General features: G+C 49.6%; 63 protein-coding genes and 1 pseudogene. 15 read left to right on the top strand and 49 right to left on the bottom strand.

Annotated elements, in window-relative coordinates; genetic code table 11:
* Window positions 1–124: 124 nt before the first annotated feature.
* A complete protein-coding gene (locus NSS64_RS32690; RefSeq protein ID WP_341142988.1) occupies window positions 125–397 on the bottom strand; it encodes a YolD-like family protein in 273 nt (90 codons plus the stop codon).
* A gap of 80 nt (window positions 398–477) precedes the next feature.
* Between NSS64_RS32690 and NSS64_RS32685 the strand changes: the two genes are divergently transcribed.
* The 5 genes from NSS64_RS32685 (at window position 478) to NSS64_RS32665 (ending at window position 2,404) form a co-directional block, all read left to right on the top strand.
* The gene (locus NSS64_RS32685; RefSeq protein WP_341142987.1) at window positions 478–741 is read left to right on the top strand and encodes a hypothetical protein; all 264 of its coding nucleotides are present in this window, start codon (window positions 478–480) and stop codon (window positions 739–741) included.
* Window positions 742–850: 109 nt separating this feature from the next.
* Entirely contained in the window at window positions 851–1,066 is a 216-nt protein-coding gene (locus NSS64_RS32680; RefSeq protein WP_341142986.1) for a type II toxin-antitoxin system HicA family toxin, read from the top strand.
* Window positions 1,067–1,109: 43 nt separating this feature from the next.
* A complete protein-coding gene (locus NSS64_RS32675; protein WP_445667866.1) occupies window positions 1,110–1,535 on the top strand; it encodes a type II toxin-antitoxin system HicB family antitoxin in 426 nt (141 codons plus the stop codon).
* 211 nt (window positions 1,536–1,746) lie between these two features.
* Complete coding sequence (locus tag NSS64_RS32670) at window positions 1,747–1,941, top strand: type II toxin-antitoxin system HicA family toxin (protein ID WP_341142984.1); 195 nt, start codon at window positions 1,747–1,749, stop codon at window positions 1,939–1,941.
* A gap of 79 nt (window positions 1,942–2,020) precedes the next feature.
* Window positions 2,021–2,404 (top strand): type II toxin-antitoxin system HicB family antitoxin, encoded by a 384-nt coding sequence (locus tag NSS64_RS32665; protein ID WP_341142983.1) that lies wholly within the window; start codon window positions 2,021–2,023, stop codon window positions 2,402–2,404.
* 50 nt (window positions 2,405–2,454) lie between these two features.
* Here the strand turns inward: NSS64_RS32665 and NSS64_RS32660 are convergent, their stop codons facing one another.
* Complete coding sequence (locus NSS64_RS32660) at window positions 2,455–2,661, bottom strand: transcriptional regulator (RefSeq protein WP_341142982.1); 207 nt, start codon at window positions 2,659–2,661, stop codon at window positions 2,455–2,457.
* Between the two features lie 119 nt (window positions 2,662–2,780).
* Here NSS64_RS32660 and NSS64_RS32655 point away from each other — a divergent pair, with 119 nt between their 5' ends.
* The 3 genes from NSS64_RS32655 to NSS64_RS32645 all read left to right on the top strand — a co-directional run bounded on the left by NSS64_RS32655 (window position 2,781) and on the right by NSS64_RS32645 (window position 4,098).
* Window positions 2,781–2,912 carry a hypothetical protein gene (locus NSS64_RS32655; protein ID WP_341142981.1) on the top strand — a complete coding sequence of 44 codons (132 nt, stop codon included), beginning with the start codon at window positions 2,781–2,783 and terminating at the stop codon, window positions 2,910–2,912.
* A gap of 253 nt (window positions 2,913–3,165) precedes the next feature.
* Entirely contained in the window at window positions 3,166–3,363 is a 198-nt protein-coding gene (locus NSS64_RS32650; protein ID WP_341142980.1) for a hypothetical protein, read from the top strand.
* Between the two features lie 186 nt (window positions 3,364–3,549).
* A complete protein-coding gene (locus NSS64_RS32645) occupies window positions 3,550–4,098 on the top strand; it encodes a hypothetical protein (RefSeq protein ID WP_341142979.1) in 549 nt (182 codons plus the stop codon).
* A 58-nt stretch (window positions 4,099–4,156) separates the two neighbouring features.
* Here NSS64_RS32645 and NSS64_RS32640 read toward each other — a convergent pair whose 3' ends face one another.
* From NSS64_RS32640 to NSS64_RS32480, 33 genes are all read right to left on the bottom strand, one after another.
* Window positions 4,157–4,513: a phage holin, LLH family gene (locus tag NSS64_RS32640; protein WP_341142978.1), complete on the bottom strand. Its 357-nt coding sequence runs from the start codon at window positions 4,511–4,513 to the stop codon at window positions 4,157–4,159.
* Window positions 4,514–4,515: 2 nt separating this feature from the next.
* Window positions 4,516–5,217, bottom strand: a complete 702-nt coding sequence (locus NSS64_RS32635; RefSeq protein WP_341142977.1) for a M15 family metallopeptidase — start codon at window positions 5,215–5,217, stop codon at window positions 4,516–4,518.
* Complete coding sequence (locus NSS64_RS32630) at window positions 5,204–5,584, bottom strand: hypothetical protein (RefSeq protein ID WP_341142976.1); 381 nt, start codon at window positions 5,582–5,584, stop codon at window positions 5,204–5,206. The genes NSS64_RS32635 and NSS64_RS32630 overlap by 14 nt, the downstream gene beginning before the upstream one ends.
* A gap of 185 nt (window positions 5,585–5,769) precedes the next feature.
* Complete coding sequence (locus tag NSS64_RS32625) at window positions 5,770–6,069, bottom strand: hypothetical protein (RefSeq protein ID WP_341142975.1); 300 nt, start codon at window positions 6,067–6,069, stop codon at window positions 5,770–5,772.
* Window positions 6,070–6,185: 116 nt separating this feature from the next.
* Window positions 6,186–7,232 carry a hypothetical protein gene (locus tag NSS64_RS32620; RefSeq protein ID WP_341142974.1) on the bottom strand — a complete coding sequence of 349 codons (1,047 nt, stop codon included), beginning with the start codon at window positions 7,230–7,232 and terminating at the stop codon, window positions 6,186–6,188.
* Window positions 7,233–7,234: 2 nt separating this feature from the next.
* Window positions 7,235–7,774, bottom strand: coding sequence for a hypothetical protein (locus NSS64_RS32615; protein WP_341142973.1), 540 nt, complete (start codon window positions 7,772–7,774; stop codon window positions 7,235–7,237).
* Window positions 7,775–7,786: 12 nt separating this feature from the next.
* Window positions 7,787–9,883: a hypothetical protein gene (locus NSS64_RS32610; protein ID WP_341142972.1), complete on the bottom strand. Its 2,097-nt coding sequence runs from the start codon at window positions 9,881–9,883 to the stop codon at window positions 7,787–7,789.
* Between the two features lie 11 nt (window positions 9,884–9,894).
* Window positions 9,895–10,506, bottom strand: coding sequence for a putative phage tail protein (locus tag NSS64_RS32605; protein WP_341142971.1), 612 nt, complete (start codon window positions 10,504–10,506; stop codon window positions 9,895–9,897).
* 3 nt (window positions 10,507–10,509) lie between these two features.
* Window positions 10,510–11,109: a hyaluronate lyase N-terminal domain-containing protein gene (locus tag NSS64_RS32600; RefSeq protein WP_341142970.1), complete on the bottom strand. Its 600-nt coding sequence runs from the start codon at window positions 11,107–11,109 to the stop codon at window positions 10,510–10,512.
* A gap of 17 nt (window positions 11,110–11,126) precedes the next feature.
* Window positions 11,127–12,149, bottom strand: a complete 1,023-nt coding sequence (locus tag NSS64_RS32595) for a DUF2793 domain-containing protein (RefSeq protein WP_341142969.1) — start codon at window positions 12,147–12,149, stop codon at window positions 11,127–11,129.
* A 1-nt stretch (window position 12,150) separates the two neighbouring features.
* Complete coding sequence (locus NSS64_RS32590) at window positions 12,151–12,564, bottom strand: phosphoglucomutase (protein ID WP_341142968.1); 414 nt, start codon at window positions 12,562–12,564, stop codon at window positions 12,151–12,153.
* 1 nt (window position 12,565) lies between these two features.
* Window positions 12,566–13,663: a baseplate J/gp47 family protein gene (locus tag NSS64_RS32585; protein ID WP_341142967.1), complete on the bottom strand. Its 1,098-nt coding sequence runs from the start codon at window positions 13,661–13,663 to the stop codon at window positions 12,566–12,568.
* On the bottom strand, window positions 13,656–14,018 hold the full coding sequence (locus tag NSS64_RS32580) for a DUF2634 domain-containing protein (protein ID WP_341142966.1): 363 nt from the start codon (window positions 14,016–14,018) through the stop codon (window positions 13,656–13,658). Before NSS64_RS32580 ends, NSS64_RS32585 begins: the two co-directional genes overlap by 8 nt.
* Window positions 14,006–14,431 carry a Gp138 family membrane-puncturing spike protein gene (locus NSS64_RS32575; protein WP_341142965.1) on the bottom strand — a complete coding sequence of 142 codons (426 nt, stop codon included), beginning with the start codon at window positions 14,429–14,431 and terminating at the stop codon, window positions 14,006–14,008. Before NSS64_RS32575 ends, NSS64_RS32580 begins: the two co-directional genes overlap by 13 nt.
* Complete coding sequence (locus NSS64_RS32570; RefSeq protein WP_341142964.1) at window positions 14,428–15,222, bottom strand: phage protein; 795 nt, start codon at window positions 15,220–15,222, stop codon at window positions 14,428–14,430. Before NSS64_RS32570 ends, NSS64_RS32575 begins: the two co-directional genes overlap by 4 nt.
* A complete protein-coding gene (locus NSS64_RS32565) occupies window positions 15,209–15,535 on the bottom strand; it encodes a phage baseplate plug family protein (protein ID WP_341142963.1) in 327 nt (108 codons plus the stop codon). The genes NSS64_RS32570 and NSS64_RS32565 overlap by 14 nt, the downstream gene beginning before the upstream one ends.
* A 14-nt stretch (window positions 15,536–15,549) precedes the next feature.
* Window positions 15,550–16,086, bottom strand: coding sequence for a phage baseplate protein (locus NSS64_RS32560; protein WP_341142962.1), 537 nt, complete (start codon window positions 16,084–16,086; stop codon window positions 15,550–15,552).
* On the bottom strand, window positions 16,086–18,839 hold the full coding sequence (locus tag NSS64_RS32555; RefSeq protein ID WP_341142961.1) for a phage tail tape measure protein: 2,754 nt from the start codon (window positions 18,837–18,839) through the stop codon (window positions 16,086–16,088). The genes NSS64_RS32560 and NSS64_RS32555 overlap by 1 nt, the downstream gene beginning before the upstream one ends.
* Window positions 18,840–18,882: 43 nt before the next feature.
* Window positions 18,883–19,077 (bottom strand): hypothetical protein, encoded by a 195-nt coding sequence (locus tag NSS64_RS32550; protein ID WP_341142960.1) that lies wholly within the window; start codon window positions 19,075–19,077, stop codon window positions 18,883–18,885.
* Window positions 19,061–19,351: a hypothetical protein gene (locus NSS64_RS32545; RefSeq protein ID WP_341142959.1), complete on the bottom strand. Its 291-nt coding sequence runs from the start codon at window positions 19,349–19,351 to the stop codon at window positions 19,061–19,063. Before NSS64_RS32545 ends, NSS64_RS32550 begins: the two co-directional genes overlap by 17 nt.
* A gap of 29 nt (window positions 19,352–19,380) precedes the next feature.
* Window positions 19,381–19,782 carry a phage structural protein gene (locus tag NSS64_RS32540; protein WP_341142958.1) on the bottom strand — a complete coding sequence of 134 codons (402 nt, stop codon included), beginning with the start codon at window positions 19,780–19,782 and terminating at the stop codon, window positions 19,381–19,383.
* Between the two features lie 12 nt (window positions 19,783–19,794).
* Window positions 19,795–20,820, bottom strand: a complete 1,026-nt coding sequence (locus NSS64_RS32535; protein ID WP_341142957.1) for a DUF3383 family protein — start codon at window positions 20,818–20,820, stop codon at window positions 19,795–19,797.
* Window positions 20,807–21,304: a phage neck terminator protein gene (locus tag NSS64_RS32530; protein ID WP_341142956.1), complete on the bottom strand. Its 498-nt coding sequence runs from the start codon at window positions 21,302–21,304 to the stop codon at window positions 20,807–20,809. Before NSS64_RS32530 ends, NSS64_RS32535 begins: the two co-directional genes overlap by 14 nt.
* The gene (locus NSS64_RS32525) at window positions 21,291–21,635 is read right to left on the bottom strand and encodes a hypothetical protein (RefSeq protein WP_341142955.1); all 345 of its coding nucleotides are present in this window, start codon (window positions 21,633–21,635) and stop codon (window positions 21,291–21,293) included. The genes NSS64_RS32530 and NSS64_RS32525 overlap by 14 nt, the downstream gene beginning before the upstream one ends.
* A gap of 2 nt (window positions 21,636–21,637) precedes the next feature.
* Window positions 21,638–22,123, bottom strand: coding sequence for a hypothetical protein (locus NSS64_RS32520; protein WP_341142954.1), 486 nt, complete (start codon window positions 22,121–22,123; stop codon window positions 21,638–21,640).
* 9 nt (window positions 22,124–22,132) lie between these two features.
* A complete protein-coding gene (locus tag NSS64_RS32515; RefSeq protein WP_341142953.1) occupies window positions 22,133–22,681 on the bottom strand; it encodes a hypothetical protein in 549 nt (182 codons plus the stop codon).
* On the bottom strand, window positions 22,656–22,892 hold the full coding sequence (locus tag NSS64_RS32510; protein ID WP_341142952.1) for a hypothetical protein: 237 nt from the start codon (window positions 22,890–22,892) through the stop codon (window positions 22,656–22,658). The genes NSS64_RS32515 and NSS64_RS32510 overlap by 26 nt, the downstream gene beginning before the upstream one ends.
* Before the next feature lie 59 nt (window positions 22,893–22,951).
* A complete protein-coding gene (locus NSS64_RS32505; RefSeq protein WP_341142951.1) occupies window positions 22,952–24,154 on the bottom strand; it encodes a phage major capsid protein in 1,203 nt (400 codons plus the stop codon).
* Window positions 24,155–24,200: 46 nt separating this feature from the next.
* Entirely contained in the window at window positions 24,201–24,791 is a 591-nt protein-coding gene (locus NSS64_RS32500; protein WP_341142950.1) for an HK97 family phage prohead protease, read from the bottom strand.
* Window positions 24,736–26,109: a phage portal protein gene (locus tag NSS64_RS32495; protein ID WP_341142989.1), complete on the bottom strand. Its 1,374-nt coding sequence runs from the start codon at window positions 26,107–26,109 to the stop codon at window positions 24,736–24,738. Before NSS64_RS32495 ends, NSS64_RS32500 begins: the two co-directional genes overlap by 56 nt.
* A 49-nt stretch (window positions 26,110–26,158) precedes the next feature.
* Window positions 26,159–27,898 (bottom strand): terminase large subunit, encoded by a 1,740-nt coding sequence (locus tag NSS64_RS32490; protein WP_341142949.1) that lies wholly within the window; start codon window positions 27,896–27,898, stop codon window positions 26,159–26,161.
* The gene (locus tag NSS64_RS32485) at window positions 27,898–28,434 is read right to left on the bottom strand and encodes a phage terminase small subunit P27 family (protein ID WP_341142948.1); all 537 of its coding nucleotides are present in this window, start codon (window positions 28,432–28,434) and stop codon (window positions 27,898–27,900) included. The genes NSS64_RS32490 and NSS64_RS32485 overlap by 1 nt, the downstream gene beginning before the upstream one ends.
* Before the next feature lie 143 nt (window positions 28,435–28,577).
* Window positions 28,578–28,712, bottom strand: coding sequence for a hypothetical protein (locus tag NSS64_RS32480; protein WP_341142947.1), 135 nt, complete (start codon window positions 28,710–28,712; stop codon window positions 28,578–28,580).
* A gap of 658 nt (window positions 28,713–29,370) precedes the next feature.
* Here NSS64_RS32480 and NSS64_RS32475 point away from each other — a divergent pair.
* The 4 genes from NSS64_RS32475 (at window position 29,371) to NSS64_RS32460 (ending at window position 31,035) form a co-directional block, all read left to right on the top strand.
* Window positions 29,371–29,619, top strand: coding sequence for a helix-turn-helix domain-containing protein (locus NSS64_RS32475; RefSeq protein ID WP_341142946.1), 249 nt, complete (start codon window positions 29,371–29,373; stop codon window positions 29,617–29,619).
* A 428-nt stretch (window positions 29,620–30,047) separates the two neighbouring features.
* Complete coding sequence (locus NSS64_RS32470) at window positions 30,048–30,293, top strand: helix-turn-helix domain-containing protein (protein WP_341142945.1); 246 nt, start codon at window positions 30,048–30,050, stop codon at window positions 30,291–30,293.
* Window positions 30,294–30,441: 148 nt separating this feature from the next.
* Window positions 30,442–30,579: a hypothetical protein gene (locus NSS64_RS32465; RefSeq protein ID WP_340947240.1), complete on the top strand. Its 138-nt coding sequence runs from the start codon at window positions 30,442–30,444 to the stop codon at window positions 30,577–30,579.
* A gap of 213 nt (window positions 30,580–30,792) precedes the next feature.
* On the top strand, window positions 30,793–31,035 hold the full coding sequence (locus tag NSS64_RS32460; RefSeq protein WP_341142944.1) for a helix-turn-helix domain-containing protein: 243 nt from the start codon (window positions 30,793–30,795) through the stop codon (window positions 31,033–31,035).
* A gap of 116 nt (window positions 31,036–31,151) precedes the next feature.
* Here the strand turns inward: NSS64_RS32460 and NSS64_RS32455 are convergent, their stop codons facing one another.
* The 13 genes from NSS64_RS32455 to NSS64_RS32395 form a co-directional block, all read right to left on the bottom strand.
* The gene (locus tag NSS64_RS32455; protein WP_341142943.1) at window positions 31,152–31,673 is read right to left on the bottom strand and encodes a sigma factor-like helix-turn-helix DNA-binding protein; all 522 of its coding nucleotides are present in this window, start codon (window positions 31,671–31,673) and stop codon (window positions 31,152–31,154) included.
* Between the two features lie 46 nt (window positions 31,674–31,719).
* Entirely contained in the window at window positions 31,720–31,956 is a 237-nt protein-coding gene (locus NSS64_RS32450) for a hypothetical protein (RefSeq protein WP_341142942.1), read from the bottom strand.
* Entirely contained in the window at window positions 31,953–32,132 is a 180-nt protein-coding gene (locus NSS64_RS32445; protein WP_341142941.1) for a hypothetical protein, read from the bottom strand. Before NSS64_RS32445 ends, NSS64_RS32450 begins: the two co-directional genes overlap by 4 nt.
* 137 nt (window positions 32,133–32,269) lie before the next feature.
* Entirely contained in the window at window positions 32,270–32,533 is a 264-nt protein-coding gene (locus NSS64_RS32440; protein WP_341142940.1) for a hypothetical protein, read from the bottom strand.
* Between the two features lie 26 nt (window positions 32,534–32,559).
* Window positions 32,560–33,360: a DNA adenine methylase gene (locus NSS64_RS32435; RefSeq protein ID WP_341142939.1), complete on the bottom strand. Its 801-nt coding sequence runs from the start codon at window positions 33,358–33,360 to the stop codon at window positions 32,560–32,562.
* Window positions 33,361–33,409: 49 nt separating this feature from the next.
* The gene (locus tag NSS64_RS32430) at window positions 33,410–33,700 is read right to left on the bottom strand and encodes a hypothetical protein (protein WP_341142938.1); all 291 of its coding nucleotides are present in this window, start codon (window positions 33,698–33,700) and stop codon (window positions 33,410–33,412) included.
* Between the two features lie 29 nt (window positions 33,701–33,729).
* Entirely contained in the window at window positions 33,730–34,032 is a 303-nt protein-coding gene (locus tag NSS64_RS32425; protein WP_341142937.1) for a hypothetical protein, read from the bottom strand.
* Window positions 34,025–34,240 carry a hypothetical protein gene (locus NSS64_RS32420; RefSeq protein ID WP_341142936.1) on the bottom strand — a complete coding sequence of 72 codons (216 nt, stop codon included), beginning with the start codon at window positions 34,238–34,240 and terminating at the stop codon, window positions 34,025–34,027. Before NSS64_RS32420 ends, NSS64_RS32425 begins: the two co-directional genes overlap by 8 nt.
* Window positions 34,237–35,196, bottom strand: a complete 960-nt coding sequence (locus tag NSS64_RS32415) for a DnaD domain-containing protein (protein WP_341142935.1) — start codon at window positions 35,194–35,196, stop codon at window positions 34,237–34,239. The genes NSS64_RS32420 and NSS64_RS32415 overlap by 4 nt, the downstream gene beginning before the upstream one ends.
* A 639-nt stretch (window positions 35,197–35,835) precedes the next feature.
* Window positions 35,836–36,018, bottom strand: a complete 183-nt coding sequence (locus NSS64_RS32410) for a hypothetical protein (RefSeq protein ID WP_341142934.1) — start codon at window positions 36,016–36,018, stop codon at window positions 35,836–35,838.
* Window positions 36,019–36,022: 4 nt separating this feature from the next.
* Window positions 36,023–36,718 (bottom strand): ORF6N domain-containing protein, encoded by a 696-nt coding sequence (locus NSS64_RS32405; RefSeq protein ID WP_341142933.1) that lies wholly within the window; start codon window positions 36,716–36,718, stop codon window positions 36,023–36,025.
* Complete coding sequence (locus tag NSS64_RS32400) at window positions 36,715–36,969, bottom strand: hypothetical protein (protein WP_341142932.1); 255 nt, start codon at window positions 36,967–36,969, stop codon at window positions 36,715–36,717. Before NSS64_RS32400 ends, NSS64_RS32405 begins: the two co-directional genes overlap by 4 nt.
* A 53-nt stretch (window positions 36,970–37,022) precedes the next feature.
* A complete protein-coding gene (locus NSS64_RS32395) occupies window positions 37,023–37,343 on the bottom strand; it encodes a DUF771 domain-containing protein (RefSeq protein ID WP_341142931.1) in 321 nt (106 codons plus the stop codon).
* Window positions 37,344–37,753: 410 nt separating this feature from the next.
* On the opposite strand from NSS64_RS32395, the pseudogene NSS64_RS32390 reads away from it, so the two are divergent.
* The 3 genes and pseudogenes from NSS64_RS32390 to NSS64_RS32380 all read left to right on the top strand — a co-directional run.
* A pseudogene (locus tag NSS64_RS32390) lies at window positions 37,754–37,969 on the top strand (helix-turn-helix domain-containing protein); the annotation flags it as partial.
* A 278-nt stretch (window positions 37,970–38,247) separates the two neighbouring features.
* Window positions 38,248–39,132, top strand: coding sequence for an ImmA/IrrE family metallo-endopeptidase (locus tag NSS64_RS32385; protein ID WP_341142930.1), 885 nt, complete (start codon window positions 38,248–38,250; stop codon window positions 39,130–39,132).
* Window positions 39,133–39,144: 12 nt separating this feature from the next.
* Window positions 39,145–40,344, top strand: coding sequence for a site-specific integrase (locus NSS64_RS32380; RefSeq protein WP_341142929.1), 1,200 nt, complete (start codon window positions 39,145–39,147; stop codon window positions 40,342–40,344).
* Between the two features lie 93 nt (window positions 40,345–40,437).
* Here NSS64_RS32380 and rpsI read toward each other — a convergent pair.
* On the bottom strand, window positions 40,438–40,497 hold a 60-nt coding region (rpsI, locus tag NSS64_RS32855; RefSeq protein ID WP_365697380.1), incomplete at its 5' end, for a 30S ribosomal protein S9.

The following is a 40,497-nucleotide window of genomic DNA, read 5'->3' as shown; positions in this document are numbered from 1 at the left end:
TTAAATAACGCATTCCGATTAGTTCCGATTGCCGCACATAATAGGAAGTTTTTCGTTTTCAGTTCCGATTAATTCCGATACTTTCAGATACAAATAGATTCAAAATAGATTCACGGACTCAGGATTAATATGCTGGGTCCTCCACTTTCAAAATATCTCGGAACGGTATCTTCACAGTATCATTATAACCCTGTCGAATGTGAATTAGCTGCTTGTCACCGTCAAGTTTTTCAACAGTACCCTGAACAGCCCCTTGTTTGTAAACGAGTAAAATTAATGACTTATCCGTCTGCTTTGCTTCCTGGAGTCTTTCAGCAATTTCCTGCTGTGTGAATTCATCCAGCTTGGGGCGGTCGTCATTTTTTCGTTTGCTCGATAGCTTGGGTATAACTGTCATTTCTCATCATCCTCTCGAACGTTTGTTCCTGTATTATATACGAATAAACGTTCGTACATCAATAGTTCGGAGGGATTTATATGAAAATAGAATTTATGACGCTCCTACGGTTTATTGACAACTTCTTTGATCCAGAGGACTACGGAAGCTGGCGTTACTATGATCGCCCCGTGCTTGATCCGCAGCAAGCCAAAGAGGTAGCACAGTGGTATCCAGTCGGCATCCCCCACGCTATCGCATTGTATCGGTATGCAGATGTACGACGCTGGGAGCGGGCCGGAGAGTCATACGGCAGGCCAGTGATCGTAATCAAGCACAAGCCATATGAGATGTTGAATTTCTGAGTTAAGGCAAATTTTCCTGAGCGCTCCGACACGCATAGATAATGCGCAAATACTTGTTGACGCGCATTATCTATGCGTGTTATAATAGATACAGAAGGGAGGGGAGATAATGGGGAAGCAAAGGACGGTCAGGCAAGTAATCAAAGCCTTGAAGCAGGCGGGATTCGTGCAGTCACCGAATCACGGTAAGCGAACCAGCCATAACCGCTGGATTCACAAAACCGACCCTACCCGCTACGCTGATCTCAGCAATCACGGTTCAGGGGATGTACTTGCAAAAGGCACCTTGAAAAGCATGGAACGGACTTCCGGGGTTGAGTTTTAACCCCGGGGTTTTCCCCTATCCCCTTCCAGAAAAGCAAAGGAGCGTGTCTCAATTGAAAACACATTACGTTTATCCGGTTGTTGTTGAGCGGACGGAAACGAATTTAAGTATGTACTTTCCGGATTTTCCCGGAACGGCCGTAACCGCGGTAGAGTTGACAGAAGGTTTAGGACGGGCGAAAGAGTTATTAGCTTTCCGCGCGCAAGAGCTGGAAGAAGCCGGACACCCGCTCCCTGCTCCCTCGGAACCGGAGCAGATCGACCTGGAGGATAAAAGCGACAGGATTGTTTTCGTGGAAGTGTATATGCCGCCGTACCGCGATGCTGCAGCGAACAAGGCCGTTACTAAAAACTGCACGTTGCCAAAATGGTTACGTGATGCTGCTGATGATGCTGGTTTGAATTTCTCTTTGGTGCTGCAGAGCGGATTAAAGGAAGCTCTGGGGATCGACAAGCAAGGCCGGTTATGAACTCTGCCACATTTCTTCATCAGGTCTCAGTATCCGTAAACTGTGTGAGATAAAAAGAGCCGCCCGGGATCACTCCTGTGGCGGCTCTTTAATATGATCCGTTGCAGAGGGTTTAGGATAAGGCAAATTTTCCTGAGCAACATCTATTTCATACAACCTCTTGAAATACGTATTGATACGTGTTATAATATTATTAGGAGGTGAGGGAAGGATGAAGAGTTACTCTTCAAGAGAGGTGTTAAGGATACTGAACGAAAATGGATGGTACAAAGTACACTCCGTAGGCGATCACTTCCAATTCAAACACCCGACCATTAAGGGCAAAGTTACCATAACCCACCCGGTCAAAGATGTTGCAATACATATCCTAAAGGATGTAGAGAAAAAGACGGGGCTGAAATTCTAGCCCCCCCTTTTTTCCTCTTTTTAATAAATAAATATATAATAATTTTGAGAAACAAATCTCATTTAGGAAGGTGTACACATTGAAAAAAAGCTATACGTATCCAGCAATCCTGAACTTTACGGATAAACACATTGAAATTTCCTTTCCTGACTTGGAAGAAGCCCTTTCCCAGGCCGATAATGTGGAACAAGCCGTTAGACGCGCGAACGAAGTGTTAAAGCTCACAATTGAAAGCCGCCTAGAGGATAAAGAGGCATTTCCGTTGCCTACTCCATTAAATGATCTGCAGCTTGAGTCTAACCAGCGGACAATCGTCGCTACGGCGATTTTGAATGAAAAGGTGACTTACGTAAAAAAGACATTAACCATCCCTAGCGATTTAAACGAAGATGCAGAAGTCGCTGGATTGAATTTTTCTCAAGTGTTACAGCGTGCGCTCCGCGAGGAACTGAGTGGAAAATAACCCGCCTGACAATGCCTGAAAGTTATGGGAATAAAAAGAGCCGCCCAGGATTATTCCTGTGGCGGCTCTTCCTTATCACGCTTCATCTTCTCTTCGATAGCTTCAAGAATAAAGGCGTTGCGACTCATCTCTACCGCTTTTGCAGCGGCATCAATTCGCTCTCTGTCACCCTTCTTCACCCAAAGCTTTACTTGGTCATAATTCGCGGCGTTGTATTTATCCTTGGCACGTGTGGATGCCTTGCCTTTTTGTTCCATATGCTTGTCCCTCCTCTCATATATGATATCACAAGATATATACTGTAACCAGTATAAAAACTATTGACTTTATAGTGGTACCAGTATATAATAAAGATAAGAGAGGAGGTGAACAACACATGAAAGATTGGGTTCAGCTAATAAATAGTTTGGTAAGCCTTTTGACCGCCTTAGTATTACTTATAAAGGCAGCCAAAGAACCAAACAAAAAAGGAACCAAAAAACGCAGCCCCCGAGGCAAACGTAAATAGGTTCCCAGAGAGCAGGAGTTGCACCTCCTGCTCTCATCCCAATCATAACATAAATCTCAAATCAGTTGCCACTCATAACATGCGTCCCACCACTTTAAGGAGGAATGAATTATGTTGAATACAATTACTTTAATCATTAGTTGTGTAGCAGCAATTGTCTCAGTCACAGCGCTGGTCTTAATCGTCAAAAACAAGGGCCGGCGCTAATGCTATCCATACACCTGCAACGGCTGACCGGGAGGGCGCCAACCTTATGAGATTAGAGTATCTGAAGTCAGGACTGCCGGTGAGGATCACAAAGGGCTTTCACGTAGGCAAGACGGGCAAGGTGCTGTCCGTTGGAACCTTTGAGGGCGGCCCAAAACGGATCGGGGCGTTGGTGGATCTCGGAGAATCGCTGCTGATTATTGTGGAGCCAGAAGGAATTGAAAAAGATGCTTCACCCGCCTGATGATGGCCGGAAGGGAACCGGCCGAAACCATTTTGCGCTACGGCGCAGGATGGTCGCGGGAACCCGCTACGAGCTGACCCGGCCAGGTTGGCCTTCACATATATTGTTCTTTGTAAAATACATAGATTGATTTACCTAATTCTGCTAAAATGGTTGTGTTTATAACTATTTTCAAGCGGAGGGTATATGAATAAATTTAAGTTTATAGCTTCAGCGTCTATTGTTGCTGCTCTACTATTGGGCGGCTGTTCAAATGATAAGACTGAAAATGCTGCGCCTTCAACAACACCGACAAGCACACAAGATTCAAAGACCGCAGACTATTGGACTGTAGTTAATAAGACTACATGGACGGATGATTTTGACGGTTTAAAAACCAGCATAAATAAGGTAGTTGTATCTGATGAGGTGCCACTTTCAGATGGTAGTAAAAAATCAGCAGTAGGCGTAAGTTTCACTATTGAAAATACTACAAAAGAAACATTTAACACTTTTCCTGATCAAGCTGAGATAGTTACTTCAACTGGAGAGCAGATAACGGCAGACCTATTTCAAAGTGAGGATATAGGTGGAGAAATTTTCGAAGGGGTCACCAAAAAAGGCGGGGTTATTTTTTTTCTCGAACGTGGCAATGCCAAAGATATAAAGTGGGTCACTCTAAAATGGTTTGCTAAACATGGCGAAGCTATGGGAGACGGAGAGAGAATGGATTACGATGTAAAAATGGAGTTTTAAGCATTACCCCGCCAGCATCAACCGGCGGGGCTTTTCATATTCCCAAGCGTTTGTGAATTTACTTTACTGCGGGAGCCTGAGCCTTAAGATAAGCTGCCTCAATGGCTGCCCGGATCTCTGTAGGCGTGATCTTGATACCCCTGCTGCCTAATTGCTGTGTTGCATACTCCAGAGCTTGGGAAAGCTTAATCTGACTCTCTGCGCTCTTGTAAACTGTTTCGGCATAAGCATAGGCTTCACTCGCCACCTTGTGCAGCAGCTCCCGCTGTGTCGCGTCCAGCTTGCTATCCAGATACGTAACAGCCCTTGCCTTGATAACGCCGACAGCAGCCAGCAGGACGGCGGCCAGAGCGCCAACAACGGCGGTGACAATGGTAGTGATATACGGCTGTGCCGCTTCAACAATGGGTTGCATAATCACTTGCCCCCTTTCGTGAGTGTCACTGTTTTACTTGGCTGATCCCAACCCACCGTAAGGCCGAGAGCTTCCGCCACAGCCCGTACGGGGAGGTATGTTACTCCATCATCCAGTACACCGTCCTGAATCTTCTTTCCATTGACATTTACTGTAACTTTTACATCCTTTTTCACAATCTTGGCCCCCCCTTGTAATTTATCAATGACGGCATAAGCCGCAGCCACCTTTCCCGCTGATGGTTGCTTACCAGCTCTTAACTGTGCAATACTCAGGCCAAAAGTCATATCAAAGTGTGGCATATCCTTAAATGACCGCCAATCACCGCCCCATGAAAGTCCGAGCTTCTTTGCCTCTTCAACCACTTCTGACCAGTCCGGCAGACTATCCTTGTCACCATCTCGCAGCGTGTCCCAAGATACAGTACGGCCATCCGGGAGAAGAAGCCCGAAGTCAATGGCTAATCCGTGATTGTGGTTGCTGGTCCCGCCTTTGGCATTGGTAACAATGCTCCCCGGTTTCGTCCGACCTTGTGCATATAGAGCGTCCTGCTCCGCTTTACTACGGAAGCCCTGAGTAATGACTATATTTACCCCCCGGGTATAGCAGCGCTCAATTAGCGCGACGGTAGCCGCCACAAGGACTGGATGCAGTCCGGATAGACGCGGTAAGGATTTTAGCTTAACTTGATCAAGCGTCAGCATCCCGCTTCGCCTCCTCTCTCTTAACCGCCGGGAATGAGAGGAACAGATCCTGTCGTTTGGTGTACATAAGCACAGTCAGAATCACCAGTCCCAATGTGGTGCCGGTCTGTGCTACGGCCCAAGCTGTAGACTTAAGCGCTGCATAGACGGCATCCCCACCGGTGACGTTTGAAAATCGAATCCAAAAGGCCACAGCCATCTTAACGGTGTATGCTCCCAGGAAGGAGAACGCCGCCAGCATAAAGAGACTGACCACCCGCGCCCGGAATCTCTTGCGGAAGTACAAAAAAAGCGCGGCCATAAGCAGCAACGCACAGATGAATGAAATACCATATGCAATTAACAGCAAGATATCAGTGCCCCCCATGATTAACACTCCTGTCGTAAATTAAAAATTCTGCGAAGCCGTTGTTCTCGATTTCCTCCTGAATCTCCTTGGACGCATCTTTATAACGGCGAATAGAGACCGTAACCCGGCCGGATGCTTGATGCAGCTCTCTTTCTCTGTCACGGTATCCGGGGAATATTCGTTTGATCCAATTACTCAACACGTTATCCACCCCTGTCCTCATCATTGCCGTTATTGGCGGAATGATCTATTTTGAGTCTCTGCAGCACTTCCAGTGTTGGCGCCATAAAGTCGGCCCGCTCTTTGTCCAGAATCGCCTGCAGCCGGTCCCTGTCCTCTTCTGCGCGGTCCAGCAGATCACGCGTAACCAGGTTCCCCCGCCGGATGTCTCTCACAAAACCAAAGACAATAAAGACCAGCACCAGAGCCACGATATAAGCAAGGCCGTATTTGTCTGCGAGCGGCAGCAGTTTCTCTAAATTTGTGACGCTATTGCTATCCATTCCCCCGCTCCCCTCTCCCTAAAGTCAAATAGCCCCCGGGGATCCGAGGGCAAAATAAAAACGCCTATGAAGGGCGTCATAGATTGGAATATTATGTCGAATTGTGACGGAACAATTCACCTGATTGCATACCCGGATACGTTATAGAAACAAGTTTCCCCGGACGCTGTTCCTTGGATGCTGAATCTTAGCTGGCCATAGATATTGAAACCCGCAGGCAAGTTAAGCTGTGCAAGCGCCAGTCCGCCGACATTTCGGTGCATCTTACCGGATTGCGAAAACATAAGGGCGATAATGGCTGCTGTGCTGCCTAGAGTCGTGATAATGACAACCTCTCGATTGCCGTCATCAACCAGCCACAGACGTCCATATCCACCTATCTGAACGAAATATTCCATATCAGGACAAATTGCGAATACTCCCTCTGGGCTGGCGGGCAGTGTCAGGAAATCAACTCTTACACCATAGGCGACTGTCATCGGTACGCCGCTTGAATAATGACGTAAAACCGGAGGGTTGTACGTCCCTTTGACCTTGTTGCCGTTGACATAGGCTGTTTTCGTTGACTTGATATCACTCGCAACCGCTGTAGCATCATTCGTAGCACTACCTACTAATCCCAGCATGTTTTGTCCCGCCATAATACTTGAAGAAATATAAGATCCGTCAGCTATGGAAAATACGGTATCACTATCAATGAAGCCCGTTCCGAAGTCCCATGGTTTTATCTCTAGTTGACCAGGCGATGGATTATATACCTCACAGTAAATTGTCTCGCCTCCGTAGTGTTGCACCGTCCCGACTTGTTCTTCATCGCTCATGCTTGACCAGAAAGTGGCCCCGTTTATTACATTGTGCGGCTCTGCGGAAGATCCGCCTAAATCAACACCACCTCCTTCACCCTGTAAGATAAAAGCCGTGCCGTCATAAACTAGCGTGTATACACCGCCTTCCGCCAGTTTGGCCACGTTTCCGTTAGAACTTTTAACACTCCTATACCCGAGATTATTGAGGTTAAGCGTGACAGGACCTGTCGATGCACTGAGGGTTTTGATCGTTATCCGAAGACCTGCATATAAAGCTGTTAAATCCTGCATATGAATATAGGCCAAGAGTTGATTCGACCCATAGGCTTCTCCATAGAAACTAGGTAAAATGAGCACGCTTAACCCTCCTCCGTAATAATGGCAGACACAAACACAATATTCGGGGTCCATGAACCCAGCGCACCCACTTCGATAGTTTTTCCAGCAGCCGCTAGAAAGGTTACAGGAACAAAAGAATAATCTCCTGCATCTAAATGAGTGGGAGCAAGAATCGTATAGTTATAGATTTCTGGATTATCACCATATCGAAGTGCCACCTGTACATTATCCGTTGGTTGCGTGACTCTAATATACGTTTTGACAGTATACACCCCTTTAGAAGGTGGGGTGAAGCTAGCTATCGTTTGAGGGGAAGGCCCTTGCTCAAAAATGGCCACATCCTTGGCAACTACCCGATTCACTGCCACTTCTGATTTATTTGCTTTGGCATTCCAAGTTGTACGCTCGGCTGCGGTAATATGCTTGACGGTGTCGGTTGTATGAGTCTGTACAGCCTTGACTGCGGTGTCCAAAATATCCATGTTCCCGTTCAAATCATTAATATCAACAATATCCGTTCCGTCCGGCTTCTTCAGTCCGAGATTCCCTGTTGTCTTCATTCCTACACCCCCTTAGCCATAGACAAGTTCACCATTCGCACTCATATATGTGTATCCGCCGCCAAGACTATTCTCAATATAGCAGTAGAATATGATTTGTCCGTTAGTGTTGAAGCCTCCGGGAATCGCTCCATTATTTCCGATATCTGTATACCAACGAGACCAGTTACCGGTATCAGGCGTAACACTAAACGAAGTGGCATAAGTGGTAATGCGGCGTTCTGCCTTATCCAAATAAAAGCCGCTATAGGTTATTTCATCGTGATAGTTACCCGTTACATAGCCCCCATGTAATTTGACATTCATACCAGCTTCGTCACGCATATAGAAAAATACCCCTTGTTTTGTTTGCCCGTTTCCAGATATCCCCCAGTTTATGGAGCCCATCATATTAGCATAGCGTCCTCCGCCTGGGATCCTGAACAGTTCATACCAGTCGCTGGCAGGGGCGCCAGCTCCGGGAGTTCCCGTACTTATTGTACTGTGACCTACAGGCATCAAGGTACCGAGAGTACCATAGATCCAGGTACCGTTACGTATATTGCTTGGTACGATATTACCGTCAGCACGGGCTTGAGCAGCACTCAGTACGATTTCAGGCGTCCCTTGGCCGGAATTATTCTGGTATACACCTCCTGGAATACGGATATACACTTGATTGCCGTCCCACCCTGTCGATAGCGCGTTGGTATAAGCACCCCGGCGTGGAATGCCTCCCTGGAGACCGAAGATATTGATATCCTCCGGGATGTTGGCAGGATTAAAGTCGGGGTCTTGCAGTAATACAGAAGCAATACCAGCCCCAAAACCACTATCAGTCAGATACGCCCCTTTGGGGAACCCTACTGCGAAATCTCCAGTACCATTAGCCCACATGTATCCGGTAGGTTGATCGTTGGCTCTATTTGGCATGGTGCCCGGAGTTCCTGCGATAGTTGTTCCGGCCAGTACATTAGCCGCAGGAACGGCTACACCCGCAACCGTAATTGCAGTGTCATAAATTCCCGCCGCCTTAACTTGCGCGGTAGGTCCTGGCGTTACCGTCCCTCCGGTTTGTACAGGCAGTGTGCCGATTACATCTCCCGCATCCGTTGCCGCCGTTTTTCCCGCGCGGATATCCCCAGCTACTGCATTACCGGAGCCACCCGCGCTATCTGCCAAAAAATCCGTTCCAACCTTGCGGAACATATAGGGTTTACCTACAAGCAGTTTCCCGGCGGCGTATGCGACGCCCTTCTGATCCTTGAGCGCGACCGCTCCCAGGCCGTTGATATTCACCGTAGGGTTAGCAGCGTTAACTATGTGCGGAACGATAGTAATCCCGAACCCCTCTGCAATACTGGCCGGGGCTGGTGTGAGAGTGACCGTGTAGGTCGCCCCGGTTCCGGCTGTCAGTGAATATGCAGGTTGACGAACATAATCAATAATTCCAGATTTTGCGTCCAACTGCCACTGAATATTTCCCGTCACTCCGTCCAAATATCCAAACTCAGTATTGGTAATCCCTCCTGTTCCGATCTTTGTAGCATTGATCTGTGCTGCGTTGCTAACATCAGCATCCACGATAATTCCCGGTGTCAAAGTAAATACATTACTACCTGCTGGGGAAGTTACATCACCTGTAGCCGCCGGAAGCCTTGCTGCTGGAAGCGTCCCACTGGTAAGATCTGCGGCAGAACGTGTCGGCAGGTCGGCAAGGGATGCTCCCGACTTACTGAGCTTACTCCAGGCAATGGCGGCGGCGCTGTTAACGTCAGCATCTACGATAACCCCCGGAGCAATTGAAGTCACACCATCCCCCGTACTGGTTATATCCCCGGTATGATTGGGATGCACATACTTATTAGCCCCGGCAGCCACTGTATCCAGTTTCGCCTTGTCTGCTGCGTCCATCAGTCCGGCTGCGGCCGTAGTGGCAACGGCGGTAGATGCCTTGGCATTCCAAGTCGTGCGTTCAGCCGCCGTAATATGCTTGACTGTATCGGCAGTATGGTCCTGCACGGTCTTAACCGCGGTATCGAGGATATCCATATTTCCGTTTATATCCGCTATATCTACGTTATCTGTTCCTTCCGGCTTCTTCAGCCCAAGATTCCCCGTTGTCTTCATGACTCACACTCCTATTCATATACTCTCAGTTCGTTCCAGGTTTTTTCATGTGCAGCGGTCCATGTGAGGAAATTCAGGGAGTCCCAGAAGGTATAGGTATACGCAAAATCATAGACCAGGTGTGCAGGCTTAATTTCCTCCAAAATCTGAATCAGACCTGCCATGTTAGAAGGAATGCCCAGCGTTCCCACGAACCGGACAACAAACCGATACTCTCCGGGTACTTCTTCAACCATCACATCACCACCAGAAAATGCAGATGCTGTTCGCTGGATCATCTGCTCCGTGGTGGTTCCGATCCCGCGTAACTTGGCAGATATCAATTCCCGGCGAGTAGCAAGAGACTTTGAAGGGTCAATGCTTATCCCAAATTCCCGCTCCCACCGTCCAAGACTGAAGGTTGCTGTTTCCACTGCATACTGCACCCGGACTTCCTCGGCCCGATTATTCAGCTGCGTAATTTGCTCAGAAAAAATATCAAGCAATTGCCGGAGTTTACCGGCTTTATTGTACACATCAGGAAGCTGCTTGCTAATATCCGGGGCCACTATGCCGCCGGGCTGGTCTATATCGGAGCTGCCGGAGAAGAGCAAGGTTCCATACTTGGAATCACCGTAAGGCATTGTTTACACCCCCTTGAGCTGGTTCCAGGTTAACGCGCCCTGCTTGGAAAGTGCTGTCCAGCTCCCCCAGGCTTCCGCACTCACGCCTTGCCTGAAGGCTAGCCCATTCCCGCCCACTGCAATCTGCACCGGCCAGCCCCCGGAGGGTTCATTGGAAGACCAGCCAGCTACGTTAAGCACATATACATACATCCCCGAAGCGGAAACCGGAGGATTGCCCACGGCAGTCAATGCTTTAAATGCTCCCGTCAATTTTTTGGATTGAAGTTCACCGGGTTTGTCGGCTACCGCTCGAGTATCTAACATATTTATAGCATCCGCTGATCCTCCAGCGGCAGGCAGAGCAGCAGGCTTACCCGCCACCCCGGACCAGGGAACGCTGTCAGCCACAGCAGCAAAGTCCACCTTACCGTCATTGTTCGTGTCATAGATACTTTTAAGCATATCGCCCGCTGTCTGCGCAGCCACCAGCAGCACATTGCCTGCCGTGGACCCGATATACAGTTTGTTAGTGTCGGTACAATAACCCAGCTCCCCGGCAGCAAGAGTGCCTATTGCCGATTCCAAGCCGCGTCGAATCTGTATTAGTGCTTTTCTCGCCATATCACCTCACCCGCTCTCTAGAATGTCCCGCCGTCAATGGCTGCGACCATCAGGCGATTTCCGTTCGCTGCATCATAGACAAGGCTTTCGCTGTCTATATTAGCCTCTATGCCTGTCGCATTGACCAGGATGCCCTTGCCCGGCTTTGCTGCTACGCTTGTTGCACCTACCGTAATCCCGTTGCCAGCCCCCACGGTCAGCGTTACACTATCCGCCTGCCCGCCGCCGGTTAAGCCATTTCCCGCCGTAATGGTCTGTAGCGCCCCGCCGGTGCGCACCCAAGCGGTCCCGTTCCAGCTATATATCTTCTGCTCATCATCCACATAAGCGGTCCAGCCCACAGCCGGAACATAATACGCCCAGGCTCCAGAGGTGTACTCTGCAATCTGATTCGTTTTTCCTGCCCATGCACCGGTAGCCCCAGCAGGGATAATATAGCGGTCCGTTTCCGCCGGGCTTGCAGGCGGGGCCGTCAGGTTTTGATCTTTAACGGAAGCCTGCGGCTCGATATTATGCTTGGCCAGCTCAATCTCGTTTTTGATTTTCTGCGCCGACCATAGATCTGTAATGGCTGCCCCGGTATCATTGATCAGCCGGTGCTTGGCAGCGTCGTTAATGTGCGTTGCAATCTCCGCTGCTGTCTTCGTATTCGTGCCATCCGATACTTTATTGGGATGGCCTGCGGTGATGTCCGCCTTAAGTACTTTGGCATACGTGGTTCCATCGGCAACGTTATCTATCGAACCGGTAAGATCTGCCAGAGAGAGCACATTGACGCGGACCCATGCAGAGCCACTGTCAAAGTACAAATAGCCCATGTTGGCCCCACTCGTGACGTAATAGAGGCGGCCTACCGAAGCGGCTGCAGGACGCGAAGCTTCCGGACCGGACAGCGCCCGGCCTACCATGGAATTAGAGGTGCCGTCTCCGATGTAAATTTCTTTCGTGTCCGTACAGAAACCCAACTCACCAGCCTTTAGCGCCCCGTAAGTGGTCAGCTCTGCCCGCGTACCCCGTTTAATCTGAATAGTTTGTGCCATGTTACACCTCTCTCGTAAATGATCCGCCGTCTATCTGCCCGCTGGCCTTATACCGTTCCACCTCGGTCTGAGTGGCTGTAATAGATACCTGGACAGCGTTGATATCATCGGCCTCCACGGTATCGCCCGGCGTCTCGTAGGTCACATAGACTTCAGGGGCAGCCGTGAATATTCTAATGATCCGCCGCCATGGTGTCGCGTCGGGAAAGGATACGCTGTAATTCCGAATCTCCTCCCCGGTGAAGCGGGGGCCAGTGTATACACGAATCGTCTTATTATTGATATTGTCATGGCGAAGGAGGCCGTCAAAATATCCGCCAGCAATCGCAATCCGTTCCTCCACCACATAATCACGGCCGGTTTGACTTTTGTTCAACTTCTCGGTAAATACATCCACATCATCTGGATAAGCCATATTACACCCCCAGGTTAACGGTACCAAGCAACGGCACCTCTTCATCAGCAAGCGCAATATTCGCACTGCTTCCGTTCAGGGTCAAGGCTGAATAGTCCAAGACGCCATCAGTGCCTAATAACAGCGCACCAATCACGGCATGACTGACGTAGGACACCACGAATGCAGCCTTTTCGCGCCATTCTTCCACCTTTGAGCGGAAATGATCCATGACGTCCTGCAGCGCGTAACCTGAAGCTAAGACCACCGTAGCCTCGATATTAACCGTCTTGGCTTTGGCTGCCGACACTGTGACCACCGCGCCGATAGGGGCTTGGCCTTCTCCCTGTCCCGGAGCTGGATCAATATAATCTTGTACCTGCTGCACTAACCCCGCCGAAGCAGGCAGTTTGTCGCTGTCCGCAATCACCACCTTGACCGTCTTCGGTCCGGCCCATAGCGGGAAGACCTTAGCCGCCCCCACGCCTGCGACATCCCGGCTCCACCGCATATAGTCGGCTTTGTTACCGCTCGTACCGGGATTCTGGCGCCGTTGTAGCACGCGCTCACGGAAAGCTGCATCCGTTTCCCGGTCACGGCCGTCCTGGGTCTGCTGGGCATTATGGACGGATACAACATCCGGATTAGGGTTGACGACTACGGTTATAGTGCCGGCCGGCACATTGCCTGCGGCTCCCATCTCCACAGCCATAATCTCCACGGTCCCGGTTCCAGCAGCAGAAAGCTTGACGGCTTCTGTGGTTTCAAATCGTACCCCGGTAGCTGTAGCCACCAAGAACCCCGCAAGCAGCTCATAACCCGCCGTGCCGGTCACAGTGATGTAGCCGGAAGCATATTCCTCGCTATAGACCGAAAGCCCATCATTGCCGCCCAACTTGTAGAGGTTGACACCGGTTGACATATTAAGCGAAGCGGCATTATACACATCCTCCAGGCGCTCGTCTGCCTTGCTTAAGTGCCAGGCAAATAAACGTAGGATCATACCCATGGGCGATTTTTCGGAAGTATCCAGCTCTTCGCCAAATACTTCCTTCGCTTTATCCGCAACATCAGCAAAAATCTCCGCGAACCGCTGGCGCTTAAAGCCCTGATCATCCACCAATTTCCACCCCCTCTACTGTTATGATCTCTCCATTGATGCCCGTTGCGGTAAACGATACGACAAGCTGCCGGAGCTGCCGGTTAAAATCAAAGTCAATGGTATCCACCGTTTGTATTCTCGGTTCCTGGAGCAGCCCGGCTCTGATTTCGTCCTGCATTTCATCACGGGACACGCCTTTCCCCAGAAACTTTTTATGATCAATGCCCAGCTCTGGATTCAGGAACCATTCACCCTTTTGCACACCCAGGATCAACCGGCACGATTGCGCGATCTCCAGCGGGCCGGACATCATTTGCAATTGCCCGGCGTCAATGACGATATCCCCAGTATCATCAAGCTTTACAGAGAGCATGGCATCACCCCCACAATCACAGCATCCATGCGGCTGTGTCGGCGGCCGGAGTCTGGTGCGGCCACACGGCCGGACAGTGTATTTTTAATCTCAGCGTCCGCACAGACAACATACACGGTGTCACCTGGAGACAAGACCGGGCGCATGACCGTTTCAAATTCCTGCGTTTTTTTGCCGGTGCCGATGTCGATGTCTAATTTGAATTTGAACTTTTGTCCGGCCACCGGTACGGACATAATCTGTGCCGGATCACTGCCAAATAGCTTAAGCAAAGGCTGCACGGCGGCGGTCAACGTCGCCGGGTCAAAGGTAATCACCTTGCAAGGCAGCGCCACGTTGATCCCGTCTGCCTGCTTGGCCCCATGACCGCCCAGTATACGGGCCAGCGCTCCGGCCGGGTCTGTTTTACTCACATAATCGCCTCCACTTCCGTCACAAAATCTCCGGTATTGCTGAACTTATGGCACCCGCTCCGAACATGCAGCTTACCGGAAAACTCCCGGCAGGTCAGGTTAATGACCGATGCCGTCGTTAATCGCCGTTGCAGTTGTGCTTGGATCTTATATCCCTTGATGCCGTTATCCTCGAAATACTCCGGGCTGCCAATTAAGCCCGTTTGTGGCGACAGCGCAAAGACCGCATCCGCGCCGCTGCGCAAGTTGCGGACATAGAGTTTGCTCTGATTGATGTAGACCGTCGTCCCGCAGTCCTTGCAGACCTCCGTAATGATGTCGGTGACCTTACCCTTCGCGGTGTAGCCGTCCTGGTATCGGTAATCCTGGTTCAGTGTCATTTGCGCCACCGGCAAGCCGATGTATCCGGCCATCTGCTTAATGATCGCACTGGCAAGGGTCCCCTTCGCAAAGGCGATTTCTGTTACCTCCCGCTTGCTCAGATCCTCGCTATCCAGGACATTAATCGTGGTCACCTTGTCCACGCCCTCCCAGCGCGTCCGCACCGCCGATATACGGCCATGAAGGATGATGCCGATATCTCCGGTATAGCCTGCATTGACCATCAGCACCCCGTTACGCCTGACATTGTTAATGGTGGTCTGCGCCAGATTCCAGAGCCGCAGCTCCGATTCATTGGGCAGCGCATCATTGTCAAAGGGTATGTTGCCTTCCATGCTATATCTGCTCAGGGCAAAGGACATATTGCCGGTCATGATCTCAGCGACCCGGCCAAAGTTATTCTTCGCCATCGGATTCATCCTCCCAGACGTAAAGAAAGACGCTCACACCGAGCGCCTCCCAGGTTACTGCTGTGCTTTTCTCTGACTGATCATAGGGGACGATAGGCAGTTTGGGAAACCGATTGTCCTGCACATCGTAGAACAGCGTCTGACCATATACCAGCTTTTCCCCGTACACCAATGCTTCCCCATCCCGGCTCAGATCCACCGTGAAGAAATCATAATCCGGATTGTAGTGAACCTCAAACGTAAATGTTTCATCAGCAATAGAGATATCAAACCGGTATGGAATTAGGCCCTTTTCAATTTCAATGTACTCCATTCACACGGATCACCTCACTTGTTCCACTTACTTCCGCTTTTGAATTTAACCTTTTCAACCTTGTCCTTATTTTTGTCTTTATCCTTGTCCTTGCCCTTACCTTTGTCCTTTGGTTTGTCTTTGCTCGATTTGTCCTTGGTCTGCTTGGTTCCGCTGTTTACGATTGGCGCCGCCTGGGCCTTGATCGGCGGCGGCAGCGTATCGACATAGGAAGATGCGGCAATCCGGATCTCACGCAGCTCCAGGGAAAAAGTCATGCCGTTAGCGGTGGTGTAATCCGTAGGCGTGCTGAATCCGGTAATAATGCCGGTAAAGGCATTCCGCCCGACATATTTGACAATCTGGCCTTTATCCTTAGCCGTAATGAGATATGCCCGGGTCTTCGCAGCGTCCGGGCCGGATATTATGCCTGACAGGGAGATGGTGCGGGCCTGCGCCTGAACATGGTCCACAAGGTTGATGCCCTTTTCGACCGGCTGCTCGGTAGCCGTAACGGGGAAATCAGGGCTTTCGGATTGAACCGTAATGTACTTGCCGTCAATGAGCGCCATTATACACCATCCATTCCAGCACTACGCATATGAGATTCAAAGACTTCCTGCATCTCTCTGCGGATTGTTTCGCGGAGGTTAGCTAAGGTCTGTTTGTCGGCGCTGCCTTGAACAGAAATATTAAACACCGGGTTAAACTCCGTATTACTTCGGTTGTTCGTTGTCCGAGCTGGAGCTGTCTCAGGTGTGTAACGGGAGTATTCTTCGTTCTCCTTTGCTGTCAGTACGCGTTCTCCCTTGTGCAGCTCAGAAATATAGCCGTCAAATGGGACGTAGGCTAATCCGTTGGCATTACTTCCGTCAATGCCAGCACCTAAAACGGCATCAGTCGTTTCAACGCTCACACTAGCAGAGGTTTTGAATCCAAAAAATTTCTTTACTTTTTTCCCGAAGTTGACTCCCATTTCCTCAACTTTAGTCATAAGGTCTGAAGCCATGGACCCCACACCATTAATCAGCCCTTGAATAATATCTGCGCCGATCTCATACAGATTGATGCCCTCGAAAAATCCCGTCACAGTACCCCACATATCAGTAACAGCCGTCAGGAGTTTGGTGCCTATGCCTTTGATCCCGCTGACAATTTGCCCCCATATCCCTGTGATCTTGTTCCAGACTTTCGTCATAAGAGAATTGGTTGTATCAAACACCCGGTCCCAGGCTCCCTTAATGGCGCTCCAAACATTCGACACCGCGCCGGACACTGAACCGGTAATGCTGCTCCAGATCGACTTGATCTTGTTCCAGACCGCTGTAAAAATGGACCCGGTAACTTCCATCACCTTGTTCCAGGCTCCGGTTACGGCGTTCCAGACGGCAGACGCCCCATTGGACACAGTAGTTTTAATCCAGTCCCAGGCGGATTTAAGCCAGTTCCAGACGGCCGTAAATACGGCTACGGTCACGGCTTTGATCTTATCCCAATTTTTGTACACCAGGAGTGCAATCATGGTAATGGGTCCACCAATGACGGCCAATATCGTAATGCCCCACTTCTTCAAAAACCCTGTTACGGCATTGAAGGCTATCATAAAGTACTTCGGCACCGTCACTTTGAAAAAATTAAGGGTTGCCATGGTCGCTGTTTTGATCCCGGCCCACATTTTGTCAACGAACGCGCGGAACTTGTCTGAACGCTTATAAGCCACGGTCAGCGCCACAACAAGCCCTACAAGGGCCAGCACAACAAGCGCAATCGGGTTCATTGCCATCACCGCGTTGAACGCTGTCTGTACGGCGGTGAACGCTTTGGTGATACCTGACCACACCTTTGTGGCTAACCCCGCTATCTTGGTTGCCGTCGATACTGCAACCATAGCTGTTTTGTAGGTTAAGAGTATTGCAGCAATACCGGATATGATAGGAATGAACGGTTCCCACTCCCATATTGATTTTGCCACTTCACCGATTTTCCCGGCTATGTTCTGGATCTCCGGCCAAAGGGCGACAGCAGCCGCGACCAGTTGAGTACCGATTAAGGTAACTATCGGTTGGATCGCCGTCCACAGCTCTTTACCTTTATCCACAAGGTAGCCAAAAGCCTGCGCGGCCTGCGCACCAAACTCCTGCAAGTACGGTACAGCCGCCTTTACCCAGCCGCTCACCTTTTCAATAGCTGCACCTAAGCCGTTGCCGATCATAGCCCCGAAGGCAGCAATTTCTGACTGATGGCTGGATATCCAGGACCCAAACATACTAAGATACGGCAGCAGCTTTTGCCCGATGGGAATTAATATTCCCGTTTCAATATGGCGTTTGAAGTATTGGAACGAATCCCCGATGCTGGTAAAGGAATTGAACAGATTGGCAGCCGAATCCTTGTTTTGGTCAAAACTTGTGTTCACATCGTCCAACGCCGAAAACGCCTTAATCCCCAATTCCTCGAACTGTGTCCCGAACAGCCCGACCCCGATAGTATTTTGTTGCACCGGGTCCGCGACGTCGGTAATCATGGATACGATATCTTTAAACGCCGCTTTTGCTGCTGGGCCACCCTTGGAAAAGGTCGCCATCATCTTTTTTGAATCTAAACCCAGGGCTGCGTACGATTGTTCTGCGGTCCCACCTGCCTCTATGGACTGAATGGAGAACTCATTCATTGCATCCCCAAGCAAGTCCGTGCTTCTGGCGCCAGCAAGCATCCCGTTATTTAAATACCCCATGGTATCTTCCATGGTGAAACCCATACTCGCAAACGCTTGGGAATATTCATTAATGCTCCCCAGCATATCTTGCTGTGTGTTGGTGCCGTTGGTCTGCCCTTGTGTCAGTAGGTTAAAAGCTTCAGTGCTGGTTACTCCAAAGTTTTTCATGGCAACCGATACTCCGGCAATGGACTCCGTAACATCACCGTCAAATTTATCTGAGTACAGCATCGCCTCACGGGAGGCAGTTTCCAAGGCACCGCCTGTAAGTCCGGTTGCCTTTGACACATCGGCTATTTTGCTCCCAAGATCATCCCAGTTCTCACCGAAATTATCATTGTACAAGTTCATGGCGATTCCCCGGGTAGCTTCCATTTGGTCTGTGGTCTGCCCGGTCGTGAGCTGCACCTTGGACATGGCGCTCTCGAAGTTTGATGCTGCGCCGAGTGCAGCAGCTCCGATACCAACCAGCGCCGCACCGCCCGCCGCGCCTAATCCGACTACGCCTTTGGTTAACTTGCCAACCTTTGAATCTGCATCGTCAATACCCTTGCTGTTAAATTTGAATCCCACCGCATACATGAGTGACCCAATAATTCCGCCTGCCATGTGTTCCCTCCTTTCCAGCAGAAAAAGACGCCCCGAAGGACGCCTATTTCTTGCTCTTATTCAGTTCTTTTTGCTGTTTGATATGGATATCTAAGGCCGCATTCGCCTCGGCTATATCATCATCATCCATAACTAATAGGTCAGAATAGGTAATCCCCATGTCCGAAAGCAGCAAGCGCCACTGACTCCAGTTTTGTTCTGCGCGGCGCTTGGCTTCGGTCTTACTGATCCTCGGCATCGTCTTCCGGCTCGTCGTCTTGGCCCGTAATGAAGGCAAAGGCTTTACCGACAATCTCCGTCATTTCCATATACGAATCAAAATCGTCAAGCCGCATCTTGGGTTCTACGATGACATGTTGCAGCATTTCCTCTGCAAGCCGTTCGTCAGAAGGAATACCGTGTTTGTTCTTGACCCGGTCCGTGATTTTGGTCACGTTACGTACCCCCGGATGCTGCAACGTATATTCCTTACCGGATTTTGTGGTTATCTTTTTCTGTTGAAAAGTTGCCAATTAAATTACCCCTCTCGGATTTTGATTGATTAGTTCATGCTCAGATCAAGGCACTGGAACTCATACGACTTATCGCCCGCTTCCGATCCATACTCCCGGTCCGCTGGCTTTTTGAGATATGCCTGTGTGGCGATATTCGTTTCCTTTGGCGTCCCTGAAAAGATTACAGAAACAGGAACCAACTGCCCACTATTCGCCAACCCGTCAAGATACTGAACCTGTGGGCTAGTTCGTTGAAGTGTAACGGTGATGGTCCCCAAGGGATTGTTCACTTTGTTCCTCACGACATCTCCCTGAGCGCCTACCGCTGTCGTATACTGCTCCTCATCCTTGGCAACCGTCACCAAATCCTCACCAAATCCCGTCAAAAAGACGCCATCCACAATAGTGGTGACGTCCATCGAATCATATGTTTTAACTTCTCCTGCCACGTTGATTCCTCCTTATGCAAATTTGATTGTACCGCGAATCACGGCAGTGTGAACTGCTCCAGCAATGACAAACTCAAATTGTCCGTCCGGATAGTTACGGGCGGCAACCTGCGCCGGGTCAACCTGCGAACGCGGTAGGAAAGTCGTATTGTACAACGGTACGCCATCATCATTCGCCGCAATCATGCCCTGCAAGTAAGCCCGCTGCAGCACCGTCCGCACCGCGCTCTCAATCTGCGCAATGCCGCGGTTGTCATACGGAATTTTACTCAGGGCTGCTTGGGCCTGGTTAAATAGATCCTGCACCGCGTACTGGATAGAAAACACAATGAAGTCCTGACTGTGGATAAAGTCGATGAACTCCCCGCTGACCGCCCGGCCGTCGCTGGTGACATTGGTGCCTGCCTTGGTCACATAGGTGTTGGCACCCAGGCCGTGGATTGCATTCAGCTCTGATGTGTCGATATCCATCGGCGCAATACCGACTAGCGTCCAGCCCTTCCATGTCACGGACCCAACCGGCAAACTACCGACAGCGCCCACCCAAGCCGCATCAGGATAGTTATTGACGATCGTATGATAGATTACCGCTGTGCGGTCATAGCTCTTTGCCTTGATGGTCGCTAGGTCCGCCTTGCTGCTGGTCCGAGCCACGAACTGCCGGGATTTATCCGCCTCCACGGCATCAGCAATCAAAATTAGATCCTCCACCGTGGTTGTGGTTGTAATCAAAAAATGCCAATCCTTTAGGAACAGCGTCGGAAGCAGATCCGCCAACAGAACCGGGCTTGCTCCGGTCTTGCGGGAGACAATCGCCACCTCTGCAGGCGGATTTTTTTGGGCAAATAGAGCAAATGCCGCCTTGTATTCCTCCGTGCTGGCTGCGTAATCCACCTTCACCGCGTCGATATCCGCGTAATTCTTAAAATCCTTGCCTGCCGCGCTGCTGCCCAAAATCAGGGGCTTACCGAATCCACCCAGAATAGGTGTCGGCTTAAGTACGGCAATGGTTACTGTCACATCACTAATGCTCAACATAATCACTCCTTTGTATTGGTGCTGTCTCGATCCAGCCGGTTAAATCGGTAATCACTAGATCCGTTGCCCGAAGCTCAACGTCAAATCCCTGCCGCCGCTCCCACTCTTCGCCTATATTGATATCCCGATTTTGAATTTCTCCAATCTCGGTAACCACAACGTCTAAAGTGTCCTTCAGCAGCTCACGGCCCGTCATTTTAAACCAGTCCCGCGCTCGCATTGCGTTAACCATGGCGACATCCGAATCATCGGCATAGCAGTTAAAAGAGACGGTAAAGGTCACCGTCTCCCGTCTGTACTGCTGCCCGGCCTGCTGGGTTATGACAGGCTGCCCACCGGAGGACTCAAATCCACCGATAAAGCTGTAAGTCAAAAAATCACCGGGAGGAATATCCCCGCCGCCGTTCATCTCGATCACCAGCCCTCCGGTGGCCACCTCCACCCCTTCAACAATAGAAACCCGAATATCCTCAAACGGGAGCATTGGCGACCACCTTTCTGAGCAAATATTGATTGACGTCGCTATACTCGCGGTCCGGCGACTCTGCAACGATGTACTGTACGCCCAGGTACTCGATACGCTCCCCGGTGCTGTGCGTGGCTGTTGTGTAGAGCATACGGTCCGTCTCGGTGTAGTCGCCGCCCTCTGTGGCCCGCAGGCGGACGCTGACTGGCTGAATGCTCCCGCTCCGCTGCACACGCTCCGGCGGGGACGGTACCCATTTACCCTTCACCCATGAACCGCCACTGTCTCGCACCAGGGTATACGGCCGGAAATACTTTCGGACCACGCCAGCAAACTTAAAATTTCTCATCGTCATGGCCCCCTTCGTGCGCGGGCAATGACGGCCCAGGATAACGCATCTTTTAACCGCATTTCTTCCGCCTGCAGAAGCTTACGCCCCCGCTTATGACTGGCATAGATGGCGCTGAGTGGCGGCTGTTTGATCCGGTCAAAGTTCGCCTTAGTCTTTTCCAGCCCGGCCTCTCCGATCTCCTGGTAAAGCTCCTGCGGCGTCTTACGGCCGAAGGCAATTTCAGTCACGCCAGCCTTAACCAGCTTATTGATGATAGGCCGAGATTTAATTTTCCCGGTTCGTATAAATGAGCGCTCCGGGATGTGCTTCGGCGCTGAACCAAACTCATGCACGATACCGATCACGGTCAGTTCCTCATTGCCCTGGATGCCAACAACCACCCGTTTTTCAGTGATGGCCTTCATTCGTTCGGCCAGTTCCCGCAGGTTTTCTTCACCGGTCACCTGTACCCGGACTCCAGTTGCCCGCCGTCTTGGTGTCGCCATGTCCTCACCTCACAATTCCGGCCGGATATGCGGCGCAATCAGCGCTTTAACCGCCATCGGCATGTCTGCTTCCGCTGCCGCATATGCAACCGAGATATCCCCAACTCGCTCCGAAGTAACCCCCGGCTCCCGCTGAAGGTGTTTTGCCATCAGCACACAGGCATACTCCAACGTTTCCGGCAGCGTGGACGGGTTATCCTCCGTAGCATCCTCCGGCAGCACGTAACCGGCGGTGTAGGTCACCGACAGCCCGCGCTCCCCGCCCGGCCAGCCGCAGCGCCGGAAAAAGATGCCATTATCCAGCGTCTCAACATCAGTAAAGGGGTGCTCCGGCTTTTCATAGATGGAAATGGAGTGCACGGGATAGTTAGGCAGATACAAATACTGCCCGCGCATCCCATTCACGCGCCCGGTGTACTGCTGGAGCTTGAACCTCCGGCGGCACTTCTCCTCAATCGCTGCGGAAGCTACGGTAAGCAGCGCCGTCAGCTCTGCATCTGGCATATCGCCTGCCGGATCAACACCCAGCAGTCTAGCTTTTGCCAGTGTCGTCAGCATCCGGCGTCACCTCGCCCGCTTTACCCTTCTTCTCTGCGGCCTTCGGGGCTTCCGGCGTCTGCGGTTCAGCCGCCAGATAGCCCCGCTCCTGCAGCTCCGCAATACGTTCCGGGGAGTCTCCAGGGTACGAAGCGCCCACACTATAGCGTTTTTGGGTCTCTTTATCCCGGAATACCTTCAGAACCTCATACATTTCTGGTGTTTTAGCCATGAATGGCCTCCTTCTGCCGGTTCATCCGGCTATTGTATTAGAAAAGGGGCATTAAGCCCCTATACTTCGTCCGTAATGTCCAGTTGACCGAAAATTGCCGCGCCCGGGTCCCAAATCTTGATATCGTTACGCATAATGGCCCGGAACTCCGTGGTGTCCCGTCTCCAGGCGTCGCCGCCCTCTTTGGTGCTGGCCAGCTCGAAGAATTTGCGTGTAAACAGCACAATCAGTTCTTTCAGGTTACCGATAATGATAGGCGCTTTACCGTTGACGGTATCACTAGGCAATTGCTTGTTTGCTACCACCACAATGCGGCGACCTTTGTACAGATACCCACCCGCTTGCGTAATATCCGGCTGCAGCAATGGCCGTCCTTGGCTGTCCACCAGTTGATCCAGCCAGTTATAACCGTCCTGATTGGTTAAAATGGTCGATGTATTGCTGATGGATGGGTCCAAACCTACGTTCAGCACAGATTTGATGTCCCCAAAGTTCGCCAAATCTTGCTTAGGCAGCGTCTTCAGCAGGCGGATAATCTGCATGTTCCGCGTAAATATAGCCTTGCGACCAATCCAGTTCGTGATATACGCCACCAAATTCTGATCCGAATCGGCCAAAAGCTCGTTCGTCAGCGGAAGAATCCCGCCGCGCTTCTTCACTTTGTACTCAATATTCTGGAATTTAGGGTTATCAATCTCAGGAATCGGGCCGTATTCCTCAATAATCGGGAACTCGGTCATATCGTCCATAGATTCCAGTACGCGGGAACCGGACAAGGTGCCGACTGTGATTTCATTGACGTACTCGCCCAGGTCAGAATGCTGGGAACGCATGAAGGTCAGAATTTGCGTCTGGATGTCCTTCGGAACCAGCAAGTGAGAATCCCCTGCTGGGATTGCCGGGTTCGTTTCCCCTTCGTTCATCACCGCACGGCGCTCGTACTCCTGCACAATGCTACGCATATCCGCTGTTACCCCTTGACGGCGCAAGCCCCGAAGGAAAATGCTCTGATACTCGCGCTCCAGTTCGGAATCCTCGCGCTTCTCCAGATCTGTATTCCGGCCTCCAAGTTCTTCACCACTGCCCAGGTTACCGCGTTCCTCATTCTCCAGCTCCTGGAGCATCTTCGCTTTCGCCTGAAGGGAACGGACTTCATCCATCATTTCTTCCGCTTCCTTCGTCTTATCCTGCGCCAAGAAAGAGCGCACTTCTATTTTCCGCTGCTCCAGTTTCGCCAACAGCTCCCGCAATTCTTTATTCATGTGTGTACCTCCGTATAATGGTTTTTGGCCAAACAAAAAGAGCCGATCAGATCAGCTCCAGCTCAATCAACATTTTCTGTTTTAACAACTGGTCGGCTGCCCGCTGCTCACTGGCTTTATAATCCTCCAGGCTTCGGGCCGAAACCTCATTTGCCGGATAAGCCGGGAAGGCTACCGGGGAGATTTCGTACAGCTCCGCGTTCAATATGGAGCGTTTGTAGAGCTTACTTTTATCCTCGCGGGTCTCGGAGGACCATTTATCCTTGGTGACCCGCATCCCGAAGGATACGCCGTCCACATCCCCGCGCTGGATAATAGCAAAAGCATCATTACCGCTCGTGGTATCCGGCAGGTCCAGTTCAAACCGCAGCTCCTGCTTGCCGCTTAAGAGCCTCAGCGTACCACTCTTGGTATTGCCCAGCACCTGAGAGGTATCATGCGACCACAAGCCCACCACATCCCGGGCCGCGAGGCTTTCATCAAAGGCACCGGCGGCAATCTGCTCCACAAAGGTGTCGCCGTACCAATCGCGCATTTCCTCGCTGTCGCTTTCATACTTAATCGCGCCGGTGATGGTCCGCTTACTCGGCTGTTCCTCCGTCGCTTCCGTCTCCCGGATCTCCAGCTTCACTGGCATTGCCCTCTTCTCCTTCGTCGGAGTCGGGTTCGTCTTCTTCTGGCTCAGTTTCTTCACCCCCTTTCACGTATTGTTGGCCTGCCATGACTAATGGAATGACATTTCCGTTAAACACAAGTTGATCCCCGCCCGGCATTGGCGGCTTGTCTTCCGCTGCCCGCGCTTCGTTCGGCGTGAGGAATCCGCCCGAAATCCCTTTCGCGTGGGCTTCATACCGGGTTTTCAGGTCGGCCCGTAGGATGGAATCGACGTTGAATTTACAGTAATACCCGTCGTCCAGCTCCGAATCCGTGAACAGCTTATAGGAAAGCTCCTGTTCGTAGGTCGTGAGAATGGGCTGCTGGGTATCAGAGTAGAACGCGAGTTGCTGCTGCTCCACGTTGCTGTAAGTGGCCTTCGCCAAGTCATTGAGCTGGTGCATTTTGACGCCAAAGGCATTCGCAATCTGTCGGAAGGTCAGCTCTGTGTTCTGGAGAAACTGAGCATCTGCCATGCTGATAGATATCGGCGTGAATTGATAGCCGTACGGCATCATGGCGACTCGGTGACTGTTCTTCAGTCCGGCGGTCATGCTCTCAAAGTTATCTATGAATACCTTTTTGGAGCCTTCGTCCAGCGCACCGGTATATTGCACCAAACCCTTGACCTGAAGCCCTTGCTTATAAAAATTGTTGATGAATTTGCCCGCAGACGCCGCATTCTCGGCAGAAGTCCGCAGGTAATCCATGGTATGCACACCGATTAAGCCGTCTAAGGTAATGCTGCCCTTGAAATGAAGCACTTCGTCCGGCAGCAGCTTACGCTTTTGACCGTTACCAATGTCCACCTCGTACCATAATCGCGTCTTACTGGAGGCTATCCGAAGTGTCGGGTCTGGCAATATCCCGGCATCATCCACAATCACCCGGACTTTGCTGGCATCCATCGGCCAGAGACCCACCACTCTACCGGTCCGCTTATCAAATTCGATAGAAGCATACGCGTTTCCCATGGCCCGGTTTGCCTCGATGGCCTTCCAGAAGTCGGCTGCGGACATGTACGGATTCGGTCGCAGCTTCAGCAGCCGGTACAAATAATGTTTAGCTCCTTTGGTAATTCCGGAATCGTCCTCCTGGTACACTTTTAGCGGCAGCTTGGATATCGCATCCGATAATACCTTAATGCAGGCATATACCGTGTCCACCTTCAGGGCGTTCCAGCCTTTGATATTGACTTCGCCCGGCCCCACATCCAAACCCAGCCATTCCAGCAGCTTCCGGTCATTCAGGCCCACTTCATAGCTCCGCGTTTCCGCTTCGTTCCGGCCAAAACCAAACATTCGTGTTAAAAAATTCTGTCTCACACATGCACCCCCTCCCTCCAAGGCATTAGCCCCATAGTTTCTTTAAGAAATCTTCTTTGCTGAACTCTGATACATCGGATGATGTATCCTCCGTATCAAACATCGCCCGAACAAAAGCATTTATGATAGAGGCTGCGGGGTCAATCCGCTGCCGGGATTTTTGTTTATCCAGCATGATATTGTCATTGTGATCTGCCCGGGCTATCGCATTCCCGAACGCCCATGCAATGACAGGATCATTGTCGTGGATGATCTTCTTCTCTAAGACACTATCGCGGAAGGACTTGGTAGGTTCTCCAAGCGTTTTTATCCCCTGCCGGATCTCCACGGGGATGAACCCCTCTGTTTCCATGTTCTGCGCGAACTGAGTGGCGTTGTACGGGTCGAAACAGTTCTCTTGCACCTTCCACCCGTTCGCTTCAATCTGTTCAAGGACGTAGGCTTGTACAAAACGATAATCCACCACCGCGCCCGGCGTTGGAGTCAGCCAACCTTCCCGCACCCAGCGGCTATAAGGGACCTTGTCCTTCTTTTCCCGCTGTAGTAGCGTTTCCTCCGGCATGAAGGAATGCCCCCGCACCGCATAACGCCCTTCCTCCAAGGGAAACACAAATCCCACACTGGTTAAGTCGATCTTTGATGATAAATCGACGCCTAAATAGCCCAGCTTGCCATCCAGTTCAGGAAAAGGATTGGCTTCCGAAGCGCCGCAGGACTTCCACCGGTCTGCCCGCAGATATTTCTTCTCTCCCGTCGCCATCCACACATTCATATTTTTGGTTAGGAAGTCGTCCATCGCTTCCGGCTTCTCCAACGCCTCATTCATACGCGCCCGGATATTGTTTAAGCCTTCCGGGTAAGAGGCGGCGATAGGATTTGCTTTAAGCCATGCTTTTTCATCGCGGATATCATCAATGAGGTTCCCGTCTTCGTCTTTGTCCAGCTCATTGACCATAACAAAATACTGCTCATTCTCGGCTTGGTCGGCCGGATCAAGCAGACGGGAAACATAATCATATTCCACACGGTAGCAAGGCCCGCTGACATCCCCGGCCGTCGTAATGACCATCAGCAAGGGCTGCGGCCGGGCCACCATCCCGGAATCCAACACATCGTAAATCTCTGTGGTCAAATGGGCGTGATATTCGTCAATAATGGCCGCCTGCGGGTTCAAGCCGTCTCCGGTCTTCTGGTCTTCTTTGGACAGGGCGCGTATTACGGAATCCGTCTTGGTATGTGTGATCCTCCCGTATGCCTCCCGCCATTTCCCCTTCAGCTCCGGGCAGCCTGCAAGCATGGCCTTAGCTTCCTTGTAGACGATTTTTGCCTGTTCAGACTTCGTCGCCCCGATATAGACCTCGGACATGCCTTCTCCAAAGGCCATAGCTTCATAGGTAGCGACACAACCCAGCGTCTGAGACTTGGCATTCTTCCGTCCCACTTGCCAGTACGCCTTACGAAATCGGCGGTAGCCTTTGTTCATATCCACCCAGCCGTACACATTTCCAAAGACAAAGACCTGAATGTCATGCGGCTGCAGGCGTTCGCCCTTTAGGACTCCCTTGGTGTGCCGGAATAGGCTCATCCACTCAAAGAACCTCATCGCCCGGTCTTCATCAAAGACATAAGGAAATTCCTTTGTGCCGCTTCGGTCAATGTCCCGTAGGAATCGTTCACACGCCTGCTTATGCTTTTGACAGGCTGGCACATCGTCATGAATGACATCGTAGCAATAGCTCATCATCCAGTGTTTCAGGCCCAGCATTATACATCACCAAACTTTTGTTCAAATTCGGAAGGTTCCCCCTTTTCGGGTCCCTCCGGAATGACCAACCGGCACCGGGAAGCAATCGTCATACCCAAATCAGCAGCCGCTTGTCTGCACTGTTTGAACAACTTGTCCTGGTTCAACAACAGATCTGCATACACGCCGCTGGCTGCTTCCTTGGTGGTTGTATTCGGGATCAGTTCCCCGTCCACATCGTCATTTTCTTTGACCTCATACTGAACAATGGGCTTCCGGTTTAGTAGCGCCTCGGTTACGTCCAGATACATCTGCCGGGAAATGATATACCGCGCCAAAGCGTCCACATCCAGATTAGACATGATGCCGATCCGCTCCAGCTCCTTGGCTATTTTGTTGAAATCCCGCTTATGCTCCTTGGACAAATACGAAGGCGCCCGGATTTTATCGGCGGGCGCCTTCACTTCCTGCTTTTTTCTTGTCTCGATTTCTTGCTTTGTCAAGTTCTTTTTTCCTTTATATAAAAGTAAATCAATAGGTTGTCTTTTTCCAGCCACTTCCAAAACCTCCCTTCCGAACTTTTCAGTGGGGAACTTTATATGCGTTAAGGGGGGCGACGGTCTACGCCATTTTATTTTTTAAACTTTTTCCCCAGCCCCCCGGGTCTGAAACTTTTTCAAAAAAATAAATTTTAAAAAAATTATTTTATTTCATTTCCAAACCCGCCGTCTTCTCTGACCGTCTTGTCGCTATGGTGCGGTCCACACAATCCCTGCCAGTTACTCCGGTCCCAGAACAGCAGCGGGTCTCCCTTGTGGGCTATGATGTGGTCCACGTGTGACGCTGCTCCTGCTAACCCCAGCCTTGTACACTCCACACACAGCGGGTACTCCATCAAGTATTCTTCTCGGGCTATCCTCCACTTGTGGCCGTAGCCACGGCTTGCTGCTGTCCCTCTGCGCTGCTCCCGCTCCTGCCTGTGCTTGTCACAGTATCCGCCCTTGCTCACCAGCTCACGGCATCCAGGCTTTCCACATGGGCGCTTAGGCTTGCTAGGCATTCCTTTATCCTCACCCTCTCCTGTTAATAGACAACAAAAAAGCCCGATCAAATGACCGGACTATTTACGTTATTTGATTGACATACGTAAAACAAAATGATATAATGTATATATAAGGAGGTGATGATAATGAAGACAAGGAAAGAAAGACAGAAAGAGGATAGGGACAACAAAATCAAATCGGTGACAGCAATCATCGGCTTGATTGTCCAAATCCTCACCCTCATCAAACTACTCCTCAAGTAGTGGAACCCGAAACCTCGGCCCCGCAAGGGGCCAGGCGGTAGGGGATGAATAACAAGGGCTGTCTTTCTTCCAGTATAACATAATGACGGGAGCGATAAAATATGACTCAAAAGACCACAAACATGGTAACGTATGCCACACTGGCTATAAGCATCATTAACCTGATTATTCTGGTGGTGAAATGGTGATGAATCCATTTAAAGACCAGCAGGAAATGAATGAGTGGGTTTCTGAGAACATCCTTTTCACCTCGGAAGCCATGGAGATCATGAACTGCACGCGGCAGAATCTCCACCATTTCGTGCAGAAGGGCCGGCTTGTTCCTGTGAAGACTGTCGGCCGTGACCGGCTCTTTCTCCGCTCTGATGTGCTGGAGCTGCAGGAGTCCGTTAGTTCCTATAACCGTAAACCTAAAGCAGACCAGCCCGGTGAATGATGCCGGGCTTTTTTATGCGGCTAAACAACGATAAAACACCCAATTACTTTGAATAGATGGTTGACTTTTGTCACCCATCATGATATAATTAAAGTATAGAAAGGGGGTGAACAATATGAGAAAGACAAGAAAAGAAGAACGACGGGATGAACGAGTTGCAAAGATCGTGCTTGTGGGTGCCACCATCAGCGTGATCGCCTCGATCATCAACCTCATCACTGCTCTGATTCATTAATCAGAAGCCCAGAGGGAGCCGAAAGGCTCCCAAAGGGTTCCAGTGAAATTCAAAGGGTCGTTCTTCTCGCCTTGATTATACCACGAAAGGAAGCTGATCACATGTCTGTAAACCGCAAATTGACCTTAGCTCTTTGGCTTAGTGTCACTGCTCTCGCTATCAATGTGGTGACTCTCATGATCTACGTACTGACATGACCGGGCCGTTTAAAGAACGTGCGGAGTTGGTCGAATTTTTAGGCCGGGAAATCCTCAGCACCTCGGAAGCTATGGAGCTTATGGAGTGCAGCCGCCAGAATCTTCACAAGTTTGTGAAGTCGGGAAAGTTGGTACCCGTGAAAGACACCGGCCGCGAACGCTGGTTCCTGCGGTCAGAATGCTTGGAGCGAAAGGAAGCTGCTCAGGCATACCATACAAAGAAAGACAAGCCCGGTGATTGATGCCGGGCTTTCTTTATGCAAGAAATCGCTTTTCAGCAACCTTGTAAACAAAAAAGTCCCGTCAATTGACAGGACAAATTCAAATACATACTTTACAATCGTTAAGTATCATGGTATAATTAATATATAAAGAGAGGAGGTGATAACATTGAAATCAAGAAGCGAAAGACGCTCTGAGGAAAGAGTTGAGCGCATCAAAGCGGTGACTGCAATCATCGTTTTGATCAACTCATTCCTAGCTTTGGTCCTCTCGATCATCGCCATTGCCAAAGTGCTACTTAAGTAGCACAGCCCGAAACTCGGCCCCGCAAGGGGCTGAGAAGTAGGGGGACAATAAAGAGCGTCTTTCACTTCACATTATAGCATAGTTTAAATCTAAGGTTAAAGGAGCTGTCAACATGACCAAAAAGACGTATGAAACTCTTATCCTTACTGCCTTCGCCTTCAGTGTCATTGCCTTGCTGCTCACTATTATCACGCTGGTAAAGGTGGGGTGGTAATGTACACTTTCAACAGTAAAGAAGAATTGGCAGAATGGATCTCCCGTGAAGTCTGCGGCGTCTCAGAAGCAATGGAAATTCTGGAATCTTCTCGGCAAAATATTCACGGTTTCGTGAAGAACGGCAAGCTTAAGCCTGTCAAAGAAACAGGCCGCGAACGTTTATTCTTCCGCTCCGATCTACTGGAGCGGAAGGAAGCAGCCAAAGCCTACCATACAAAGAAAGACAAGTCCGGTGATTGATGCCGGGCTTTCTTTATGCAAAAAAAGGCCGCTTTTCAGCGGCCCCACCCGTCACAAACTCATTAATACTCTACGCGAAAGCCTATACTTATAGGTGGCAGTCGTAGGACAAAAAATCATGTAAGAAATAAACTGCTGTTCAATGCGTCGGTTATTTTCTTCTGCGCCCGCTCCAGATATTCTTGAACACTGGCTTTGCTTATGAATAACATCATGGCGATTTCTGCGAAGCTGAAGCATTCTCCGTAGGCCAGCATGTAGCATTCCCGCTCCCTGGGGCTTAACGTAGATAATGCGTCCTCTAATTGGAACATTTCCCAATCACTTAGATTACTCGGACTGCCTGCCGTGCTTCTGGAAGCAAACGCCTGCATCCGAAGCGGGTCCATAGGCTTCTCTAGCTGATAGGCCGCCCTCCGCTCTATGCCGCGTTTATTGCCGGGGCGCCGTCCAGTTGATAGCCACTCTATGACAAATTCACAATCAGATACCATGCCGGAGATAACCTTTTTGTCGTCTGCGTCAGCCCTCCTGTAAGCCTGTTCAGCGCCCTTTAAGGAGAAAAGGTAAGTTAACACGGTTGCTGGGCCTAAGTCCGTAACGTGCTGCTCTGGCGTTATGCTCTGTGCTGTTTTCATCCCCATTCCCCCTTGTGATATATTTATGGAGGATAAAAGTTACTGGTTATTGCCCTGATGCTGAGTCAGGGCTTTTTTCTTTATCAACCGGAATATGAATGCTCTCTACCGAATATCCAAATCCCCGCATGTTGGTGCTCAGAAACAAGCTCATGGCTGGAGTTTTGTAACGTACCCAAGAATCACCGTATTTTAGAACCTCGGCCACTGCGCCACTATGCAGGTTAAAATGTCTATGGCCAGCCTTTAGGGCATCCCGAACTTGATAGGCATACCAAGTCATTCAATCGTTCCCCTGATAACAAATGGTCTTTCCGCTGCCTTACCGGTTGGACGGGGATACTTTAAATCTAATTCAGCTCGTTGTTCTGGTGTTAATTGTGATTTTTTAATGGAGCCGTGTAGGCTTCCGGTACCCTCATTGGCTTTGTTCTTGATTTCGTAATGCCATTTCCCCATCTTTGGTTGCCTCCAATTGAACTTAGTTGAGTTTCCAAACTTCTTGGGCAATCTCTTTCGGGTCCCGCTACGCTGGTTTACTCGGTCGCGTTTCGATAGCCTGACGGCCTGATGACTTACATCTTCGGACTGCGAAACTAAAAATCCATCTCTAGCTGCCCAGTTACTCCCTTGATATGGTCGCTCCATACAATGTGACTGCTACAACGGTTTGAATCTGCAGGAACAAAATATGCTTGTTTCAGGTTCTTACCGCATCCATTTGATCCGTACCAAACTGAAACTCGTTTCAATACAGTCCCAACTTTCCAACCATACAGGGCTTCATAATTTGTACATTTATTAGAAATCAATATATATTCTTCCTGTTCAGCCGGAGATAACATTTCAGAGGGTTTCACTTTACACCTTCCTTTGCTATATTCATTCAGAATAGACTAAGCTGTCCGACCTGACTTGCTGCAACTGTATTGATCCATATAACCTCTGTCCGGCTCTGTCCGGTTTCAATGACCTGCTGCCGCTCTTCTCGTCGCCAATTAGCAAGCTTGATATTGTAAAGCTCACTATCATACCCGCTCAAAATGGCCGGGCCGGTATGCTGCAGTAATGCGTCAAGCAGATCCGAATGATCTAATTCGCTCATTTCATTCTCATAGATTGCTCCATTACGGCCCTCCAGCAGATAGGGCGGATCAGCGTATATCATGACGTCTGGACGGTTGTAACGGCCAAGCACCTGCAGCGCCGGGCGGTTCTCAATCTGTACGTCCTTAAGGCGTTCTGCAACTGTAGTAATTTTGTCCGGCAGGTTGTTCCATTGTTTCACCCGGTACGAATCATCTGCCGTCCCTCGGCATTTCCACCCTGAGATTGACCCGGTTTTCACCCTGATGCTCTGCCAGCAACGAACAAGGAACTGCCGCGCGTTTTCCAAGTCTGAATTCCCCCCTGCTTGGCAAGAAAGGTATTCCTCCCGGCTGTAAGGGGTCCAGTAAGTCGCCCGGGCCAAATCCTCCGGCCTGTCCCTAATCACTCGGAACAGATTAACTACATCGCCGCTTATATCATTGATAGTCTCCAGCACCGCGGGTTCTTTGTTGAACAGCACCGCGCCAGATCCAAAGAACGGTTCTAAATATGTTGTGTGCTGCGGCATGTGGTTAATAATCCACTCGGCCAAGCTCCACTTGCTGCCGGGATAATGCAAAATCCTTGGAACTGCCATGTGGTCCTTCCTTTCTTGGTGAACTGTATGCGTCTACTGCGACTTCAATTTATTCTCTACGGACTACAACGGAAGCGATAACCGTCTGGATTCGTTCACCTTCAAAGGTCTCGATAGTGTACGATGCTCTTTCATCAGGTTCACCGCTGTTATACCAAGGAGATATCGAAAAAGAGAATTCAGGTCTCCCTTCCAAATATTTTGCAACGGTATCCCAAGCTTGTTGTACTTCATGCGGAATAGGGGTTGTATTCAATGCATTCCCTCCTTCAATGGTTAATTGTTCCGCTCCCCAGCCGCAGCAGGGGCAGCGGAACACATTCTGCTTGATCTCCTGCATATCCGCTGCACACTCCAGGCACACCAGAATCATGATCCCCGCTCCGCTTCGGCCAGCTCGCTGGGTGTAAGCCGGTTCCTGTCAATTTGCTCAGGGCTCCGGGCATACAGCGGAGCGTAACTGTTCGGTGGAATCGCCTTCGGAACATGAAGGTAAGCCGCGGGCTTCTCCCAGGCTGCAACATGAGCGCCAAGCTCTGCACAGCGGTAACGGGGAAGCAAAAGCCATCCTTCAGGCCGCGCCGGGCGCCAACCGGGGCCACCGGTGATGTATACAGGCTTCCCGCAGGCTACCACCTCGGAGCGGGACAACCATCCATTCTGATCAACCATAGGCCAGTTCCCGCTTGAGGATCGACCAGAGCGGCGTCATATGCCTTATCCGGATGTAACGGCAACGTTCATGCTCCTGGAGCTTGCCTCTGTAATATTCAAGCTGCTCCTGCATGATGATATCCCGGCAGTACTGGCATACTGGCACGGTCGCCCATGTCGTTGTGGCGTCAAGCTGGCAGGTAGGTACCGAGCACATTTTCCTCACCGGTCTGGCCCCTCCCCTCTTACCTGCTCTTCTTGGCGGCGTTTCGATTCCCTTTTGGCCTGAAGCTCCGCAAGCAGTTTCTGCTGCAGGGCGATATCCTCCGGAGTGGGTCCGTCCGTTGTCGGCTTGACGACCTCAATATGTGGCTTGCCACTGTATCCCCCGCGTGGTCCCCTGCCGCCTGTCTGCTCGGGCGGCTTGTCCTTGGTCCAAGGATCATCAATCCCCTCGACCTTCCAGCGTTTGAGGATACCCTGCACATAGCTCAGAGTTCTCTTTCCGGCTAAGACAGCCTTTTTCATGGCTTCGCAAAGCCATTTTTCGGTGTAATCTTGGATAAACTCATTGAGCTGGTCTTTAGTTACATTGCTGATAGTGCCGAATCCTTCGCTTTCAAACATTCTAAAAGCATCGGGAACCGATGGAAGAGGACCACCACCATATAGATATTCATCCTCTGCTGCATCAGGCGAAGCTGACATACTGCCTTCAGTTCCGTTCTCTTCTTGTTCTGTTCCCTTCTCTTCTGTTCCGTTCTCTTCAGTTCTGTTCTCTTCAGTTCTGTTCAGTTCAGTTCTCTTCAGTTCAGAGGGAATTTCTTGGACATTCCCGGAATTTCCCGGAAAGTCGGGGAATTTAGAGCGCGTCCGCTTGTGTAAGCCCTGCTGGTGCTTCTCAAATTGCTGAATCTGTACGACTCTTTCGCCGTCTACCTCATACCACAGAATCAGCCCTTGATGATTCAGAACCTGCAGGGATTCACGTATATCATGGATAGACTTGTTTATCATCGGCACAATCAAAGCCTTGATCTTGCCCGGAGAACCCGCCAAGCGCCCAAAATCATCTGCATGGGGGATCATCCAGGTGTAAAGCAGCATATCGAATATATCAGGCAGCTCGTTGACCTTCTCCGATATTGAAATTACTTTTGAGAGCATTCTTTTTTCAGCCATCGGCAGCGCCTTCCTTGTTGTTATGTGAATTTCCCGGAAATTCCGGGAAAGACCGGGAATAAAATTCCTCTCGTTTATTCAGCGCCCATTGCTTCCCGCCAGCAGTATAATCCACATAATGGTGGCATGTACCGCTGTTGACGCTGGGACCGCAGAGCATGGCGACATCATTAACGGTGGTTTCTCCTTCAATCTGCCATCGACGTAGCAGGTGGGCGCATTGTAGGCCTTCCGTGCTTCCGCATTGTTCGCAGCGGCCGCCGGATCTCTCCAACGCCGCCGAGTATACTTCCTTGCTAATTGCTCCTCGCTGTTTGGCGGTTGGCTTCTTACGCTTATGCTTCGGTTTCGGGACAGGATGGAACCCGAAGCTAACCACGGCGGGCACCACCAAACATGTGCTGATTAAGACATGAATAATTGCAGCAAAGCACATTCCCACAACGTACAGCGGACTGACCGAAAAGGATTAACCGACGGCAATCCAGATTTGCACAGGTTCCGACAATTACAAATTTCTCCTTATCTGCTGTTTTCATTGCTTTTCCCCCTAATCCCTGATAAAATCACGGTAATATATTTTGTCAAGCTACAGTCCACGGCTCCTAACCCGTTGGGCTGTTTTCATTTGTCCACAGATTATCCACATTGTGCGGCGCTTTCCACTGAGCTGCTCCAGATGGTGAGTAAATCATCCCGGTGCCACCTAAACATCTGAATAGCATGTTGCTCATTAATTTCATCCCCCCGCATTCTTGCATCCTTGCTGGCTTCCAGCCAAAAACGCATTTGATAACGGCATTCCTTCACACCCTCCATCATTGTCCTACTCCTCCCGCCGGATCGGCACCCAGGCTGCAACATAGTTCATCACTTCCTGCAGATCATGCTTAAGCACATCTTTGTAGCTGCTGACGCTCCAGCGGTCCTTGATTTCCTTATGGAGCTGCCGGAACCATTCCCCGCGGGCTTCTTTAATTTGCTCAATCGCACACACTCGTTGGTTAATTGACCTCTGCAGGCGGCGCTGCTGCCCACTGTCCAGCGTGATTTGAGTCTCAAGCTTGTGCTCTACATCCTCCAGCCGTTCATTGATGATCTCCTGACCTGCAAGCAGGTTATGTGTGGCCGCCATCAAAGAGCGCAACGATTCGCGCGAAGAAGCTGGTCCCCTGAAATAGCTATTGACCAACTGGCGCTGCACCTTCCAGGCAAGATCATCATTGAACGATTTGACCAACATCAGATAACCGGATTCTGTGATGGCTGTCCCGCCGCGCGGGCTTGAAATCCCAAAGCGACGAATTTCGTCGGATTGAAAATGCTCTGGCGTAACCTCGAAGTAATCTGTACCGGGAATAAAGCGTTCACGATTCTCCCGGAAATTTCGGCTTGCAGTTCCTTCCGGACGCCGATGAAGCTCGTCAATATCCCGGAATGTCACTATACGCTGTCCTGAAATTTCACGAATATGAAGGCTCTTGGCCTGTTGGTTAACTTGAATTTGTACGGTTTGGGTCATGGTGTGTATCCCTCCAGTGATGTGATGTAACGAACCTCTACATCATTGATTACAAATTGCATCTCTTTATTCCCAGCGTAATGTCGGCGGTACATGGCGATGATCTGCCGGAGCAGATCCGGCGGCGCCCCTGCATCCAAACAGGATTGCATCGTCACCTGCATACTGTATATATCATTGCTCTGTTTCATGTGCAGTTGGCTGCCGTTTATAATACATTGCTGCTCTACGTAAATTGCTGTATTATCCATAACTCCGCCCCTTCCAGGTATAGCCTTTATGATGTAGTTATGATGTCTGAAAACTAACGAATTAGCTTAGAAGGTGATTTATTCAACGCCTCAAAATTCTTGTCAAGAAATTTACTCATCTCAGAAGCCCGAAACATCCAGCGTCCGCCTTCGCCTCCGTTTGAGCAAAGGCGCATTTCTTGTTTGAAATCTGGATTAAGCAAAATGTTCGCAATGAGCCAATCACGCTTACGGCACGTTTCGGATTCAAGCCGTTTCATGTCCCACCAGACACCTGAGGGGGCACAATCTTGAACAATGCGGCTTACTTCTTCGTGAGCCAACTGCCGGACAAATTCGTTATCAATTACAACTTGAATAACTGGGGAATCCAACTTACACACCCCCTTTGTTATTCTCATCCGTAGAAAATAGTTGTTCTATATCGCAATCTGAAAAAAAGATGCGTTTAATTTTGACTGCTTCGTCATAATGAAGCCTGAACTTTCCATGAAGTTTGTCGCTAATAGTCCCCCGTCTCATTTTCAACTCCCTAGACATGGCGGATATTGTTACCCCTCTCCTTTCCATTTCCGAACTCAAATTCGCATACTTCATTCCTTCAGCCCCTTTCATGAACGTGATTACGTTCGGCTTGATTTGAACTATATACGTAATCACGTTCAAGGTCAATAGAAAAGCGCTAAATATTATACTTAATTTCGTTCAAAGTATATTTACAAAGCATTTTTCATGTTGTAATATGTACCTATATACGGAATAACGTACAAAATACAATGGAGGTATGGAGATTGTGGAGAGAGCAAAAATCTTATCTCGCTTAATCGAAGAAAAGGGATATAGTCGTCGCGCTTTTGCGGAACGAATTGGACTCCCTCCAACAACCCTGCAGACCATGTTAAACCGTGGTGTAGGTGGAGCATCTATAGACAATGTACTGAAAGTTACAAAAGGATTAGGGATAACGGTAGAAGAACTTGAGGAAATGGTAGCCATGGAAACCGGCGAAAAAGAAAGGTTAGGGCGTGAAGACACTCCCGCTCTCAGTCCAGCGGAATTAGCTGAGTTTGAGGCTTTTATTAATAATCCCGAACACGGCATTTTTTTCAAAAGCTATTTAGATGCACCTGAAGAACGTAAAAAAGACCTTCAAAAGGTCTGGGAAATTATCAAACGTGCTGCTGATTCTGAATAAAAAAGTGATTTCTGTAGCTTCAGCTTTCAGGCTGATTCTGCACGCCCATACATACGAACATACGATCTCATAGGAGGGGTACCATGTTTAAATATTACAAAAAAACTCACCTTGAACAATACACTGAGCAACTTTACTTAGGGAATGGCATCATGACTCCCGACAACATTACAACTGAATTTATTGCAAACAGACTTAAAATAACAGTTGTTTTTTTTAATTCTGAAAGCCTTTCACATGAAACAATGAACGGTAAAAGAATAGTTTTTCTTGATGAACGAAAATCAATTTTGGAGCAAAGAGAGGATTTTCTCCACGAGTTATGCCATTTACTACGGCACGCTGGTAACCAGGCAACCTTACCTTCTCCTTTTGTGCAGTATCAGGAAGAGGATGCAGAATTGTTTGTTCTTTATGCTTCCCTACCCTTCTTCATGATTAAGGAGTTAAATCTTCCACCGGATCATGGACAAGCTATAAAACAAATTTCCTCAACCTTTTCAGTAAGTATGGAACAAGCACGTAAACGGTATGAGCAAATCTTACGCCGAGAATTCGAAGCACTCATGTGTGCAGAGACATCGGCTACATACCAATTTAAAAAGGAGGTGAAAACAATCATGAGTAAACCTGTGGAGTTTTCCGTCTATTATGACCCCTCTGGAATAACTGATGGGCCTTCACAACTTGTTGTAACCTTAGACGAATGGACCCTTATGAACTGCCGGGAAATTGAATTACCTATCGGGGAACGTCTTGCAGAAATTGATTTAGAGGAAATACAGCGAATTGAATGTGTGTCGGTACTCAGCAGCGACGTTATTTGTTTTGACGGTAAAGTTACACTGCAAGTCCATCAGCTTTTGTACAGACATGGATTAAAACAAAATTGTTTTATCGTTCAAATGAACGATGTTGAAATGAAGATTGCCCGGGATCAAGCCATGACCCGGAACCTATCATGGTAAGGAGGAAATGTAGTGGCCAGCTTCCAAAGATATACGACTAAAGACGGGCCTCGTTGGATGTACCAGTATTATGCTGGAATCAACCCTGAAACCGGAAAACGAAAAAAGTCTACTAAACGAGGATTCAAAACAAAGAAAGAAGCTCAACTGGACGCAGCTCAGACAGAAAAAGAAGTGGCAAACGGGTCGTTCATTTCCCAGGATAAAACAACAACATTTCAGCAAGTGTATGAACAATGGTACGAAACTAATTCACCAAATTTCAAACCAAGCACAAAAAAGGCTGTTTTATCTAAATTTAAGAAGCAACTGCTTCCCCACTTTGGAGCAATCAAGATGCGAGATATCACCCGTTCATACTGCCAGGAAGTCATAAACAAGATTGCGAAAGAGATCAAAACAATTGATAACATGAAGATGTATGCCAATCAGATATTTGAATACGCCATCTTTATGGATATAAGAACTACCAATCCCATGAAGGGCGTAGTTCTCCCCAAAGGAGAAAATGAACATTTAGCGAATGAAGATGATCTGCAGAGAAATTATTGGGAGAAGCACGAAATAAGAAAATTCCTCGGGATTGTTAAGAAAGAATGTTCCCAGCGCGACTACATGATGTTTCATTTACTGATTTATACCGGTGCACGAAAAGGAGAAATTCTAGCACTTCGTTGGAATGACGTTGATTTTAAGAACAAGAGTCTGACGCTCAACAAAACTTTATTTCAAGATAAGACAGGCTTTATGGATTTAACATCTAAGACAGCCGCTTCTAGGCGTATCCTAAGTTTGGATGATACAACCCTTGGATTGCTCCGAAAGCACCGCTCAGAGCAAAACAGAGGCCCTGTAGCACCTATAGGCACCAAAGACGACCGATACATTTTTGCAAGAGAGGACGGAACACCAACACGGTTAGCATACCCTAACGACAAACTGGCTGAGATAATCCGTCTACACACGCTACACCCTGTCACAGTCCACGGATTGCGTCATACCCATGCTTCGCTACTCTTCGAAGCTGGGGCAAGCATAAAGGAGGTCCAGGAACGTTTAGGGCACTCCGATATCAAAATGACCATGAATATATACACGCACGTGACTAGAACTGTTAAAGAAAAGACTGCGGATCGCTTTGAGAAGTTTATGGAGTCAGAGGATAAAATAACAGGCACGGATGTGATGAACAATAATGGCGAGGATAATTAGAGTCAAAATAGAGTCACAAGCAAACTCTTGGGCAAAATTAAAGCCCCTGACCATAAAGGCCAGGAGCTTGAAATCCTTGATAACAAGGGAATCTTAACGTTTCGAGAACTGTGGAGCACGACGAGCAGCTTTGAGGCCGTATTTCTTACGTTC

The organism is Paenibacillus sp. FSL H8-0122 (assembly GCF_038005345.1).
Taxonomy (GTDB): Bacteria; Bacillota; Bacilli; order Paenibacillales; family Paenibacillaceae; genus Paenibacillus_AQ.
This window is presented reverse-complemented; position numbering and strand designations above follow the sequence as displayed.

Bases quoted from the DNA above. Each gene is read 5' to 3' on its own strand.
- NSS64_RS32415 (WP_341142935.1), bottom strand. From the start codon at position 35,196: ATGGCTGAAAAAAGAATGCTCTCAAAAGTAATTTCAATATCGGAGAAG.
- NSS64_RS32625 (WP_341142975.1), bottom strand. From the start codon at position 6,069: ATGGATAGCAATAGCGTCACAAATTTAGAGAAACTGCTGCCGCTCGCA.
- NSS64_RS32515 (WP_341142953.1), bottom strand. From the start codon at position 22,681: ATGCTGACGACACTGGCAAAAGCTAGACTGCTGGGTGTTGATCCGGCA.
- NSS64_RS32565 (WP_341142963.1), bottom strand. From the start codon at position 15,535: ATGGAGTACATTGAAATTGAAAAGGGCCTAATTCCATACCGGTTTGAT.
- NSS64_RS32595 (WP_341142969.1), bottom strand. From the start codon at position 12,149: ATGGCACAAACTATTCAGATTAAACGGGGTACGCGGGCAGAGCTGACC.
- NSS64_RS32680 (WP_341142986.1), top strand. From the start codon at position 851: ATGGGGAAGCAAAGGACGGTCAGGCAAGTAATCAAAGCCTTGAAGCAG.
- NSS64_RS32555 (WP_341142961.1), bottom strand. From the start codon at position 18,839: ATGGCAGGCGGAATTATTGGGTCACTCATGTATGCGGTGGGATTCAAA.
- NSS64_RS32615 (WP_341142973.1), bottom strand. From the start codon at position 7,774: ATGAAGACAACAGGGAATCTCGGACTGAAGAAGCCGGACGGAACGGAT.
- NSS64_RS32405 (WP_341142933.1), bottom strand. From the start codon at position 36,718: ATGACCCAAACCGTACAAATTCAAGTTAACCAACAGGCCAAGAGCCTT.
- NSS64_RS32455 (WP_341142943.1), bottom strand. From the start codon at position 31,673: ATGAAAACAGCACAGAGCATAACGCCAGAGCAGCACGTTACGGACTTA.
- NSS64_RS32635 (WP_341142977.1), bottom strand. From the start codon at position 5,217: ATGCTGACGCTTGATCAAGTTAAGCTAAAATCCTTACCGCGTCTATCC.
- NSS64_RS32530 (WP_341142956.1), bottom strand. From the start codon at position 21,304: ATGCTCCCGTTTGAGGATATTCGGGTTTCTATTGTTGAAGGGGTGGAG.
- NSS64_RS32640 (WP_341142978.1), bottom strand. From the start codon at position 4,513: ATGCAACCCATTGTTGAAGCGGCACAGCCGTATATCACTACCATTGTC.
- NSS64_RS32425 (WP_341142937.1), bottom strand. From the start codon at position 34,032: ATGGTTGATCAGAATGGATGGTTGTCCCGCTCCGAGGTGGTAGCCTGC.
- NSS64_RS32525 (WP_341142955.1), bottom strand. From the start codon at position 21,635: ATGAGAAATTTTAAGTTTGCTGGCGTGGTCCGAAAGTATTTCCGGCCG.
- NSS64_RS32495 (WP_341142989.1), bottom strand. From the start codon at position 26,109: ATGTTTGGTTTTGGCCGGAACGAAGCGGAAACGCGGAGCTATGAAGTG.
- NSS64_RS32500 (WP_341142950.1), bottom strand. From the start codon at position 24,791: ATGCCAGTGAAGCTGGAGATCCGGGAGACGGAAGCGACGGAGGAACAG.
- NSS64_RS32450 (WP_341142942.1), bottom strand. From the start codon at position 31,956: ATGACTTGGTATGCCTATCAAGTTCGGGATGCCCTAAAGGCTGGCCAT.
- NSS64_RS32560 (WP_341142962.1), bottom strand. From the start codon at position 16,086: ATGGCGCTCATTGACGGCAAGTACATTACGGTTCAATCCGAAAGCCCT.
- NSS64_RS32470 (WP_341142945.1), top strand. From the start codon at position 30,048: ATGACCGGGCCGTTTAAAGAACGTGCGGAGTTGGTCGAATTTTTAGGC.
- NSS64_RS32580 (WP_341142966.1), bottom strand. From the start codon at position 14,018: ATGCTCTCTGTAAAGCTTGATGATACTGGGGATATCGTCATTGACGCC.
- NSS64_RS32670 (WP_341142984.1), top strand. From the start codon at position 1,747: ATGAAGAGTTACTCTTCAAGAGAGGTGTTAAGGATACTGAACGAAAAT.
- NSS64_RS32550 (WP_341142960.1), bottom strand. From the start codon at position 19,077: ATGCCGAGGATCAGTAAGACCGAAGCCAAGCGCCGCGCAGAACAAAAC.
- NSS64_RS32430 (WP_341142938.1), bottom strand. From the start codon at position 33,700: ATGCAGGAGATCAAGCAGAATGTGTTCCGCTGCCCCTGCTGCGGCTGG.
- NSS64_RS32655 (WP_341142981.1), top strand. From the start codon at position 2,781: ATGAAAGATTGGGTTCAGCTAATAAATAGTTTGGTAAGCCTTTTGACC.
- NSS64_RS32460 (WP_341142944.1), top strand. From the start codon at position 30,793: ATGTACACTTTCAACAGTAAAGAAGAATTGGCAGAATGGATCTCCCGT.
- NSS64_RS32435 (WP_341142939.1), bottom strand. From the start codon at position 33,360: ATGGCAGTTCCAAGGATTTTGCATTATCCCGGCAGCAAGTGGAGCTTG.
- NSS64_RS32660 (WP_341142982.1), bottom strand. From the start codon at position 2,661: ATGGAACAAAAAGGCAAGGCATCCACACGTGCCAAGGATAAATACAAC.
- NSS64_RS32605 (WP_341142971.1), bottom strand. From the start codon at position 10,506: ATGCCTTACGGTGATTCCAAGTATGGAACCTTGCTCTTCTCCGGCAGC.
- NSS64_RS32510 (WP_341142952.1), bottom strand. From the start codon at position 22,892: ATGGCTAAAACACCAGAAATGTATGAGGTTCTGAAGGTATTCCGGGAT.
- NSS64_RS32400 (WP_341142932.1), bottom strand. From the start codon at position 36,969: ATGGATAATACAGCAATTTACGTAGAGCAGCAATGTATTATAAACGGC.
- NSS64_RS32645 (WP_341142979.1), top strand. From the start codon at position 3,550: ATGAATAAATTTAAGTTTATAGCTTCAGCGTCTATTGTTGCTGCTCTA.
- NSS64_RS32505 (WP_341142951.1), bottom strand. From the start codon at position 24,154: ATGAATAAAGAATTGCGGGAGCTGTTGGCGAAACTGGAGCAGCGGAAA.
- NSS64_RS32520 (WP_341142954.1), bottom strand. From the start codon at position 22,123: ATGGCGACACCAAGACGGCGGGCAACTGGAGTCCGGGTACAGGTGACC.
- NSS64_RS32385 (WP_341142930.1), top strand. From the start codon at position 38,248: ATGTTTAAATATTACAAAAAAACTCACCTTGAACAATACACTGAGCAA.
- NSS64_RS32610 (WP_341142972.1), bottom strand. From the start codon at position 9,883: ATGAAGACAACGGGGAATCTTGGGCTGAAGAAGCCGGAAGGAACAGAT.
- NSS64_RS32570 (WP_341142964.1), bottom strand. From the start codon at position 15,222: ATGGCGAAGAATAACTTTGGCCGGGTCGCTGAGATCATGACCGGCAAT.
- NSS64_RS32600 (WP_341142970.1), bottom strand. From the start codon at position 11,109: ATGGCGAGAAAAGCACTAATACAGATTCGACGCGGCTTGGAATCGGCA.
- NSS64_RS32590 (WP_341142968.1), bottom strand. From the start codon at position 12,564: ATGGCTTATCCAGATGATGTGGATGTATTTACCGAGAAGTTGAACAAA.
- NSS64_RS32535 (WP_341142957.1), bottom strand. From the start codon at position 20,820: ATGTTGAGCATTAGTGATGTGACAGTAACCATTGCCGTACTTAAGCCG.
- NSS64_RS32690 (WP_341142988.1), bottom strand. From the start codon at position 397: ATGACAGTTATACCCAAGCTATCGAGCAAACGAAAAAATGACGACCGC.
- NSS64_RS32445 (WP_341142941.1), bottom strand. From the start codon at position 32,132: ATGGGGAAATGGCATTACGAAATCAAGAACAAAGCCAATGAGGGTACC.
- NSS64_RS32630 (WP_341142976.1), bottom strand. From the start codon at position 5,584: ATGGGGGGCACTGATATCTTGCTGTTAATTGCATATGGTATTTCATTC.
- NSS64_RS32650 (WP_341142980.1), top strand. From the start codon at position 3,166: ATGAGATTAGAGTATCTGAAGTCAGGACTGCCGGTGAGGATCACAAAG.
- NSS64_RS32410 (WP_341142934.1), bottom strand. From the start codon at position 36,018: ATGATGGAGGGTGTGAAGGAATGCCGTTATCAAATGCGTTTTTGGCTG.
- NSS64_RS32475 (WP_341142946.1), top strand. From the start codon at position 29,371: ATGAATCCATTTAAAGACCAGCAGGAAATGAATGAGTGGGTTTCTGAG.
- NSS64_RS32685 (WP_341142987.1), top strand. From the start codon at position 478: ATGAAAATAGAATTTATGACGCTCCTACGGTTTATTGACAACTTCTTT.
- NSS64_RS32490 (WP_341142949.1), bottom strand. From the start codon at position 27,898: ATGCTGGGCCTGAAACACTGGATGATGAGCTATTGCTACGATGTCATT.